The sequence below is a fragment of the Streptomyces spinosus genome (genome assembly GCF_020400655.1).
GTDB classification, from domain to species: domain Bacteria; phylum Actinomycetota; class Actinomycetes; order Streptomycetales; family Streptomycetaceae; genus Streptomyces; species Streptomyces argyrophylli.
In genome coordinates this window covers 1-57,671 of the sequence record NZ_JAINRC010000012.1, presented here as the reverse complement: position 1 = coordinate 57,671, position 57,671 = coordinate 1, and the positions used below count along the sequence as shown (strand labels likewise).

Below are 57,671 nucleotides of genomic sequence, written 5' to 3'. Positions count from 1 at the left end.
TACGGCGACGGCACCGACATCACCCTGCCGACCATCAACATCAACGGTGAGTGGCGGGACAACCAGCTCGGCGGCGGTGTGCTGAACTTCCGCCGCGTCACCCAGATCCACCAGGACCTCGGCTCGTTCGTCAACGTCACCTACCGCAACTACGACGCCCAGGACGCCTGCGACATCGACAACCCGCCCAGCGAGTCGAACAACACCCAGGCCTGCTTCAAGCAGCGCTGGGTGCCCGAGGGCGCCACGGACGAGAAGACGGGCTGGTTCAAGAAGTACGTCGTCGCCAAGGTCAGCGTCGACCCCGGACCCGGCTCGGGCTCGGGCAACGACGGCGACCCGGTGATGACCACCACCTACGACTACGTCGGCAAGCCCGCGTGGGCGTTCCCCAACGACCCGCTGACCAAGGACAAGGACGAGTCCTGGACCGACTGGCGCGGCTACCAGCAGGTCGAGGTCCACACCGGCACCAAGTCCAACGCGGCCTCCACCTACTACTGGCTGTACCGCGGCATGGACGGCGACCGCACCGACAAGGACGACCCGTCCAAGACGCGCAGCGTCACCGTCGACGACGGTGACAGCGGCCGGCCGGCGGTGACCGACTCCCCCTGGCTCAACGGCAAGGTGCTGGAATCGAGCAACCGCGACGGCTCCGGCCAGTCCCACAAGCGGGTCTGGCACGAGTACTGGGTCCACGACACCGCGCAGTACGACGGCCTGCCCGACGCCCGCTTCGTCCGCGACTCCAAGACGACCACGGACGAGCTGACCTCCAGCGGCTGGCGCGAGCACACCGTCAAGAACGAGTTCGACGACACCGAGCCGGCCAGCACCAAGTACGGCCTGCCCCTGCGCACCAACGACTGGGGCCTGTCGGACACCGACGACAACCGGTGCACCACCTTCGGCCGCGCCTACAACACCGACTACTTCCCCGGCTCGCAGGTCCAGCGCTGGATGGTGCTGCCCGACGAGACCCGGCACTACGCCGCCGACTGCGCGGCCAGGTCCTCGGCCAACCAGGACGCCTACGCCGTCACCCTGTACGACGACGCGACCTCGGTCGACACCGACAAGCCGACCGACGGGCACCCCACCACCGTGCGCGCCTACACGGACGCCACGCACTACCGCGAGACCAAGGCGAAGTTCGACCAGGCCGGCCGGCAGACCTCCACGACCGACGGCGAGCAGAACACCACCACGACGACCTACCAGCCCGCCACCTCGTGGCCGGTCGACGGCGTCAAGGTGACCACGCCCGACCCGGACGGCAGCGACGGCCCGGCCGCACCGCAGACCACCACCACCTGGTACTCCCGTCTGTGGGGGGTGCCGTACCGCATCCAGGACGCGAACAACCAGACCACGCGTATCGTCCTGGACTCCGTGGGCCGCGTCTCGAAGGTGTTCAAGCCCTCGCAGATCTCCGCCTACCCCGACGGCACGCCCAGCCTGAAGTACCAGTACGACATCACGACGTCGGACAACAGCGACGGCGTCCCGGACCTGGTCTCCACCGTCCCGCCCAAGGTCACCACGACCACACTCCAGTCGGCCGGAAAGGTCCTGACCAGCTACGACTACCTGGACGGCCTCGGCCGAGCCCGCGAGACCCAGGTCCCGGCGCCCACCGGCACCGGACGGACCGTGATCTCGACCCGCTACGACACCTCGGGCAACGTCACCGGCACCAGCGCCGCGTTCTACAACTCCGGCACCGCCGGCTCGGGCATGGTCCTGCCCACCGTGGACAGCCTGCCGTCCTACACCGACCTGGTCATCGACTACGCCGGCCGCACCACCGAGTCCCGGATCATGGTGGACGGCGATCCGCAGGCCCAGGGCCAGACGATCACCAACTACCACGGTGACTACACCACCACGATGCCTCCCGCCGGAGAGCGCACCAACAGCTACACCGACGTGTTCGGGCAGGTGAGCAAGGTCGTCGAGTTCGGCCCGTCCACGTACACGACGTACTACGAGTACAACCGCAGCGGCCAGCTCTCCAAGATCACCGACTCCAAGGGGAACATCACCACCTACGCCTACAACTGGCTCGGCGAGCGCACCGGCGGCAAGGACCCCGACGCGGACCTCAACGGCACGGGCGTCATCACCTACGACGGCAACGGCAACGTCGAGACGGTCAAGGACGCGGCCGGCACGGTCCTGACCTACACCTACGACCACCTCGGCCGGCCGCTGACCGTGCAGAACGGCACCAAGGTGCTGACCCGCACCACCTACGACACGGCAGCGGGCGGCATCGGCAGGCCGGCGACCTCGACGTCGTACGCGGGTGGTTACGCCTACACCGACAAGGTCAACACCTACGACGCCGACGGCAACGCCACCGAGACGCAGACGACCGTCCCGGCCGACGGCACGGGCTTCGAGAACACCTACGTCACGAAGTCCTCGTACAACGCGCTGGGCCAGCAGACCAGCCTCACCTACCCGGCCGTCGGTGACCTCCCCCAGGAGACCGTCACCACGCAGTACGACGGCTTCGGCAACCCGGAGAAGGTCACCAGCGACCTGAACAACACGGTCTACGTCGACTCCACCGGCTTCGACCGCGTGGGCCGGCTGGCCGACCGCACCTACGGCACCACGGCCACCACCACGACCACGGCCCGCCGCTCGTACAGCTACGACGACGCCGACGGCACCGGCTGGCTGACGAACATCACCACCACCAGCAGCACGAAGGGCACCGTCCAGAACGACGACTACCTCTACGACAACGCCGGCCAGACCACCGACCTGGCCGACAGGACCACCGGACAGCACCAGTGCTACACGTATGACGAGCTGAACCGCCTCAGCCGTGCCTGGACCACCGGGGCGAGCACCGGCTGCGCCGGTCCCTTCTCCCCCGACCTGGCCACCGGCAAGGACCCCTACCAGCTCGACTACACCTACGACGGCATCGGCAACCTCCAGAAGGTCACCAACACCACCGCCACCGGCGCCCAGGTCAACGACTACGTCTACCCCGGCTACTCCGCCGACCAGTCGACGTACACCGCCGGGGCCGCCCACCCGCACGCCGTGACCTCGGTGAAGACCCCGACGGGCACCGACCTCTACGACTACGACGACGACGGCCAGATGAAGAGCCGCACCGTCGGCGGGAAGCAGACGACCCTCGTCTGGAACGAACTGCACCAGGTGACGTCCGCCTCCGGCGCCGCCACCACCGGCTACGTCTACGCGGCCTCCGGTGACCTCCTGGAGCGGAAGTCCACGGACGAGACCGTCCTGTACCTCACGAGTCAGGAGATCCACAAGGCACCCGGCGCCACTGCGAAGGCCACCCGTTACTACGGCGACGGCACGACGACCGTGGCGATGCGCACCGCGGTGGACAAGACCAGCAGCAAGCTCAGCTGGATCATGTCCGACACCCAGGCGTCGACCCAGCTGACCGTCGACGCGGGGACGGGCACCGCGCAGCGGCGGCGCTACCTGCCCTTCGGCGCCCAGAACGGCGGCACCGCCCTGCCCTCCGGCTCGGACCGGGGCTTCCTCGGCAAGACCGAGGACGACGCGACGGGCCTGTCCATCCTGGGCGCCCGCATGTACGACCCGAAGCTGGGCCGGTTCCTCAGCCCGGACCCGCTGAACTCGCCGTACGACCCGCAGTACCTCAACGCCTACTCGTACTCCCTCAACAACCCCGTCACCTACAGCGACCCCGACGGGCTGAGGCCCATCACGGATTGTGAATACGGTTGCGGCAGCGGAGACGACAGCTACCGCGACTGGATGTCCCCGAACGGCGACGGCACCTGGTCGTACCACTACGAGTACTCCCACTACGTCTACAACGGACAGGGGGAGCTGCACAGCGTCGTCAAGACGGGCAGCGACCTGCCCCCGCTCGGCAAGAAGATCGTGTTCAAGCCCCTGGACATCAGTGCCCAGGTGACGGTCATCAAGGCGCTCGCCTCGACCTTCCTGCCCGACCCCAAGGCGTGGAAGGACTGCCTCTCGGGTTCGGGGGTCTCCAGTTGCCTCATCGCCGGCACGGACCTGCCCCTGGGCAAGGCGCTGAAGCTGGTGCCCGACTCCGTGCTGAAGAAGGGCGCGAAGGCCGCCGAGGAGTGGGTCACCAAGCTCACCAAGGGGTGCAACTGCTTCCTCGCCGGCACGGACGTCCTGATGGGCGACGGCAAGACGACCAAGGACATCGAGGACGTCAAGGTCGGCGACAAGGTCCTCACCACCGATCCGCAGACCGGTAGGACGACCGCGCAACGGGTGACCCGCCGCATCGTCACCGACACCGACAAGCACTTCAACGAGCTGTCCGTCGCGACCGAGGACGGCATCGAGAAACTGACGGCGACCCACGAACACCCCTTCTGGTCCCCGTCACGACACGACTGGGTCCAGGCCGGCGACCTCAAGCCGGGCATGACCCTGCGCACGGACGACGGCCGCACGGTCATCATCACCGCCAACCGCCCGTTCACGACCCACGCCCGCACGTACAACCTCACGGTCGAAAACGTCCACACGTACTATGTCCTGGCGGGCGAGACGCCGGTTCTCGTTCACAACAGCAGTTGCTCGGTCCCGATCTCGAAGGGAAGATGGGATCACATTTGGGACCGTCATGTGAATCGAAGCCAGTATCCGAACAAGAGTAAGTTCAACACCACGAGCAAGGCGAAGATCGAGAAGATGATCAATCGCGCTCTTGGTGGCGCGACCGATGACGGTGTCTACTTCTACCGATTCCCGTCGTCGATCGGCACGACCGCTGCCGGCGACCCGCAGTACTACATCAGAGTTGTGGTTCGGGATCGAAAGCTGATCACAGCATTCCCGTCCGATGCCCCGTGAGGTGTGGCGAGCGTGTTTGAGGAGTTGTCGCGATGGGCGTAGACGTAGTGTTGAAGCAGGTGGAAGGGCGGGGATCGAGCCCTAAGAGGCGCCGCCTGGCCCAAGTGGACGCCGTGCTGGACGGCTCGGATCTGTTTGCACATATCTGCGAAAGCAGCAACCTGCCCATGCTGAATCGAGTAGATCCCTACGGGACTCTGATTCTGACCCCGCAAGATATGCCGCAATTTATTTCCGAGGTTGACGCGGAGCGAAGTTCGGCCGAGGGTGATGCGGAGCGCGATATCTTGACCGCTGTCCGAGGACTTGCCGAGCGATGTGCGGATGAAGTGTCGATGGAACTTCACCTTGAGGGGGACTGATCAAGTGAATCAAGTGACAGTCTGCCGAATTTCAGGAGAAACCGTGCCGATTGATCGTGGAGGTTCGGAAACGATCGAGTCCGAGGGCGGCGGTGAATGCAGCTGGAATTCTTCTACTGGGCGGATCGGCGCCCAGTAGGGAGGTGAGGCCGGCTTTCTACCCGCTGGCCTGCTGAGCGACAGCGGACCACAGGCCCCACCGGGAAGTTCCGGCGGGGCCTGTGCGGTGACGCCCCCCTTCGACGTGTCGCGTCGGAGACGGGGGCATGCCTTCAGGATCGTCGTCCGTCCGCGTCAGTCGACTCAGCAACCGTCGCACGGGCAGCAGCAGTCGCAGCAGTCGCACCCGTCGCAGGGACAGTCGCAGTCCCGGCAGCAGCCCTCCCGCTTCTTCCGGGACCACGGACCCTCGTACTCCTCGGCGCAGCACATCCTGCAGGTGCAGCACAGCGCGAAGAACATCCCGCAGCCGGCCCAGAAACCGCGTCGGCCCTTGACCGGCTCGGGCGGCGGACCGAAGCCGCCCCCGAAACCGCCTCCTCCGCCGAAGCCGCCTCCGCCGGGAGAACCGCCGCCGGCGTACGGGTTGCCCGGAAGGGGAGCGCCGGCGCCCTGCGGATTGCCGCCGCCGTACGGCTGTTGCGGTCCTCCGGCTCCGTACGGCCCCGGCCGCGTCCCCGCGTCGTCGGACCCCCGCGGCCCCCCGTGCCGACCGGCCGCGCACGCCGGTGCCGTCCCGAAGGCGCGGTCCACCGAGCGGCGCAGTTCGTGGACGAGGAGGAGGTGGACGAGCCGGCCGTCGTGGAACCCGGCCTTCCGCAGGGCGAGCCGGATGCCGTGCAGGGCGTCGGCGGCGAGCCGGCGTGCCTCGGTGAGGGGCGTGCCGGTGGCGGTGAGCGGGTTCCAGGCACCCGACAGGGCGTCAGCCCGCCGGTCCTCCACGGCGTCCAGCAGGTGGGCGAGGCGGCCGAAGAGGCGTCCGGCCTCGGCCAGGGGCCCGGCGTTGTCCGGCCGCCCGGCCAGCAGCGCGGTGTGCGCGAAGGCCGCGGCGGTCGCGGTCTCGGTCGGTTCGGTGACCGTGAGGACCGGAGTACCTGGACCGGCAAGGGCCTCGACGCCGGGCTGCCGGTCGACGGCGTCGACGAGGACGCCGGTGTCGAAGCCGACCGCCGCCCCGCCGCGTTCACCGGCCCGGCCCCAGTTCGCCGCTAGCCGGCGCGCGGCGGCGGCGACCGGCGCGCGGGCCAGCAGCCCGTCGCGGTCGGCGACGTGGTCGCGCACCTTCGCGGAGGCGAGCACGAGGGAGACGGCGGCGGCGAGCCGGGCGCCCTCACCCTGTGCGACGGACGCGGTCCGCATGCCGCGCAGCGCGCACGGTCCGGCCGTGCGACGGGTGCCGCTCAGCGGGCCGGCCTGAGCTTCCGTCAGGACCGACAGCAGAAGTCCGTCGTAGTTCGTCACCATCCGCGCGAACTGACCGTGGTCGCGGCGCAGGGCCAGACACAGCCCGCACAGGTGCGCCGTCCAGTCGGCCGTGAACCGCTCACCGAGCCGGTGGGCGCAGGGCCTGACGATTCCGAACACAACATCCCCCGTACTGTGATACGACGTTGCCGTTCACCCATACGCACCGTGCATCACCCGTCCGCCGCAGACAATCATATTTCACTCTCAGTCAGCAGCCGTATGAGTCTCTCCCCTTGGGGCACAAGGACTCTCGACGGATCCGCTGTGCACCAGTACCGTCACAAACCCCCCGCGCGGCGTCTATCCACTTGGCGAGGCGTCCGCATCATGGATGACCATAGGGATGCGGAAAGCAGAAGAGACCGCTGTGAGAGGAGGCGTCCATGGGATCGGTACGCAAGGCGAGTGCGTGGCTCGGCCTCGTCGACGACAACGATGACGAGCGCTACTACGACGACGACTACTCCGAGGGCACCGAGTCCGGGGACGCCTGGGTCACCGACCCCCGGGTGAAGGTGGCCACGGACACGGCCGAGGACAAGGGCCGCCGGATCGGCACGGTGACCCCGGACAGCTTCCGGGACGCCCGCGCCATCGGCGAGCTGTTCCGGGACGGGGTCCCGGTCATCATGAACCTCACCAACATGGAGCCCGGCGACGCCAAGCGGGTCGTGGACTTCGCGGCGGGGCTCATCTTCGGTCTGCGCGGCTCGATCGACCGCGTCTCGAACCGGGTGTTCCTGCTCACCCCGGCCGACACCGAGATCATCAGCGGTGACGCGTCCGCCCACCGCTCGGACGGCTTCTTCAACCAGAGCTGAGGCGGGGCCGCCGCACCGGCCCCGCCCCGCCCCGGTGCTCACCGGAAGGCGTCGAGCCCGGTGAGCGCCTTGCCCAGCACGAGCTGGTGCATCTCGACGGTGCCCTCGTAGGTGAGCACCGACTCGAGGTTGGTCGCGTGCCGCATCACCGGGTACTCCAGGGAGATCCCGTTGGCACCGAGGATCGTCCGTGCCGTACGGCAGATCTCGATGGCCTCGCGGACGTTGTTGAGCTTGCCGAAGCTGACCTGCTCGGGACGCAGGCGGCCGGCGTCCATCCGCCGCCCCAGATGGTGGGCGAGCAGAATCCCCTTGTGCAGCTCCACGGCCATGTCGGCGAGCTTGGCCTGGGTGAGCTGGAAGCCGCCGATGGGCCGCCCGAACTGCTCTCGTGACCGCGCGTAGTCGAGGGCCGCCTCGAAGCTGCTGCGGGCGGCGCCCATCGCGCCCCAGACGATGCCGTAGCGGGCGTGGGACAGGCAGCTGAGCGGTCCGCGCAGCCCGGTGACCTCCGGCAACACGGCCGTGGCGGGCAGCCGTACGTCGTCCAGGACCAGTTCGCTGGTGACGGAGGCGCGCAGGGACCACTTGTGCTTGATCTCCGGCGCCGAGAAGCCGGGGCTGTCGGTGGGGACGACGAAACCGCGGACGCCCTCCTCGGTCTGCGCCCAGACGACGGCCACCCCGGCGACCGAGCCGTTGGTGATCCACATCTTGCGGCCGTTCAGCACCCAGTCCTCGCCGTCCCGCTTGGCGTGGGTGCGCATCGAGGCGGGGTCGGAGCCGTGGTCGGGCTCGGTCAGCCCGAAGCAGCCGATCACCTCGCCGGCCGCCATGCGCGGAAGCCACTGGAGCTTCTGCTCCTCGCTGCCGAACCGGTGGATGGCGTACATCGCGAGGGAGCCCTGCACGGAGACCAGCGACCGGATGCCCGAGTCGGCGGCCTCCAGTTCGAGGCAGGCCAGACCGTACTGGACAGCGCTCGCGCCCGCGCAGCCGTAGCCGGTGAGGGACATGCCGAGGGCGCCGATCGAGCCGAGTTCCCGGGCGAGGTCCCGGATGCCGGGCAGTTCGCCCTTCTCGTACCAGTCGGCGACGTACGGCAGCACACGGTCGGCCGCCCAGGTGCGGACGGTGTCCCGGACGGCCAGGTCCTCCGGCTCCAGCAGGTCGTCGAGCCCGAGCGGGTCGGCGGCATCGAACGGGGGCAGCTTCGCGGACGCGGACATGGAACACCCTCCGGAACACGGGACGCCACACGGGACGTCGGCAAAACTAGCAACGCTAGTTACGGCTCTCCGGCCGACGTTACGGTGCAGTGTCCCGCACGTCCAGAGGAGGTCAGGCGCTGACCCGCGGTTTCCCGGCCGCCGCCTCCGCCTCGCGCGGCGACGGCAGCGCGGGCTCGCCGCCCGCCGGCTCCTCGCCGCACTGCATGAGCCACGGCAGCCGCAGTGCCATCACCGCGCCCAGCAGCAACAGACCGGCGCTCACCAGCAGCGTCACGTGCAGCCCGTGCACGAAGGAGTCCCGCGCGGCGCGGCGCAGCGCGGCCCCGGCCGAGCCGCCGAGCCGTCCGGAGACCTCGTACGCCTCGCCGAGCGAGTGGCCCGCCGCGTCCGAGGCGGACCGGGGCACGCCCGGCACCGACCGCAGCCCCGGCGCGTAGGCGGCGTTCATCACGCTGCCCAGCAGCGCGATGCCGATTCCGGCCCCGAGCTGGTACGACGTCTCGCCGATCGCCGCCGCACCGCCGGCCTGGGCGGCCGGGGCCTCGCTGAGCATCGACTCGTAGGCCCCGAAGAGCGTGGTCTCCAGGCCGAAGCCCAGCAGCACGAAACCGGCCAGCAGCAGCGTCGGGTCGTCGGCGGCGCCCATGCCCGTCAGCGTCAGCACCGCCGCGGTCGTCAGGCAGAAGCCGAAGCACACCATGCGGCGCGGACCGAAGCGGCGCAGCATGCGCGCACCCGCGAGACCGGCCGCCATCGCGGCGAGCGTGAGGGGCAGCAGTCGCAGGCCGGTCTGCAGCGGGGACAGGCCGAGCACCAGTTGCAGGTACTGGGCGGCGATCAGCTCCAGGCCGACCAGCGCGAGCATGGCCAGCACGATGCAGCCCACCGAGGTGCTGAACGCGGGCCGGCGGAACATGCGCAGGTCCACCAGCGGATGCGCGAGCCGCCGCTGACGCCGTACGAAGAGGACGAGGAGGGCGGCGCCGGTCAGCAGCGGCAGCACGGTGAGGGGGCTCGCGGCCGCCTCGCCGCCGCCGAGCCGCTTCACGCCGAAGACCACCCCGAACAGCCCGGCCGCCGCCATCAGCGCGCCCGTCACGTCCCAGGGGCCCTCGCCGTCACCCCGGGACTCGGGCAGCAGCACCCGGCCCACCGGCAGGCTCACCAGCATCAGCGGGATGTTGACGAGGAAGACCGCGCCCCACCAGAAGTGCTCCAGCAGGAAGCCGCCGAGCAATGGTCCGACCGCCGCGCCGACCGCCGCGACCGCGCTCCAGACGCCGATGGCGAGGGCGCGCTCGCGCCGGTCGGGGAAGACCTGGCGCAGGATCGACAGCGTGGCCGGCATGATCATGGCGCCGCCGACGCCGAGCAGCGCGCGGGCGACGATGAGCATCTCGGCGGTCGGCGCGAACGCGGCCACGGCGGAGGCGACCCCGAAGAGGGCGTAGCCGAGCAGCAGGACGCGTCTGCGGCCGACCCGGTCGCCGAGGGTGCCGAAGAGGATCAGCAGCGAGGCGCAGACCAGCGGATAGACGTCGACGATCCAGAGCAGTTCGATGGCGCCGGGCTTGAGGTCCTCGGTGACGGCGGGGACCGCCACGTGCAGCACGGTCGCGTCGAGCGCGACGAGCAGCAGGCTGACGCAGAGCACGACGAGGACGACCCAGCGGTTGGCACCTGCCCCGGGCGCCCGACGGCGCGGCCGTACGGCAGCCGTGGTCGTCCCGGACATGTACGTACCTCCCAGATGCTCCCTCGTGCGGGGCGGACCGACGGGGTGGGGACCCCCAGTCGTACGGCCGGAGAGGAGCGGTGTCTCCGGCCCGCGCGAACCCACGCGGGTGAATCGTCACAGTACGCGAGTCCGCCGCGCGGTCACGTGGCGGACCTCTCACCCACCGGAGGGAACCCGTGTGGCGTACCCCACGTCCGCCCCTCTTGACCCCGACCCGGCGGGAGGTCCGGTGGAGCGCGCGGTCGATAATCGAGCCCGTGACCGATCCCGCGACGCGCGTGGCCCCGACCCGTGCCCCTCTCCTGCGCCGGGCCGCTCCTGCCCTCCTGGGCTACGCGGCGGTCCGCGCCCTGGGGCTTGGGGTGCTGGCGGTGTGGAGCGCCGCGCGCGGCAAGAACGCGTTCACCTTGCTGACCGCCCGCTGGGACTCGCTCTGGTACACGCGGGTCGCCGAGCTGGGGTACGGCTACGAGGTGCGGCTGCCGAACGGGGACGTCCACTCCAACCTCGCGTTCTTCCCGCTGCTGCCCTGGCTGGAGCGGCTGCTGCACGCGGTCGCGCCGCTGTCGTACGCGGGGGCCGGGTTCGTGGTGAGCCTGGTGGCCTCGCTCGCCGCCGCGGCCGGGATCTTCGCGGTCGCGGACCGGGTGTACGGCCCCCGGGCCGGGGTGTGCTCGGTGCTGCTGTGGGCGGTGCTGCCGGTCGGGATCGTGCAGTCGATGGCGTACAGCGAGTCGCTGTTCACGGCGCTGGCGGCCTGGTCGCTCTACGCGGTGCTGACCGGGCGCTGGGTGGGCGCGGGCACGCTGGCGGCCCTGGCCGGACTGACCCGGCCGGTGGGGGCGGCGGTCGTCGCCGCCGTGTGGGTGGCGGGCGCGCTCTCGTTCAGACGGCAGCGCGACACGTCGGTCCCGTCAAGGCAGGAGCGCGACACGTCGGTCCCGTCAAGGCAGGAGCGCGACACGTCGGTCCCGTCAAGGCGGGAGCGCGACGCGGTGGTCTCGTTCGGGCGAGAGCGCGGCACGCGGCACGCGCCAGGCGCGCACGATGGCGAACACGCGCCCGCGCTGGGACCCGGCGCGCCCGTCACCCCGTACGCCCCTGGCCGGCGGCGCGCGCTCGGCATGCTGCTCGCTCCGCTCGGGGCCGCCGGCTACGTCCTCTGGGTCGGCCACCGCACCGGCAAGGGCCCCCTCGGCTACCTGGACGTGCAAGCCGGATGGCGCAACGGGTTCGACGGCGGCTACGCCTTCGCCCGCTTCGTGGCCGACAAGTTCACGTCGGTTCCGTCCGCTCTCGCCGGACTCGGCCTGATCGCCGGGGTGGCCCTGCTGATCTGGCTGTACGTCACCGGGGTCCGCGCGCGCCAGCCGGTCGAACTGCTGGTCTACACGGGCGTCGTGCTCGCCCTCGCTCTGTGCGCTTCGAGCTACTTCGGCTCCAAGCCGCGGCTGCTGATGCCCGCCTTCCCGCTGCTGCTGCCGCTCGCCCGTGCCCTGGCCCGGCCGCGTACGTCCCGATCGGCCCTGCTCACGGCGGGGTTGGCGGTCGCGGCGGCGGTCTACGGGGCCTTCTGGCTGAACGGCACCGGGCCGCCGTGACCGGCCGGGCCGTCCGATGACGCCCCGGAGAATTGCGTGCCAGGTCCGGGTTAACACATTCATAAGCGCCATATAAACAACACCCGGCATGATCAAAGGAATTGGCCCGATCGGACTCACAGGATTGCGGAATCCCGAGAATTCGGGCCGCCCTTGAGAGGTTTCCCACATCACATCGTCATCACAAAGACGCTGTTTCGACCGGGAACACCGCTCACTCGCTGTAACGTCGATTGGGTGCGTACCGAACGAAACCTCACCCGGCGTCTGGACCGGGTGTTCGCCAGACTGGACCGTGAGCCGGAACGACCGGCCCACATCGATGTGCCGAGGATGAGCCGGCACCGGGTCGTTCTGTTCTCCGCGACCCTGGCTTTCTACCTGGCGATCGTGTGGGCCGTGGTGACGACCTCCTGGCTGGTCCGGCTGGACTGGCAGGTCATGTTCTTCCGGCCGTACCAGCAGTGGCCCGAGATCCACGCCTTCCTCGACTACTACGTGGTGCTGGGCCAGCGCGGCCCGACCGCCGTGATGGTCGCGGCCTGGCTCGGCTGGCGCTCCTGGCGGCAGCACACCCTGCGCCCGCTGCTCACCCTGGCCACCTCACTGCTCCTGCTGAACATCACGGTCGGCGCCGCCAAGCTCGGCATGGGGCGGCTCGGTCCGCACTACGCGACCGTGATCGGCTCGAACGAGATGGGCCTGGGCGGCGATATATTTCCCAGCGGCCACACCGCCAACGCCGTGGTGACCTGGGGAATCCTGGCGTATCTGGCCTCCACCCCGACGGCGCGCCGCTGGCTGTCGGCCCTCTCCGCGGTCACCTCGCTCGGCGTCGGGCTCACCACCGTCTACCTCGGTACGCACTGGCTGAGCGACGTGCTGCTGGGCTGGGCCGCCGGTCTGCTGATCCTGCTCGCCCTGCCCTGGTTCGAGCCGCTGATCGCCAAGGCCGAGCTGGGCCTCTTCGACCTGCGCGACCGCTGGCGTGCCCGCCGCGGCCTGCCCGCGCCCGAACCGGCCGTGCCGGTCGCCCCGGTGCCGCTCAAGCCGCGCGGCCTGCCGGCCGAACAGCCGGTGCCGGCCCGCGAGCCGGTGGCCTCCACCCGGTCCTCGCGGGGCCTGGCGCACCTCGCGCCGGGTCCGCACACGGCCCGTTCGGAACGCACCCCGGTCACCCCGGCGGGCAGCCGCCGCCCGCCGCACGCCGACCGTCTCCCGCGCGGCACGTCCCAGCCGGCCCGGCCGCTGACCGGCAACTGACGGCCGCCACCGGCCCGGGGTTCCGGTACGCACCACCGCCCCGCGCCACGACGAAGGCCCCGCTCCTGCCGTGGAGCGGGGCCTTTTGGCGTACGGGGGCCGAAAACGGGTCGTCAGCCCTTCCAGGCGCGGGCCACCCGGCCGTCCCGCACCTCGAAGTTCAGCCGTCCGGCCCGGTACTCCATGGTGATGATCGCGCCCGGCGGCAGCGACCGCACCGTCGACCAGCCGCGCTGCCGCGCGAGCCGTTCGGCGTGCGCCGCTTCGAGGCCGACGTACCCGTCCGGGTTGTCCTGGGGCTCCGCTGACGGAGTGGGAATCGGTGCCATGCGGCAACGCTAGGCCGCGACCGGCGGTGACGGAAGCCGGGCACGGACGGGTAAGAGCCGTATCCGGCTGCCGTCACACTTCTGTCACAGCCACTGCGAGCCCGTTTCGGCCGCGGTCACATCATCGGCCGCGACGGCGGGTGTCACACGAACGAGGGTTTCCGTTGGGCTCACCGGGGTATTCGAACAGAATTCACGCGTGTCGGAGGGCCGCTTCGAATTACCCGGCGGAAAGTGCCGCAGTGGGGATCGGGGCGGGCCCGGGGCCGCGATTCCCCGCGCAATCCGCAGTGGTGCCACGGCAGCTGACGCCACATGGGAAATTCACGGATTCAGCACACAACCGCCGGACGCGCCCTGTCGGAGCGCGCGCCCGGCGAGCCCCAGGGCGGCAGCTCACGGGTGCGCGCGCCGCGGGAGCCGCGGGCGCGGGCGCGACGATGCGAAGGGGCGAGCGAGCGATGGGAACCGAGACCGCCGGGGCGCCGGCGCTGCCGGTGCGGCGGGCCAGGGCCGGCCGGCTGGTGGTGGACTGGCTCACGACCACCGACCACAAGAAGATCGGCCACCTGTACCTGATCACGGGCTTCGGGTTCTTCCTGGCGGGCGGGGTCATGGCGCTGCTGATGCGCGCGGAACTCGCCCGGCCGGGGCTTCAGCTCATGGACAACAACCAGTACAACCAGTTGTTCACGCTGCACGGCACCATCATGCTGCTGCTGTTCGCGACCCCCAGCTTCGCGGGCTTCGCCAACGAGCTGATGCCGTTGCAGATCGGCTCCCCCGACGTGGCCTTCCCCCGGCTGAACATGCTGTCGTACTGGCTCTTCGCGTTCGGCGGGCTGATCGTGCTGAGCTCGTTGCTGGTGCCCACCGGTCCGGCCGCGTTCGGCTGGTTCGCCTACGCGCCGCTCAACGACGCCCGGCACTCCCCCGGCGTCGGACCGGACCTGTGGATCATGGGCCTGGCCCTGGCCGGCTTCGGGACGATCCTCGGCGCGGTCAACTTCCTCGCCACCATCATCGGGATGCGCGCCCCGGGCATGACGATGTTCCGGCTGCCGATCTTCACCTGGAACACGCTCTTCACGTCGATCATGATCCTGATGGCGTTCCCGGTGCTGGCGGCGGCGCTGCTGGTGCTGGAGTCGGACCGGCGGTTCGGCTCGCAGGTGTTCCAGGCGCCGAACGGCGGGGCGCTGCTGTGGCAGCACCTGTTCTGGTTCTTCGGGCACCCCGAGGTCTACATCATCGCGCTGCCGTTCTTCGGGATCATCACGGAGATCATCCCGGTGTTCAGCCGGAAGCCGATCTTCGGCTATCTGACGCTGGTCGGCGCGACGATGGCGATCACCGGGCTGTCCATGGTGGTGTGGGCGCACCACATGTTCGCCACGGGCGCGGTGCTGCTGCCGTTCTTCTCCTTCATGTCGTTCCTGATCGCGGTGCCGACGGGGGTGAAGTTCTTCAACTGGACCGGCACGATGATCAAGGGTTCGCTGTCCTTCGAGACGCCGATGCTGTGGGCGATGGGTTTCCTGGCGACGTTCCTGTTCGGCGGGCTGACCGGGGTGATCCTGGCGTCCCCGCCGATGGACTTCCACGTGACGGACTCGTACTTCGTCGTCGCCCACTTCCACTACGTGGTCTTCGGCACGGTCGTCTTCGCGGTCTTCGGCGGCTTCTACTTCTGGTGGCCGAAGTTCACGGGCAAGATGCTGGACGAGCGGCTGGGGAAGATCCAGTTCTGGACCTTGTTCGTGGGCTTCCACGCCACGTTCCTGGTGCAGCACTGGCTGGGCGCCGGAGGGATGCCCCGCCGGTACGCCGACTACCTGGCGGCCGACGGGTTCACCACGCTCAACACGGTGTCGACCATCGGCTCCTTCCTGCTGGGCCTGTCGACGCTGCCGTTCCTCTACAACGTCTGGAAGACCGCGGTGTACGGGGAGAGGGTGGACACCGACGACCCCTGGGGCTACGGCCGTTCCCTGGAGTGGGCCACGTCCTGCCCGCCGCCCCGGCACAACTTCGTCACCCTGCCCCGGGTCCGCTCGGAGTCCCCGGCGTTCGACCTGCATCACCCGGAGTACGCGGCCCAGGCCCCGCAGCCCGAGCCAAAGCGCCATCAAGCCGGTCCCGAAGCGTCCTGACGGCGTCGGTCAGCCCGGCCGGCTCGATCACCTCGAACGGCAGGCCCAGCATCAGCAGGTGAACGACCATCACGTCGAGGCTCGCCGCGCCGCAGCGCAGCAGGCACGCGTCCGGGCCGTCCGGCTCCAGCGTCCCGGAGGACGGCGAGACGCGCTCGGCGGCCTGCTGCACGGGCACCAGCAGCCGGACGGTGGCGTGCGCGGGGTACGCGCGCGTGGAGACGCCCCGGGACACGTAGGCGGCGAGGTCCTCGGCGGGCGGCTCGCGCGGGGTGAAGCGCGGCCCGTGCGGCGGTCTGGGCGTGATCCGGTCCACCCGGAAGGTCCGCCAGTCCGCCCGGTCGACGTCCCAGGCGACCAGGTACCAGCGCCACTCCGTGCACACCAGCCGGTGCGGTTCGACGGTACGGCGGCTGTCGGCGCCCTCGTGCGTGCGGTACGCGAACCGCAGCCGCTCGGCGTCCCGGCACAGGTGGGCGAGTTCGGTGAGCAGGGCCGGGTCGACGGGGGTCACCGGCGGGCCGCCACGCAGCATGGGCACGGTGAAGGCGTTGAGGGCGCTCACCCTGCGGCGCAGCCGGTGCGGCAGCACCTGCTCCAGCTTGGCGAGGGCCCGTACGGAGGTTTCGCCGATGCCTTCGATGCCTTGTCCGGCGGCGGTGCGCAGGCCCACGGCAACGGCGACGGCCTCGTCGTCGTCCAGCAGCAGCGGCGGGAGCTCGGCGCCGACGCCCAGTTGGTAGCCGCCGCCGGTGCCGGGGCTGGCGTGGACCGGGTAGCCCAGTTCGCGCAGCCGGTCCACGTCCCGGCGGACGGTGCGCGGGGTGACGCCGAGCCGTTCGGCCAGCTCCGGTCCCGACCACTCGCGGTGGGCCTGGAGCAGCGAGAGCAGGCGCAGCAGCCGTGCCGAGGTCTCCAACATGGGCCCGAGTGTGCCAGGACACGCGGACAGCCGCTGTCCTCGAGGGGAGCAGCGGCCGTCCGTCTTGCGGGCCGGGCTCAGAGCGCGAGGCGCTGCCCGGGCACGATCAGGTTCGGGTCGTCGCCGATGACGGCCCTGTTGGCGGCGTAGATCCGCTGCCACGTGGTGCCGTGCCGGGTCGCGATGGTGCTCAGGGTGTCGCCCTGGCGGACGGTGTAGCCGCCGTGCGGGGCACCACGGTGGGTGGTGGCCGCGGGGCGTTCCGGCGCCTGCGCCGGGGTGGACCGGGTGGGCGCGGACTTCGTCGCCGGGCCGCTGGTGCGGGCCGCCGTGCCGGAGGAGCCGGTGCGGGCCGCCGCCGGGGCGGCGCCGAAGGCTCCGGCCCGGCCCGAGCAGACCGGCCAGGCGCCCCAGCCCTGGGCCTGCTGGACCCTGGTGGCGACGGCGATCTGCGCGCTCCTGGAGGCCTGGTCGGCCGTCGGGGCGTAGGCGGTGCCGCCGTACGCGCGCCAGGTGCCGGCGGAGAACTGGAGCCCGCCGTAGTAGCCGTTGCCGGTGTTGATGTGCCAGTTGCCGCCGCTCTCGCACTGGGCGATGCGGTCCCACACCCCGTTGTCCGCCGCGGCGGCGTTGCCGGTCGCCGCCAGCAGTCCCAGCGGGGCCAGCAGGGCGGCTCCGGCGAGCGCGGCCGCGGTACGGCCCTTGCGGGCGCCGTCGGGACGGGCGTCATCGGGCCGGGCGCCGTCGGGACGGGCGGTGCTGCGGGTGGTATCGGCACACTCGGACATGTAGTTCCCTCTCCACGAACCCGGGCTCCCCCGAGGCGGGGCGCGCTCACCGCGCAGGACCGCGGTTCCTCGCGCCCGCCCCGTCCGCCGTGACCGGTGTCGGCGATCCTGCGCTGCCTGGTGCCGGCCGGCGGACGTACCCGAGCGGTGCTCGTTGCACACGGCGGAGGAATGTAAGGAGGTCGAGCGGGGGGAATCAACCAACTCGCCGTCGTTCCAGGCCACTTGCCTGTTACCCCGGGTATCGGCGATTTTCGGCCACCCACTACATCCGTTGATTTCATGATGTGTCGACCATCGGCCGACGCGACCTGTGACCCACATCACCCGTTCAAGTTCCTTGACGCCGGACGGAGTTGACGGTGAGTGTTCGATTCCGCACCCCAGGTGACCGTACGCGGTGGAAGGTGCGAACCGGTCGCCCCCAAGGCGTGACCACCACCACAGGACGCCCGTTGTCTTCTTCATGAGCCCGGAACCCCGGGGCTCATCGGCCGGGAGCCACCCGGCCGACCCAGCACCGCATCCCGAGGGAGCCACCCGTGCCGCGCATGCTCGACGTCAGCGACGCCGTACGCGCCGAGATCGGCGACGAAGAAGCCGACCGGCTGCTCGCCGGAGAGAACGCCCCGGGCAGTTACGACTGCACGTCCTGTCGCACCCCGGGCGACTCCGAGCAGGAGCGCACCAGCACCGTTCTGTTCGTCGGCGACGAGACCGCCGTCCTCGCCTTCGCCCACGCCAGCTGTCTGCCCTCGCAGGTCGTCCAGGTGACGGAGGAGCAGCTCCAGGGCGCCGTCCGCTCCATCGGCGCCGTCGGCGGCGACCCGGCCGGCGGTGAGCCGCGCACCTCCGTGCCCGAGCAGGCGGTGCTCGGCGTGACCAGCGGACTCGTCCTGGTCGACGGGGAACTGCACCCCGCGCTCGTCGTCGAGCCGACCTCGCCGATCGTGCGTCCGGGCACCACCGGCACGGGCGACGACTTCCTGCCGCTGCTCATCGAGCAGGGCTTCATGCCGGTGACCGAGCTGGCGTCCGTCCCGCCGGTGCTGCACGGCTGGTCCGTCCTGCTGGCCGTGGGCCAGCTGCACGCGGTGCTCCAGCCGTCGGCGGCCGGCGGGCAGCCGGTGGCCTGGTGGCAGGCGCACCAGCCGCTCCAGGTGACCGACAGCTGGCGGGCCGCCGCGAACAAGCACCAGCAGGTGCTGATGTTCGCCGCGCCGGTCGGGTCCATCGGGCGCCAGCCCCGGGAGGACCTGCTGCGGGACGCGCTGGACAAGGCCGCCGCGGGCGGCCGGCTGGTCGCCGCCGCGCTCCCCCTCGCGGGCACCTGAGCCCCGGTGAGCCGTCCGGCCGCATCTCTTTCCGGTTACGGTCGTTTGGACATACGTGCACGCATACGACACTCCTCCCCGCCGGTCCTTCTCCTCCGTGCCGTCCGCCCGGGCGGCGCACGAGCCGTCCGGCGGGTCCTCGGCCACGCCGATCTACGACTCGCTCTACGCGGAGTGGGTCAGGACCTTCCGCACACTGCCGGGGGACCGCAGCGGTGAGGAGGAGCTGGGGTTCAGCGCCTTCGGGGACTTCCCGGACGGTTCGGGCACGTACGGCGGGCACGGTGGGCACGGTGGGCACCGGGCGGGCTCGTTCAGCAGCTCCTACAGCGCCTACAGCGCGGGGGCCTACAGCGCCCGGCAGCAGTCGCAGTGGCAGCGGGTCGGCACGCTGGGCCGGCAGCACGACACGGGGATGCAGCACGTGCCGGCCGCGGCCGCCCTGCCGCCGGGGCCGCGCCGGAGCGCGTGACGGGCACACGGACGAGGAGGGCGGCCCTGGTGTTCCAGGGCCGCCCTCCTCGTCGTACCGCCGTTACTTCTTCTTCGCGCCGCGCTTCTCGCGCACCCGCACCGAGATGTGGATCGGGGTGCCCTCGAAGCCGAACTCCTCGCGCAGGCGGCGCTCGATGAAACGCCGGTAGCCCGCCTCGATGAAGCCGGAGGCGAAGAGCACGAACCGCGGCGGCTTGGTGCCGGCCTGGGTGCCGAACAGGATGCGCGGCTGCTTGCCGCCCCGGACGGGGTGCGGGTGGGCCGCGACCAGCTCGCCGAGGAAGGCGTTCAGCCGGCCCGTGGGCACGCGCGTCTCCCAGCCGGCCAGCGCCGTCTCGATCGCCGGGACCAGCTTCTCCATGTGCCGGCCGGTGCGCGCCGAGACGTTGACCCGGGGCGCCCAGGCGACCTGGCCCAGCTCGGTCTCGATCTCCCGCTCCAGGTAGTAGCGGCGCTCCTCGTCCAGCGTGTCCCACTTGTTGAAGGCGATGACCATCGCGCGGCCCGCCTCGACCGCCATGCTGATGATCCGCTGGTCCTGCACGGAGATGGACTCGGAGGCGTCGATCAGCACGACGGCGACCTCGGCCTTCTCCACGGCGGCGGCCGTGCGCAGCGAGGCGTAGTAGTCGGCGCCCTGCTGGAGGTGGACCCGCTTGCGGATACCGGCGGTGTCCACGAACTTCCAGGTCTTGCCGCCGAGTTCGATGATCTCGTCCACCGGGTCGCGGGTGGTGCCCGCCAGTTCGTTGACGACGACGCGCTCCTCGCCGGCCACCTTGTTCAGCAGCGAGGACTTGCCGACGTTGGGGCGGCCGATCAGGGCCACGCGGCGGGGGCCGCCGATCGCGGTGCCGAAGGACTGCTCGGGCGCGTCCGGCAGGACCTCGAGGACGGCGTCGAGCATGTCGCCCGTGCCGCGGCCGTGCAGGGCCGAGACCGGGTGCGGCTCGCCGAGGCCCAGGTTCCACAGGTAGGCCGCGTCGGCCTCGCCGCTCGGGCCGTCGACCTTGTTGGCGCACAGCACGACCGGCTTGCCGGCCTTGCGCAGCAGCCGGACGACCGCCTCGTCGGTGTCGGTCGCGCCGACCTTGGCGTCGACCACGAAGACGACCGCGTCGGCCGCCTCGATCGCGTACTCGGCCTGGGCGGCGACGGAGGCGTCGATGCCGAGGACGTCCTGCTCCCAGCCGCCGGTGTCGACGACCTTGAAGCGGCGGCCGGCCCACTCGGCCTCGTAGGTGACGCGGTCGCGGGTGACGCCCGGCCGGTCCTCCACGACCGCCTCACGGCGGCCGATCATCCGGTTCACCAGTGTCGACTTGCCGACATTGGGGCGGCCGACGACGGCGAGCACGGGCAGCGGACCGTGGCCCGCCGCCTCGATGGCGCCCTCGACGTCCTCGATGTCGAAGCCCTCTTCCGCGGCGAGCTCCATGAACTGCGCGTACTCGGCGTCGCCGAGAGCCCCGTGCTCGTACTCGTGCGCGTTGTCGTACACGTCCGAGCCGTCGGGCTGGATGTCGTCGTTCATGAAGTCCGTACCTCGTTCGTTCGTGGTGATCGGTGGACCGCTGTACCGCGGCTGATCCACTACTCAAGTGTCGCCCGGCGCCCGGTCAGGCGCCTGGCGTTTTCCAGGTGGCTGGTGAGCTGCTTGCGGATGCGCTCGGTCGCCTCGTCCAGCGCCTTGCGCGTACGCCGCCCGCTGCCGTCGCCCGCCGGGAACGGGTCGCCGAAGACGACGTCGACGCGGGAGCGCAGCGGCGGCAGCGCCTTTGTCAACCGGCTGGGACGCTCCGCGCTTCCCAGGACGGCCACGGGGACGATCGGCGCCCCGCTGCGGACCGCGAAGTAGGCCAGCCCGGCCCGCAGCGCGGCGAAGTCGCCCTCGCCCCGGGTGCCCTCCGGGAAGATACCCAGTACTCCCCCGGCCGCCAGCACGTCGAGGGCCTGGCCGATCGCGGTGCGGTCGGCGGCGGCGCGGTCCACCTTCAGCTGGCCGATGCCGGTCAGGAAGGGGTCCAGCGGGCCGACGAAGGCTTCCTTCTTGATCAGGAAGTGCGTCGGCCGGGGTGCCACGCCCATGACCATCGGGCCGTCGATGTTGTGGGAGTGGTTCACCGCGAGGATCACCGGGCCGGTGGCCGGCACCTTCCAGGCGCCGAGCACACGCGGCCGCCACAGCCCGTACATCAGGCCGACGCCGATGCGCCGCCCGATCTCGGCGCCCCGCTCCGACGCGACCGGCCGACGGCTCACTTCCCGGCCCGCTTCTCCTCGACCAGGGTGACGACGCACTCGATGACCTGGGCGAGGGTGAGCTCGGTGGTGTCCACCTCGACGGCGTCGCCGGCCTTGGCGAGCGGCGAGGTCTTGCGGCTGGAGTCGGCCGCGTCCCGCTTGATCAGAGCCTCGCGGGTGGCGGCGACGTCGGCGCCCTTCAGCTCGCCGCTGCGGCGGGCCGCGCGGGCCTCCGGGGAGGCGGTGAGGAAGATCTTCAAGTCGGCGTCCGGCAGGACGGTCGTACCGATGTCCCGGCCCTCGACCACGATGCCGTTCGCCGCGCCGGCGGCCAGGGAGCGCTGGAGCTCGGTGATGCGGGCGCGCACCTCGGGGACCGCGCTGACCGCGCTGACCTTGGAGGTGACCTCCTGGGTGCGGATCGGGCCGGCCACGTCGACGCCGTCGACCGTGATGGCCGGGGCGGCCGGGTCGGTGCCGGAGACGATCTCCGGCTTGCCGGCGACGGCCGCGATGGCGGTCGGGTCCTCCAGGTCGATGCCGTTGGTCACCATCCACCAGGTGATCGCCCGGTACTGGGCACCGGTGTCCAGGTAGCTGAGGCCGAGCTGGGCGGCCACGGCCTTCGACGTGCTCGACTTGCCCGTGCCGGAGGGACCGTCGATCGCGACGATCACGGGCTTGGCGGTCGGGGCGGCGCCGTTTTCCACGGGAGGGCACCTTCCTGGTGAAGGGTGGGGAGCGGGGTCCGGGGCGCGAGGGCGCCCCGCACAAGGTTACTGGCTCGCGGGAGGCGCCCTCACCGGGTGTTACCGGCGCAGCGCCCAGCCCCGCTCGCGCAGTGCCTCCTCCAGCACGGGCACCGCCTTCGGTTCGACGCTCAGCTGGACCAGACCGGCCTGCTGCCCGGTCGCGTGCTCGATGCGGACGTCCTCGATGTTGACGCCCGCCCGGCCCGCGTCGGCGAAGATGCGGGCCAGCTGGCCGGGCTGGTCGTCGATGAGGACGACGACGGTCTCGTACGCGCGCGGGGCGCTGCCGTGCTTGCCGGGTACCCGCACCTGGCCCGCGTTCCCGCGGCGCAGCACGTCCTCGATCCCGGCGGTGCCCTCGCCGCGCTTGGCCTCGTCGGAGGACTGAAGGGCGCGCAGGGCCCGCACCGTCTCGTCCAGGTCGGCGGCGACGTCGGAGAGCAGGTCGGCGACCGGTCCCGGGTTCGCGGACAGGATGTCGATCCACATGCCCGGGTCGGAGGCGGCGATCCGGGTCACGTCCCGGATGCCCTGCCCGCACAGCCGTACGGCGGCCTCCTCGGCGTGCTCCAGGCGTGCGGCGACCATGTTGGACACCAGGTGGGGCATGTGGGAGACGAGGGCGACGGCGCGGTCGTGGGCGTCGGCGTCCATGACGACCGGGACGGCCCGGCAGTGCGAGACCAGCTCCAGGGCGAGGTTGAGCACCTCGGTGTCGGTGTCCCGGGTCGGGGTGAGCACCCAGGGGCGGCCCTCGAAGAGGTCGCCGGTGGCGGCCAGCGGGCCGGACTTCTCACGGCCGGACATGGGGTGCGTGCCGATGTACGCGGCGAGGTCCAGGCCGAGCGCCTCCAGTTCGCGGCGGGGGCCGCCCTTGACGCTCGCGACGTCCACGTAGCCGCGGGCCACGCCCCGGCGCATGGCGTCGGCGAGGACCCGGGCCACGTGGGCGGGCGGGGCCGCCACGATCGCCAGGTCGACCGGGTCCTGGGGGGCCTGGTCGGTGCCGGCGCCCAGCGCGGCGGCCGTGCGGGCCTGCTCGGGGTCGTGGTCCGCGAGGTGGACGGTGACGCCGCGCTGGGTGAGCGCCAGGGCGGCGGAGGTGCCGATGAGGCCGGTTCCGATGACGAGTGCGGTTCTCACTGGGCGATGTCCTTGCGCAGGGCCGCGGCGGCGCCGAGGTAGACGTGGGCGATGTCGGCGCGCGGCTTGTCCGACTCGATGTGCGCGAGGATCCGCACGACGCGGGGCATGGCGCCCTCGACGTGCAGTTCCTGGGCGCAGATCAGGGGGACGTCCACGATGCCGAGCGTGCGGGCGGCGGCGGCCGGGAAGTCGCTGTGCAGGTCGGGGGTGGCCGTGAACCAGATACTGATCAGGTCGTCGGCGGTCAGCCCGTTCCGCTCCAGGACGGCGGTGAGCAGGGCACCGACCCGCTCCTCCATGTGACCGGCCTCGTCCCGCTCCAGTTGGACGGCCCCGCGGACCGCTCGTACCGCCACGGCGCTGCTCCTCGCTGACGTGCGTGTTCCGTTCTTGGTCCGTCCAGCGTAGTCAGCCCGCGCGGGGCGGGCGTGCGCCGCTCGCTCGCTGAGACGATGCGAGAGTTCCGGTATCCACCGATACGCACGTCTGTACGGAGGTCTGACATGCCCCAGCCAGCGACACGGCGGACGGTTCTCGCCACGGGCGCCGGTGCGCTCACCCTGGGATGTGTGGGATGCGGCGGCAAGGAGGGCGGCGGGACCACGTCGGCCTCGGGGTCGGCGTCGGCCCAGGCTTCGGCGCCGGCGTCGTCCCCGCAGGAGTCCGGTGCCGGCGGGAAGGCGCTGGCGGCGACGAGCGACATCCCGGAGGGCGGCGGCAGGGTGTTCAAGGAGGAGAAGGTGGTGGTCACCCAGCCGAAGAAGGGTGACTTCAAGGCTTTCTCCGCGATCTGCACGCACCAGGGCTGCACGGTGAACAAGGTGGCGGACGGCACCATCGACTGCCCCTGTCACGGCAGCAGGTTCCGCATCGCCGACGGCTCGGTGGCCCACGGCCCCGCGACCAGGCCGCTGCCCAAGCGGCCGATCAAGGTGGAGGGGAAAACCATCCGCCTGACCTGAGGGGCGCCGCGTACGCTCCGGGGATGCGGCCCGAGGATCTCGTACGCGACCACACGGTCTACGCCTGTGTCATGGGCTCCCGCGCCTTCGGCCTGGCGACGGACGCCAGCGACACCGACCGGCGCGGGGTGTTCCTGGCCCCGACCCCGCTGTTCTGGCGGTTCGACAAGCCGCCGACGCATGTGGAGGGGCCGGGTGAGGAGCGGTTCTCCTGGGAGCTGGAACGGTTCTGCGAGCTGGCGCTGCGCGGCAACCCGAACATCTTGGAGTGCCTGCACTCCCCGCTGGTGGAGCACGTGGACGACACAGGCCGCGAGCTGCTGTCCCTGCGCGGCGCCTTCCTGTCCCGGCAGGCGTACGGCACCTTCACGCGGTACGCCCTCGGCCAGCGCAGGAAGCTCGACGCCGACGTCCGCACGACGGGCGCCCCGCGCTGGAAGCACGCGATGCACCTGCTGCGCCTGCTGATGAGCGCACGGGACCTGCTGCGCACCGGCGAGCTGCGGATCGACGTCGGTGAGCGGCGCGGGCGCCTGCTGGCGGTCAAGCACGGCGAGGTGCCGTGGGCGCGGGTGGAGGCGTGGATGGTCCGGCTGGCGCACGAGGCCGAGGAGGCGCTGCCGGGCAGCCCGCTGCCGCCGGAGCCGGACCACGCGCGCGTGTCCGCGTTCCTCCACCGGGTGCGCCGGGCCTCAGCCCTCGAGGCGGAGCCGGACCACCAGGTCGTGCAGGGCGTCCTGGGCAGCGCCCGTGTCGGGCAGGACTGAACCGGCCTGCGCCTCGTCCAGCGCGGTGTGCAGCCGCTCCACGTCGGCCTCCACGCGCGCATGGTCGACGTCGGCCTTGCCGTGCTCCCGCTCCCGCTTGGCGGCGATCAGCTCGGGCAGGTAGCCGGGGCCGCCCACCTCGTCCAGCAGCGTCGGCAGATGGGCCTGGACCTCGCCGCTGCGCATGAGGTGGATGCCGGTGAGCAGCACGCGGAAGGTGTAGAGCAGCGGCTTGAGTTCGCCGGTCTTCTCGAACAGCCGCCACTGGGTCACCGCGAACCCCCGGTAGTGGTGCGCGTGGTGGCCGGTGAGGACGCCGGGGGCCAGGGCGGCCAGTTCCCGGTGCGCCTCGCAGGTGTGCACGACCAGGGGCGAGAGCAGCTGCTCCAGCACGTAGCCGTTGCGGCGGAGCATCAGCCGTACGAACTTGCGCAGGTCGTGGGTGACCAGGTCCAGTTCGACGCCGTAGTGGACCCAGGTCCGCGAGCGGGTCTCCTCCGGCTCGCGCAGCCCGACGAGGTCGGCGGCGGGCAGCAGGTGGACGCCGCGCAGGTCCACGTCGGAGTCCTGCGAGGGGAAGCCGTACAGGTGGGCTCCGCAGACGGTGGCGAACAGCAGGGGGTCGGGCTGTTCCGCGACCACCGAGGTCAGGTCCATGTCGAGATCGTCGATCATGGGCTCAAGCGTCCCAGAGCGCTCCCAGGGCCAACAGGTCGCCCCGGTACTCGATGCGCTCCGCCCAGTCGGCGGGCCAGGCCCCGGCGCCCAGCCAGGCGCCGGCGAAGGCGCCGGTGAGGCAGGCGACGGAGTCGGAGTCACCGGCCGTGCAGGCGGCCCGGCGCAGGGCGGTGACGGGCTCGTCGGGGAAGAGCAGGAAGCACAGCAGTCCGGTCGCGAGGGCCTCCTCCGCGATCCAGCCCTCACCGGTGGCCAGGCAGGGATCGGTCTCCGGGGAGACGGTCCGTACGGCCTCCTGGAGTCTGCCGAGGATCTCCAGGCACTCGTCCCAGCCGCGTGCGATGAACTGCTCGGGGCCGGGGTCCTGCGCGCGGGTCCACAGGTCGCCGAGCCAGGTGTGGTGGTAACGGGTGCGGTTCTCGAGGGCGTAGGAGCGCAGCCGCCCGACCAGTCCGGCGGGGTCGGTGCCCCGGGCGAGCAGGTGGACGGCGTGGGCGGTGAGGTCGGAAGCGGCCAGCGCGGTGGGGTGGCCGTGGGTGAGCGCGGCCTGGAACTGGGCGGCGCCGGCGCGCTGTTCGCCGGTCAGGCCGGGCGCGAGCCCGATCGGGGCGACCCGCATGTTGGCGCCGCAGCCCTTGGAGCCGGTCTGGCTGGCGTCCTGCCAGGCGCGGCCCTCCGCCGTGAGCAGATGGCAGGCGGTCAGGCAGGTGTTGCCCGGCGCCCGGTTGTTCTCGGGCGACTGGTACCAGTCCACGAACTCCTCGCGCAGGGGCCGTTCCAGACGCTTCGGCGCGAGGGGGCCGCGTCCCAGGGCGGTGGCGAGCGCGCGGCCGACGGCGAGGGTCATCTGGGTGTCGTCGGAGACCCGGGCGCGCTCCGGCAGCAGCATCTGCCGCCACGGCCCGAACATCGAGAGGATCAGCGGCACGGTCTTGAACTCGGTCGGGTAGCCGAGGGCGTCCCCGAGGGCGAGGCCGAGGAGTGCTCCGGTCGCCGGCTGTCTGGGCATATGCGTCGTCCCCCTTTATCGTCACCATGACAGTAAAGGGGGACGGTGATCACGGCAAGGCGCTTTTAGAGGTCGACTTCCTTCATCAGCATGCCGACCTCGGTGTTGGACAGACGGCGCAGCCAGCCCGACTTCTGGTCGCCCAGGGTGATCGGACCGAAGGCGGTGCGCACCAGCTTGTCGACCGGGAAGCCCGCCTCGGCCAGCATCCGGCGCACGATGTGCTTGCGGCCCTCGTGCAGGGTCACCTCGACCAGGTAGTTCTTGCCGGTCTGCTCGACCACGCGGAAGTGGTCCGCGCGCGCGTAGCCGTCCTCCAGCTGGATGCCGTCCTTCAGCCGCTTGCCCAGGTCGCGCGGGATCGGGCCGACGATGTGCGCGAGGTAGGTCTTCTTCACGCCGTACTTGGGGTGCGTGAGGCGGTGGGCCAGCTCACCGTGGTTGGTGAGCAGGATGACACCCTCGGTCTCGGTGTCCAGCCGGCCGACGTGGAAGAGCCGGGTCTCGCGGTTGGTGACGTAGTCACCGAGGCACTGCCGGCCCTCCGGGTCCTCCATCGTGGAGACCACGCCCGCGGGCTTGTTCAGCGAGAAGAACTGGTACGACTGGGTCGCGACCGTCAGGCCGTCGACCTTGACCTCGTCCTTCTCCGGGTCGACCCGCTTGCCCTGCTCGGTGACGATCTCGCCGTTCACCTCGACCCGGGCCTGTTCGATCAGCTCCTCGCAGGCCCGCCGGGAACCGTAGCCCGCGCGCGCGAGGACCTTCTGCAGCCGCTCGCCCTCCTGCTCGGCGCCCGGGAAGGTCTTGGGCAGCTTGACGTCCTTCTTGCCGGCGTACCGCTCCCGGTTGCGCTCCTCGACCCGCGTCTCGTACTCGCGGGAGCGCGAGGGGGCCGTACGGCCGCCCTGCGGGGACCGCTTCGGGCCGCCCTTGGCCCCTCCCCGCGCGGCACCGCCGCGCCCGGCCTTGGGGCCGTCCTTGGTGGCCCCCGGGCCCACGTCGTAGCGGCGCTCCTCGGGGCGGGGCTTGCGGGGCCGGCCCTGCCCCTGCTTCTGGTCCCTGTCGTTGCCTGCGCCGCGGTAGTTACCGCGCCCGCCGCTCTTGCCGCTGCCGCTGCTTCGCATCAAGGTTTCCGTCTTAGTCGTCTGCGTCCTGACCGCCGGGCGCGTCGGGCGCGTCCGGGTCGAACGACGGCACCCCCTCCTGGGTCTCGGCCTCGATCGCCTCCGCCTCCGGGAGGAAGGGCGCGAGCTCCGGGAGTTCGTCCAGGCCGCGCAGGCCCATCCGCTCCAGGAAGTAGTTCGTCGTCCTGTACAGGATCGCACCTGTTTCGGGTTCCGTGCCCGCCTCCTCGACCAGACCGCGCTGGAGGAGGGTGCGCATGACGCCGTCGCAGTTCACCCCGCGCACGGCGGAGACCCGGCTGCGGCTGACCGGCTGGCGGTAGGCGACGACCGCCAGGGTCTCCAGCGCGGCCTGGGTGAGCCGGGCGGTCTGGCCGTCCAGGACCAGCCGCTCGACGGCGGGCGCGTAGGCGGCACGGGTGTAGAAGCGCCAGCCGCCGGCGACGAACCGCAGCTCGAAGCCGCGGCCCTGCACGGTGTACTCGTCGGCCAGCTCGCGCAGGGCGTCGGCGACCTGCCGCTTGGGACGCTCCAGGATCTTCGCCAGGTGCTCCTCGGTCGCGGGCTCGTCCACGACCATGAGCATCGCCTCCAGGGCGGGCTTGAGGTCGAGGCCGGCGACGGTCCGCAGCCCGGCCGGGACCTCGGCGGTCTGCTCACTCACGGCTTCTCCTCCTCCTTGGGCGGCTCGGGCTCCTTGGGCGGCTCGGGCGGCCGGTCGAACTCGTCGGTGACCCTGGGTGCCGCGTCCGTGTCCCCGCCGGTCCAGCGCACGGTCAGCTCCCCCAGCGCGGTCTCCTGCTCCAGGGCCACGGCCTTCTCCCGGTACAGCTCCAGCAGGGCGAGGAACCGCGCCACGACGGTGAGCGTGTCGTCGGTGTCCTCGATCAGCGCCCGGAAGCTGGCCTCGCCCAGCTCGCGCAGCCGCGCCACCACGATCCCGGCCTGCTCCTGCACGCTGACCAGCGGGGCGTGGATGTGGTCGACGTAGACCCGCGGCCTGGGCCTCGGCTGCATGGCCTTGACGGCGAGCCTCGCGAAACCCTCGGGGCCGATGCTGATGACGACCTCGGGCAGCAGCTCGGCGTGCTGCGGTTCGAGGCCTACGGTACGGGGCCGGCGCCGGGCCTCGTCGTCGAGGCGCCGGTCGAAGATGTCGGCGATCTGCTTGTAGGCGCGGTACTGCAGCAGCCGGGCGAACAGCAGGTCCCGGGCCTCCAGCAGCGCCAGGTCGGCCTCGTCCTCCACCTCGGCGGCGGGCAGCAGCCGGGCTGCCTTCAGGTCGAGCAGCGTGGCCGCGACGACCAGGAACTCCGTGGTCTGGTCCAGGTCCCAGTCGGCCCCCATGGCCCGGATGTGCGCCATGAACTCGTCGGTGACCTTCGACAGGGCGACCTCGGTGACGTCCAGCTTGTGCTTGGAGATCAGCTGGAGGAGCAGGTCGAAGGGGCCCTCGAAGTTCGCGAGGCGGACCGTGAAGACGCCGTCGGAAGCGGGCTCGGACCCGGCGGGCCCGGACTCGGCGCGTTCCGGTGCGGGTGCTGCTCGTTCCGGCGCGGGCTCGGGCAGCTCGGGCTCCGGCAGCTCCGGCTCGGGCGCGGGCAGCTCCGACTCCGGCTCCGGCGCGGATCCGGCGGGTTCCGGCTCCGGCAGCTCCCGTTCGGGAGCCTCGGCGGGTACGGCGGCCGGCTCGTCCGGCGCGGTTCCCGGCCCTCGCCCCAGCGCACGCCGACGGCCGGCGGATGCGCCGGGGACAGGGGCTCCATACGAGGTCATAGCCCCCGCAGGCTACCGCTACCGTCCGCGCAGCCGGCGCACGAGGATGCTCGCGTCACCGCGGGACTCCAGGTCGGCCAGGACCACGGCCACCGCCTCGCGGACGATCCGGCCGCGGTCCACCGCGAGCCCGTGCTCGCCGCGGAGCACCAGCCGCGCGTGCTCCAGGTCCATCAGCTCCTCGGCGGAGACGTAGACGGTGATCTTCTCGTCGTGCCGCTCGCGCCCGCTGGGCCGCCGGGCCGCCGCCCGTCCGCGCTTGCGCGGCTGCGCGGCAGAACCTTCCTGCGCCGCCTGCCGGCGTGCCGGACGGGTGCGGGACTCGCCGGCCTCGGCCGACTCGGCCTCCGCCGCCACGTGCTCCGCGCCCTCTCCGTCACCGCTCTGGACGGGAACCGCCTGCGGTACGTCCTCGGCGGCGGCCGCCTCGTCGCTCTCCCCCGCGGGAGCCGGCACCCGGGCCTCGCCGTTGGCCGCGCGGCGGGGCGTGGAAGGCTGGAGCGCCATCCCCCCGGTCGTGCGGAACAGTTCGTCGGCCCCGGGCAGACTCACTCGGCGTGACACCGGGCGAGCACCTCCCTGGCGAGCTGGCGGTAGGCGGCGGCACCGACGGAGTTGGAGGCGTACGTGGTGATCGGCTCACCGGCGACCGTGGTCTCCGGGAAGCGGACCGTGCGGCCGATGACCGTGTGGTACACGTGGTCGTCGAACGCCTCGACGACACGCGCCAGCACCTCACGGCTGTGCACGGTGCGCGAGTCGTACATCGTGGCGAGGATGCCGTCGAGCTCCAGCTCGGGGTTGAGCCGCTCCTGGACCTTCTCGATGGTCTCGGTCAGCAGGGCCACACCGCGCAGGGCGAAGAACTCGCACTCCAGCGGCACGATCACCTTGTGCGCGGCCGTCAGCGCGTTGACGGTGAGCAGACCGAGCGAGGGCTGGCAGTCGATGACGATGTAGTCGTAGTCGGGCAGCAGCGGCTTCAGGGCGCGCTGGAGCGTCGACTCGCGCGCGACCTCGGAGACCAGCTGGACCTCGGCGGCGGACAGGTCGATGTTGGACGGCAGCAGGTCCATGTTGGGGACCGCCGTCTTCAGCAGGACCTCGTCCGCCGACATGCCCCGCTCCATGAGCAGGTTGTAGACGGTGAGGTCCAGCTCCATCGGGTTGACGCCGAGACCGACCGACAGCGCGCCCTGCGGGTCGAAGTCCACGAGCAGCACGCGCCGGCCGTACTCCGCGAGCGCGGCACCCAGGTTGATGGTCGACGTCGTCTTGCCGACGCCGCCCTTCTGGTTGCACATCGCGATGATCGTCGCGGGGCCGTGGTCGGTCAGCGGGCCCGGGATCGGGAAGTACGGCAGCGGGCGTCCGGTCGGGCCGATGCGCTCACGGCGCTGGCGGGCCGCGTCGGGCGCGAGCGTGGCCGCGTACTCGGGATCGGGCTCGTACTCGGCGTCGGGGTCGTAGAAGTGCCCCTCGGGCAGTTCGTCGTAGTCGGCGAAGTGGTTGTGGGGCGCGCCACTTCCGTCGCCGGCCATGGCGTTCACGTGATGGCCATCCATGCTCGGGTGTGCTGTCCCGGCCGCCTGCGGACCGGAACTCTGGTGGGCTGCGAAGGTGCGCACAGCTACGGAGCCGACAGCCTCGGATCCCGCGGGGCCATGGCCCCCTGCGGGCATTCCTGGTCGACCACCCCCGGGAGAAAATGTCGACTCATTCACAAGTCGTCTTACCTCCTTGGTGACCAGGAAACTTCTAGACAAGGTCAGCGTGGCACCATGCCGACGGTTGGCGACTCTATGGCGTGTCGGGCGTCCGCAGCAACACAATCCGCCGGACCCGGCAGGATGTGTCGGCAATGAAACATCCCGCTGTCAAGGGCGTACGGCCGTCGCACAGCAGGTTTCACCGGTGTGCGAATCGGTCGAAGGGTTACGTTCGAGGCGAGTTGGCCGAGAGCCGCAAAGTGACCATACACACACCCGGCCGGACCTTGTCGGGCAAGGTCCGGCCGGGTGCGCGCTGTTGACGAACCGTGTTGACGAATCGCCTTTTGGGTCAGCCGAGAAGGCTCTCCAGCTCGACGTGGTCCAGCCCGTGGGCCTCGGCGACCTCCTTGTAAACCACCTTGCCGTCATGGGTGTTGAGACCCTTGGCGAGCGCGGGGTCGCGGCGCAGCGCCTCCACCCAGCCGTTGTTGGCCACGGAGACGATGTACGGCAGCGTCGCGTTGGTGAGGGCGTTGGTGGAGGTGTTGGGCACCGCGCCCGGCATGTTGGCGACGCAGTAGAAGACCGAGTTGTGGACGCGGAAGGTCGGCTCGGCGTGCGTGGTGGGGCGGGAGTCCTCGAAGCAGCCGCCCTGGTCGATCGCGATGTCGACAAGGACACTTCCCGGCTTCATCCGGGACACCATCTCGTTGGTCACCAGCTTCGGGGCCTTGGCGCCCGGGATGAGGACCGCGCCGATGACGAGGTCGGCGTCGAGGACGGCCTTCTCGAGTTCGAAGGCGTTGGACATGATCGCCTTGACCTTCGTGCCGAAGATCCGGTCGGCCTCGCGCAGCTTGTTGATGTCGCGGTCGAGCAGGGTCACCTCGAAGCCCATGCCGATGGCGACCTGGGTGGCGTTCCAGCCGGAGACACCGCCGCCGATGACCACGGCCTTGGCCGGGGTCACACCCGGGACGCCGCCCGGCAGCACGCCGCGGCCGCCGGCCGCGCGCATCAGGTGGTAGGCGCCGACCTGCGGGGCCAGCCGGCCCGCGACCTCGGACATCGGGGCGAGCAGCGGCAGGGCGCGGTTCGGCAGCTCGACGGTCTCGTAGGCGATGGCCGTGGTGCCGGACTCGATCAGCGCGTCCGTGCACTCCTTGGAGGCGGCCAGGTGCAGGTAGGTGAAGAGGATCTGGTCCTTGCGCAGCCGGTGGTACTCCTCGGCGATGGGCTCCTTGACCTTCAGCAGCAGGTCGGCGGCGGCCCACACCTCGTCGGCCGTGTCGAGGATGGCGGCACCGGCGGAGGAGTACTCCTCGTCCGTGATGGAGGAGCCGAGGCCGGCGCCCCGCTCGACGACGACCTGGTGGCCGTTGCGCACCAGCTCGTGCACACCGGCGGGGGTGATGGCCACCCGGAACTCGTTGTTCTTGACCTCGCGGGGGATGCCGACCTTCACGTCGATCACGGTCCTTGGCTCAGAGGGTAGGGGGGTGCAATACAGACGTACCCAGACATGCGGGGGCATACCGGGAGACACCGCAGGAGAACGAGCGGCAGAGCCAGTTTAATGAAGGTGTTCCGGCTGTCTAGCCTTCCATTGCATCAATCTTCGCTGGAAGCACTACGGATTTCGCAGGCGTTAGCACCGTGTTCCGGCCCTGCGTCCTCTTCCGATGGCTCCTCACCCAGCATGCGCTCCGCCGCTGCGCGGTGCAGGCGGGCCGACGCGGGGTCGCCCAGCCGGTCCAGGGTGTCGGCGAGCCGCAGCTGGAGCGCGGCCTGCAACCGGCGGTCCTCGGCGCGCCGCGCCCACTCCACGGCCTCCTGGCAGGTGCGCAGCGACTCCTCGGGCCTCCCCGCGTACTCCTGCACCCGGGCGATCTCGCTCAACGCCCGCGCGCTGGCGGCGACATCGCCGCTCCTGCGGTAGCCGGCGAGGGCGGCCCGCCAGTTCCGCAGCGCCTCCCCGTACCGGCCGGCGTAGGTGTGGGCGGTGCCGATGCGGCCGTACAGCCGGGCCGCCTCCGGGTGCTCACCCCGGGCCAGCCGCTCGGCCAGCGCCCGGCCGAACCAGTCGGCGGCCCGGTCGTGGTCGCCCAGCTCCTGGTACGCGCCGCCTACGGATTCCATCGCGCGGCCGGTCGCGTACGGGTCGTTCGCCTCCCGTCCGGCGTCCAGGGCGGCCCGGTAGCGGACCAGCGCCTCCCGGGTCCGGCCGGTCTGCGCGTCCAGGTCGCCCAGGTTCAGCAGGGCCGCGGCCCTCTCCCGCGGCAGCCCGCGCCGCTCGGCGACGTCCAGGACGAGGCCGTGCAGTCCGTACAGGTCGGGGGCGGCGGCCTGCGTGCCGACGTGCGCGGCCAGGGCCCTGACCAGCTGGGACATCAGCCGCCTGGCGAGGGTGTCCAGCTCGCCGTCGGCCACCGCCAGGCGGGCGGACGCCAGCAGGGCGGGCCGCCGGATGTGCAGCCAGTCGGCGGCGGCCCGCGGGGTCGGGAAGCGCAGCGCGGGCGGCAGGCCGCTCAGCTTCTCCCGCGCCTGCGGGCTGTCGGTCTCGGTGATCGCCCGGCAGGACTGCAGCAGCCGTACCGTCCGCTCCAGCATCCGGGCCCGGGCCAGCTGCAACTCGGCGGGCCGCTCCTGGGTCTCGGCCAGGGCGCGCAGCAGCGGGTGCAGACAGCCGGGGACCTCGTACTGGGGCAGCGGGGTGTCCAGCGCGCGCAGCAGGCCGAGGGCGACGAGGTCGTCCAGGGTGGTGCGGGCGGCGTCGACCGAGCAGCCGGCGAGCGCGGAGGCCGTGTGCGGGTCGGCCAGGCCGGCCGGGGCGAGGCAGAGCAGCCGCAGTATGCGGGCGGCCGGGGCGGGCAGCTGGTCGTACACGAGCCGGAAGACGCGGGAGAGCGGGGTGCCGTCCGCGCCGGCGTCGGTGTGCAGCCGCTTGGCGAGGTCGGAGACGGCGGCCTGGGGGCGGGCGGCGAGCCAGCCGCCGGCCAGCACCAGCGCGGCCGGGTGGCCCTGGCAGGCCTCTGCCAGGGCCTCCGCCGAGCGCGGGTCGACGGTGACGCGGACGGCGCCGGCGTAGCCGGTGAGCAGTTCCACCGCGGACTTGGTGTCCAGGCCGCCGATCGTGCAGGGGCGGACGTCCGCGATGCCGGTGAGCGGGCCCCCGGAGACGGCCACCACCAGGCAGTCCGGGGTGTCCGGGAGCAGCGCGTCGACCTGCTCGGCGCCGGCCGCGTCGTCCAGCAGGAGCAGCATCCGCCGGCCGGCGAGGGCGGCGCGCAGGGCCGCGGCCAGGTCGTCCTCGGCGGCTCCGGCGGGGGCGGGCAGCTCCAGTGCGGCGAGCAGGTCGCGGGCGGCCTGCTCGACGGGCACCGGGGTGCCGCCGGGCTCGCTGAGCCGGGCCCGCAGCACTCCGTCGGGGTAGCGGCCGGCGATCTGCCGGACGAGTTGCTCGGCGAGGGTTGTCCGGCCGGAGCCGGGGCGGCCGGCGATCAGGAGCACGCGCGCGCGGGGGGCCTTTCGGCCGGAGAGGGTGTCCAGTCCGGCGCGCTCGATGTCGGCGCGCAGCTCCTTCAACTCCCGCGTCCGGCCCAGGAATCGGTCCTCCCTGGCCGAGTGCGCGGTCCGCTCCGCACCGTCTGGGTCCACCGCCTGATCCGTCACGGGCCACACTCCCGTCCCACCGCACGCGCAAGCCCGCCGGTGTCTTCCGATACGGGCGTTGAAGAGCCTAGTTCACGCTCTGCGACGTTCCCGGAATAGCGCGGCGGAGGGATCGCCCGATCGGATCAGGCGATCGTCACACCGGCAGCCCGAACGGCCCGGGGCGGGTCCGGGAGGAGGCAGATCGGGTCCTGGATGGCCCCGGACGGGTGCCGGGGGAAGGGCGAGGTGCCGAAGGGGGCGGGACGGGTTCCGGGGGGCGGGTCAGGCCCTGAAGGGGACGGGTCCCGAAGGGGAACGGGTCAGGTCCCGGACGCTCCGGGCCGCATCCCGGCCAGGCCGGACCGGGGCCCGGACAGGCAAGGTCGGCTCCGGACAGGGCGGGCCAGGTCCCGGACGGGCCGGGTCGCCCACAGACAGGCAGGGCCGGGCCCGGGAGGGAGCGGGTCGGTCCCAGACGCTCCCGTCACGTCCCCGGACGAGCCGCGTCGCATCCCGGGCGGGCCGGGCCAGGCCGGACAGGCCGCTCAGGTTCCGGACGTGGGCGAGTGCCGGACGGGCGGGGCGGTCAGATTCCGGACGGCCGGGCCGGACCCCCGGACTAGGTAGGGCCGGGCCCAGACGCGCCGGACAGGCCCCCGACGAGCCGGGGCGCATCCCGGACGGGCCGGGCCAGGCTCCGGACAGGCCAGGCCGCACCCACGTCCCGGACAGCCGGATGCGGGCCGCGGACGAGCCGAGCCGCGCCCCAGGCAGGCCGGCCGGGCCCTGCGCCGGGGCCGGTCAGTTCTCGAAGGGGCGTGCCGGCCAGGGCGCGTCGGCGGGGCGCAGCGCGTCGAGGCCGTCCCCGCCGCGGGCTGCGACCAGGGAGAGCACGCCCACCACGAGGCAGTTGTTGTGCAGGTCCCCGGCCAGGACGCGGCGCACCAGTTCCTCGACCGGCACGCGCGCGTGCTGCATGTCGGTCTCCTCGTGCTCCGCCGCGAAGCGCTCGCCCTCGGCGTCGGACAGGCCGCGGGCCAGGAAGATCCGTACGGCCTCGTCGCAGCCGCCCGGGGTGGTGTAGACGTCGGTCAGCACCCGCCAGTCCTCGGCCTTGACGTGCGCCTCCTCGTACAGCTCCCGCTGCGCGGCGTGCAGCGGGTTCTCGCCGGGCACGTCCAGCAGCCCCGCCGGGATCTCCCACAGCTTGTGCCGCACCGGGTGCCGGTACTGGTTGATCAGCAGCACCCGGTCCTCCTCGTCCAGGGCGAGGACGGCCACGGAGCCGGGGTGGACCTGGTAGTCACGGCGGGCCACCGACCCGTCGGGCATGACCACGTCGTCCGTGCGGACGGAGGTCTTGTTGCCCACGAAGGGGGTGTCCGTGGCCCGGACCTCCCATTCCTCGGGGGTGTCCTTGATCGTCATGCCCTGTCCTTCCACGTGCTGTGCGAGACGACCGGCCGACAAAGAAAGCCGGGGCGCTCACCTTTGAAGGTTCGCACCCCGGCCACCGTACAACCGGTGTGTCAGTTCGAGTTCTTCCGCTCGACCGCGGCCTTCACCAGCCCGGCGAAGAGCGGGTTCGCGCGGGTCGGCCGCGAGCGCAGCTCGGGGTGCGCCTGCGTGGCGACCAGGTACGGGTGGACGTCGCGCGGGTACTCCACGTACTCCACGAGCTTGCCGTCGGGGGAGGTGCCGGAGAAGACGAGGCCGGCCTTCTTCTCCAGTTCCGCGCGGTAGGCGTTGTTCACCTCGTAGCGGTGCCGGTGGCGCTCCTCGACGTACTCCTTGCCGTCGTAGACCTCACGCACGATCGAGCCCTCGGCCAGCTTGGCCGGGTACATGCCCAGCCGCATCGTGCCGCCCATGTCACCCTCGCCGGCGACGATGTCGAGCTGCTCGGCCATGGTGGAGATGACCGGGTGGGCGGTGGCGGGGTCGAACTCGGTGGAATTGGCGTCCGGGATGTCGGCCAGGTTGCGGGCGGCCTCGATGACGATGCACTGCAGGCCCAGGCAGAGGCCGAGCAGCGGGATCCTGTTCTCCCGGGCGTAGCGGATCGCGCCGACCTTGCCGAGCACACCGCGGTCGCCGAAGCCGCCGGGGATGCAGACGCCGTCCACGTCCTCGAGCTGGGCCTTGGCCCCGGCCGGGGTCTTGCAGTCGTCCGAGGTGACCCACTTGATCTTCACGCGGGCCTTGTTGGCGAAGCCGCCCGCGCGCAGCGCCTCGGTGACCGACAGGTAGGCGTCGGGCAGGTCGATGTACTTGCCGACCAGCGCCAGGGTGACCTCGTGGTCGGGGTTGTGGACGCGGTCGAGCAGGTCGTCCCAGGTCGTCCAGTCCACGTCCCGGAAGGGCAGGTCGAGCTTGCGGACGACATAGGCGTCCAGGCCCTCGGAGTGCACGACCTTCGGGATGTCGTAGATCGAGCGGGCGTCGGGGCAGGCGACGACGGCGGCCTCGTCGACGTCGCACATCAGGGAGATCTTCCGCTTGATCGCGGTCGGCACCTCCCGGTCGCAGCGCAGCACGATCGCGTCCGGCTGGATGCCGATGTTCCGCAGCGCGGCCACCGAGTGCTGGGTGGGCTTGGTCTTCAGCTCACCGGACGGGCCGATGTAGGGCAGCAGCGAGATGTGCACCACGAAGACGTTGTCCCGGCCGACCTCGTGGCGGACCTGGCGGACGGTCTCCAGGAACGGCAGCGACTCGATGTCGCCGACCGTGCCGCCGACCTCGGTGATGACGACGTCGACCTCGTCGGTGGCCATGCGCCGGATGCGGTGCTTGATCTCGTTGGTGATGTGCGGGATGACCTGCACCGTGTCGCCCAGGTACTCGCCGCGGCGCTCCTTGGCGATCACCGTGGAGTAGACCTGGCCGGTGGTGACGTTGGCGCTGCCGTCCAGGTCACGGTCGAGGAACCGCTCGTAGTGGCCGATGTCCAGGTCGGTCTCGGCGCCGTCGTTGGTGACGAACACCTCACCGTGCTGGAAGGGGTTCATCGTGCCCGGGTCGACGTTCAGGTACGGGTCGAGTTTCTGCATCACGACACGCAGACCCCGCGCCTTGAGCAGCATGCCCAGGCTGGAGGCGGTCAGACCCTTGCCGAGCGAGGAGGCGACACCCCCGGTCACGAAGATGTGCTTGGTCGTCGTGGTGTTGGGCGGCATGGCCAAGAGGGGGCTCCCGTGGTCGCGGTCTGGGGGGTGCGATACGGCGACCCTCCCGGGTGACTCCGGGGGTGCCGTCGCTGCGGTTCGGGGGTTTTCTCCCACCGGTCCACGGGCTACCAGCGTATCAGCGCCTGGGCGGGATGGCTCCCGGCCACCCTTCGCACCCGCCCGTGCACAACGGGCAGCCGCACAGGTCACCGTTGTCACTCCGGACAGACTGCGGACACACTGTCCTCACCCGGTGCTCACCCGTTCGGCTCACACGGGTTGCCCGGAGCGGCACGCAGATCATCTACGTGCGTCGTATCCTGCTCGGACATTGGCTGCCGAGCCCGGCCGGAACGACGGCACACCCCCGCCAACATCACCCGGAACAACGAGAGCGCGGCAGTTCGTTGAGCAAGGACTGTCGTGTTGCCTCAGGGCTCGGCGGGCTGCTTTGCTTCACCGCTCAACGACGCTTAACAACGATCCCTTGACCGCACTAGCGACAGCCCCCTGCGCGGGGGTGTGACGTGGCCGTTCGACTGGAGTTGCACGTGGCCGGGCGCATCGAAGACTACGCACTCATCGGAGACATGCAGACAGCGGCGCTGGTCTGCCGGGATGGCACGGTGGACTGGCTGTGCCTGCCCCGCTTCGACTCGCATGCCATCTTCGCCGGCCTGCTGGGCACCGAGGAGCACGGCTTCTGGCGGCTCGGACCGGCGCACGCCGCCGACGCCGAGCCGCCCACGGCCGCCCGGCGCAGCTACCGCGGCGACTCGCTGATCCTGGAATCCGAGTGGGACACCCCGCGCGGCACGGTCCGTGTGACCGATTTCATGCCTCCGCGTGACGGCGCCCCGCAGCTGATCCGGATCGTGGAGGGCGTCACCGGCCGGGTCCCGATGCGCTCGGCGCTGCGGATGCGGTTCTCCTACGGCCGGGTGGTGCCGTGGGTGCACAAGCACGAGGGGCGCACGGTGGCCGTCGCCGGACCGGACTCGGTGTGGTTCGACACCGAGGCCGAGACCTACGGCAAGGCGCTGACGACGTACGCCGACTTCACGGTCGCCCCCGGTGACCGGATCGCGTTCACCATCTCCTGGCAGCCCTCGCACAAGCAGCCGCCGTCGCTGCCGGAGCCGGAGGCCTCGCTGGAGGCGACGGAGGACTTCTGGCGCGAGTGGGTCGAGCACTGTACGTACCACGGGCCGTACCGCGAGGCGGTGATCCGCTCGCTGATCACCCTCAAGGCGCTGACCTACGCCCCCACGGGCGGCATCGTCGCCGCCCCGACGACCTCCCTGCCCGAGGACATCGGGGGCGTGCGCAACTGGGACTACCGCTACACCTGGCTGCGGGACGCGGCGATCACCCTGTCCTCGCTGCTGCGCACGGGCTACCGCGAGGAGGCCCGCGCCTGGCGCGAGTGGCTGCTGCGCGCGGTCGCCGGCGACCCGGAGAACCTGCAGATCATGTACGGCATCGCCGGTGAGCGCGAGCTGGGCGAGGCGGAGCTGGACTGGCTGCCGGGCTACGAGAAGTCCGCCCCGGTCCGGGTCGGCAACGGCGCCGCGCACCAGCTCCAGCTGGACGTGTACGGCGAGGTCACCGAGGCCCTGCACCTGGGCCACATGACCGGGCTCGCCCGTAACGACTACGCCTCCCTGCTCCAGCTGAAGCTCATCCGCTACCTGGAGGACCACTGGCAGGAGCCGGACGAGGGCATCTGGGAGGTGCGCGGCCCGCGCCGGCACTTCGTGCACTCCAAGGTGATGGCCTGGGTCGCCGTCGACCGCACGATCAAGCTGATCGAGTCCGGCGACGCGGACGGCCCGCTGGAGCGCTGGAAGGAACTGCGCGACGACATCCACCGGGACGTGTGCGAGAAGGGCTACGACAAGGAGCGCAACACCTTCACCCAGTCCTACGGCTCCCAGGAGCTGGACGCCTCGCTGCTGCTCATCCCGCAGATGGGCTTCCTGCCGCCGGACGACAAGCGGGTGATCGGCACCATCGAGGCGATCCAGCGCGAGCTGTCCACCCCCGACGGGTTCATCCTGCGCTACCCGACGGAGGGCGACCGCGAGGGCGTCGACGGCCTGCCGGGTGACGAGGGCGCGTTCCTGGCCTGCTCGTTCTGGATGGCGGACGACCTGGCGATGATCGGCCGGGTGGACGAGGCCCGCAAGCTGTTCGAGAAGCTCCTCGCGCTGCGCAACGACCTCGGTCTGCTCGCCGAGGAGTGGGACCCGCGCCTGAAGCGCCAGGTGGGCAACTTCCCGCAGGCGTTCAGCCACGTCCCGCTGATCGACACGGCCCTGCGGCTGACGGCGTCGGGCGCCTACGGGGGCTAGACGTTCCCGCCGCGGCGCGGGCTGCCGCCCGCGTCCGCGGTCCCGTCGTGGCCGGTCGCGCGGCTTTCCGCGCCCGTTCGGGGGCGCGCTCCGCCTACCCTGGAACCGGACAGATGCCCCTTCCGGAAGGGGGCGGCCATGGCTTCCCTCTCGAAGGCGGGCGCGGCCCTCGCCGCGCTCCGCGAGGATCTGGTCGGCGATGTGCTCGTCCCCGGGGACCCGGGCTACGAGGAGGCCAGGGCGGTCTTCAACGCGACGGTCGACCGGCGGCCCGCGGTGATCGCGCAGTGCGCGGACGCGTCCGACGTGGTGCGGGCCGTGCGCTTCGGCAGGGACCTCGACCTGCACATCGCGGTGCGCGGCGGCGGCCACGGCGTGGCCGGTACGGCGCTCGGCGACGGCGCGCTCGTGGTGGACCTGCGCCGGATGCACCACGTGACCGTCGATCCGGCGGCCGAGGCGGTCCGGGTCGAGGGCGGCGCCACGATGGGCCGGCTGGACCGCGCCACCCAGCCGTACGGCCTCGCGACCACCGGCGGGCGGGACTCCGCCACCGGCGTCGGCGGTTACGTCCTCGGCGGGGGCACCGGCTGGCTCGACCGCGCCTTCGGCCTCGCCGTGGACAACCTCATCGCCGTGGAGCTGGTGAGCGCCGACGCCGAGCGGGTGCACGCGAGCGCCGACGAGAACCCCGAGCTGTTCTGGGCGCTGCACGGCGGAGGCGGCAACTTCGGCGTCGCCACCGCGCTCACCCTGCGGCTGCACGAACTGCCGGAGTTCTCGGTCGTCCTGCTGCTGTTCCTGCCGGACGCCGGGCCGGACGTGCTCCGCACCTTCCGCGAGATCTTCCGCACCGGGCCGGACGAGGTGGGCGGCGCGGTGCTGTACCTCACCGGCCCGCCCGCCCGGTTCACCCCGCCGGAGCTGGTGGGCGCGCCGCTGTGCGCGGCCCTGCTGACCTACGCCGGCGGCGAGGACGAACTGCGCAAGCTCGCCGAGCCGCTGCTCGCCCTGCCGCACGAGGTGGAGCTGGCCGGTGACATGCCGTACGCCGACGCGCAGTCGATGCTCGACCGGCCGGCGGGGCTGCGCAACCACTGGTCGGCGGAGTGTCTGGCCGGGCTGCCGGACGAGGCCGTGGACGCCTTCTGCGCCCGCGCGGACGGCATGCCGGTGCCGACGCCCACCCAGCACCTGCTCTTCCCGCAGGGCGGGGCCGTCGCGGCCGGTCCGCACGAGTACCCGGTGCCCTGCCGGGACGCGCCCTGGGCGGCGCACCCGCTCGCGATCTGGCCGGACCCGGCCGACGACGAGCGGGCGATCGGCTGGGTGCGGGACGTGCGGGCCGGCCTGCGGCGGTGGAGCACGGGGGCGGTGTACCTCAACTTCATCGGCGACGAGGGCCCCGAGCGGGTCCGCGCGGGCCTGGGCGCCGGGAACACCCTGCGCCTGGCGAAGGTGAAGCGGCGCTACGACCCCGACAACGTCTTCCGCTTCAACCACAACATCCGTCCGGTCTAGGCGGGAGCCGTCCTGGGGCGTCCGGTCCGGGCGGGAGCCGTCCTGGAGCGTCCGGTCCGGGCGGGAGCCTCCTGGGGCGTCCGGTCCGGGCGGGAGCTGTCCTGAGGGCGTCGTCGCAGGTAGCGTCGCCGCATGCACAGCCGTACGGACCACCGATCCGACAACCAGGGCGCCGGGATCACCGTGCAGCGGGCGCTGGAGCTGCCCGGGCTGCGCAGCGGGCTGCCGGAGGTGCTGGCGGGCGCCGACCGGCTCGGCCGCACCGTGCGCTGGGTGCACGCGGGCGAGGTCCCGAACATCGCCTCGCTGCTCAAGGGCGGTGAGCTGCTGCTGACCACCGGCTACGGCCTCGGCACCCGGCCGGCCGAGCAGCGGGCGTTCGTGCGCACCCTCGCCGAGCGCGGGATCGCCGCCCTCGTGGTGGAGCTGGGCCCGCGCTTCACCCGGCTGCCCGCCGCCCTGGTGGACACGGCGCGGGCGGCGGGGCTGCCGCTGGTCCAGCTGCACCGCGAGGTGCCGTTCGTGGCGGTGACCGAGGAGATCCACACGGAGATCGTCAACGGCCACTACGCGCTGCTCCAGCGCGCGGAGGAGGTGCACCGGCGCTGTACCGAGGCCCTGCTGGGCGGGGGCGGGGTGCCGCAGGTGCTGGACATCCTGGCCGGCTTCGGCGGCAACCCGGTGTTCCTGGAGACCGCCGACGGCCGGCTGCTGTACGCCGCCGGTGCCGGACCGGAGGGCGCGGACCCGCTCCAGGTGTGGGAGGGGCTGCGCGGCCCGCACAAGCAGGCCCCGCCGCCCGCCGGGTCGGTGCTGGTGGACGTGCCCGGCGGCGGGCCCGGGACGGCCGGTGCCGTGCGCGCCCGGCTGGTGCTGCTGCCGGTCCGTTCACCGCTGGCCCCGGTGCACCGGATCGCCGCCGAGCGGGCCGCGGGGATCCTTGCCGTGGTGCTGATGCAGGCGCGGCAGGAGGAGGAGCTGGCGGCGCGCGGGCGCGGTGACTTCCTCACCGATCTCGCCGAGGGGCGGATCGCGGCGGAGGACGCCCCCGCGCAGGCCCGGGTGCTCGGCTTCAAGCCCGGCGACAGCCCGCTGCTGCCCGTGGTGATGCGGATCGGCGACAGCCTCTCCCCGGGCGGCGGCTGGGCGGTGCTGGCCCGCGCGGTCTCCGAGGAGCTGGCCGCGGTGGGGGTGCCGGTGCTGCTGGGGGTGCGGCCGGTGGAGGGCCGGGTGCCGGTGCTGCTGGGCCTGCGCTCGGAGTCGGAGCGGGCCGCGGTCGCGGACCGGGTGGCGGCGGCGCTGCGGGCGGGGGTGGAACGGGCCGGGATGCGCCGGCCGGGCTCGCCGCCGCCGGTGGTGGTCGTCGGGGTGGCGGGCGGCTGGGCGGCGGCCTCGGCGGGGCTGCGGCACGCGGCGGAGACCGCGACCGCGGCCCAGGGCCTGACCGACCGGCCCTGGTACGACGCCCGGCGCCTCGACATCGACCTGCTGCTGTGGCGGCTGCGCGACCACCCGGACCTGGCGTCCTTCGTGGACCGGGCGATCGGCCCGCTGCGCGAGCACGACCAGCGCTCCAGGCCTCCGCTGCTGCCGACCCTGGAGACCTATCTGGCGCACGCCGGCCGCAAGGCGGAGACGGCCCGCGAACTGCACCTCAACCGGCAGACGCTGTACAACCGGCTCGCCCGGATCGGGGAGTTGCTGGGCACCGACCTGGACGACCCGCAGACGGTACTGGCGTTGAGCCTGGCCCTGCGGGCGCGCCGGCACGTGTCCTGAGGACGGCTCAGGCCAGCGGTCGCAGCTGGGTCAACTCGTCGTACACGCTGAGCACTTGGGCGACGGTCTCGTCCTCGGTCGGCCAGGTGGCGGCCTGCCGCGTCCCGTGCTCGCGCAGCGCCGCGCGGCGTTCCGGGTCCGCGAGGAGCCGTACGACGGTGCCGGCGAGGGCTTCCGGGTCGCCGTACGGGACGAGTTCGGCCGCGTCGCCGACGAGGTCCGGGATGCCGCCGACGCGGGTGGCGACGAGCGGCACGCGCGCGTGCAGCGCCTCCTGGGCGAGCACGGACCGCGACTCCCAACTGCTGGTCAGCAGGGCCAGGTCGGCGGCGGCGAGCAGCTCGGGCACGTCGTCGCGGTGCCCGATGAGGCGCACCGGCAGTTCCTCGTCCTCGATCCGCCGTTGCAGCACCGGCCGCAGCGGCCCCTCCCCGGCGACGACCACCAGCGGCACCGGATCGAGGTCGCGCCAGGCGCGGGCGGCGTCGAGCAGGACGTCGTAGCCGCGGTGCCGGTCCAGGGAGCCGACCGCGATGAGCAACGGGCGTCCGGTGGCGCCGAGTTCGGCCCGGGTCTTGGGCCGCAGCCGGTCGGGGTCGTCGCGGTCGGGGCCGTCGAGGCCGTCCGGGCCTTCGGGGTCGGGGGCGTCGGTGTCGAGGAGGCCGCCGGTGCGGTGCCGGCCCGGCAGGCCGACGGCCGCGAGCCGGGCGTCGCGCGCGCCGGTGCGCCGGGCCCGGTCGACCAGGTCGGGGCTGGTGCCGAGGACTACGGCGGCGGTCCTCATCACGCGCCGCTCCAGCAGCCGCAGCAGATGGCTCCGCGGGCCCTCGGCGTGGGCCCGGTTGTGCCAGGTGACGACGAGCGGCGTGGTGCGCCCGCTGAGCGCGAGCACGGTACGGAAGGAGGCGTGCAGGCCGTGCGCGTGCACCAGGTCGGCGTTGGCGCAGGCGGTGCGGAGCGCGGCCACGGAGACGGGGTCGCTGCTGCGGGGCACGTGCACGTGGTCGGCGCCGACCCCGGCGAAGTCGTAGGCGTGCTCGGCCTCGGCGGGGGCGCACACGGTGACCCGCACGCCCCTCGCCACCAGTCCCTCGGCCAGGGAGCGCACGTGCGCGCTGCTGCCGGCGTTCCCTCCGCCGAGCACCTGCACGGTGCGCAGCGGCGACTGGCCGTGCGGTGCGTTGCTGCTCAGGGGGCTCACGGGGCCGGGGCTCCTGGTTCACGGGGACGGGCACGGGGTCGGCGTGGGGTGGTCACGAGGAAACGTACAGAAGGTAGCGGGCTCAGGGGGGCGGAAGGACGCACCGCGCGCGCCTCCCGGGCGGACCGTCCGTACCCGCTGCCCGCCCCGCGTTCCCCGTCAAGCATGCCAGGACGTACGGCCGTTCAGGGACTCCCGGGAGGGCGCACCCTGCGGCGGGCCGGGGCAATGCGCCGGAGCACATCACCCACACGGGTGATGGAACGCCCGCCGCGGCCGCACGGTGGACGAGGACATACGACGAGGTCAGCCCCTCACGGACCCGCTCCCGGACCGACCCGGCCCCCGTACCGGGCGGCGGCCACCGGAGCGACGGCGCGCGCGAGCACCCCCACGCGCCGGTTTCCCACCACCACGGCCGCCCCTGGTGCGGCATCGGGGGCCGCGCGCCCCGTGTCCGGCGGGCATCACGCACCCACCGAGGCCGTCGGGCAGCAAGCCCCTCCTCCGCGGGCACCGGGGCGAGCGCCGCGCCGGCGGCCCGCCCCGACCGCACGTCGAGGAGCTCGGCCAGGGCGACACCCGGCCGACACCCGCCCGGTCGGCACCCGTCCGGGCGGCGCCGGCCTTACAGGTCCGCCCTGGCCGTCGCCAGGAGTTCCTCCGCGTGGGCGCGGGCCGTTTCGGAGTCCTCCTGGCCGGCCAGCATGCGGGACAGCTCGCGGACGCGCTCCTCGCCCTCCAGGACCTTCACACCGGAGCGGGTGACGGAGCCGTCGTTGGTCTTCTCCACCAGCAGCTGCCGGTCGGCGAACGCGGCGACCTGGGGCAGGTGGGTGACCACGACGACCTGCGCGGTCTTGGCGAGCTTGGCAAGGCGCCGCCCGATCTCGACCGCCGCCTTGCCGCCGACACCGGCGTCGACCTCGTCGAAGAGGTACGTCGGCACCGGGTCGGTGCCCGCGAACACCACTTCCACCGCGAGCATCACGCGGGACAGCTCACCGCCGGACGCGCCCTTGGCGATGGGCCGCGGCGGGGCGCCCGGGTGCGGGGCGAGCAGCAGCTCGACCTCGTCCACGCCCGAGGGGCCGTAGGCGACCGTCCGCCCGCCGACCTCGACGCCGTCCGCGTCCTCGCTCTGGCGGATGTCGAAGGAGACGCGCGCGTGGGGCATCGCCAGCGAGGCCAGCTCGGCGGTCACGGCGGCGGCGAACCGCTCGGCGGCCTCCGTCCGCGCGTCCGTCAGCGCCTGCGCGAGCCCGCCCAGCTCGGTGCGCAGCGCGTCCCGCTCGGCCGTCAGCTCCTCGATCCGCTCGTCGTCGCCGTCCAGCTCGGTGAGCCGCGCGGCGCTCCGCTCGGCCCAGGCCAGCACGCCGGCGACGTCGTCCCCGTACTTGCGGGTCAGGGCGTTCAGGGCGGCCCGGCGCTCCTCCACCGCCGCGAGCCGCAGCGGGTCGGCGTCGAGATCGTCGGCGTACCCCGCCAGCTCACCCGCCACGTCGCCCAGCAGGATGCCGATCTCCCCGATCCGGTCGGCGAGCGCGGAGAGTGCCGGATCGTGCGACCGCACGGCCTCCAGCGCCCGGTGGGCGCCCGCGACGAGGGTCGAGGCGTCGATCCCCTCGGGGTCCTCCGGATTGCCCGCGAGAGCGGCGTGGGCGGCCGTCGCGGCGGACGACAGCGCCTCGGCGTGCCCCAGCCGCTCGGCCTCCTCGGCCAGCTCCACGTCCTCGCCGGCCCGGGGCTCCACGGCGGCGATCTCGTCGAGCCCGTAGCGCAGCATGTCGGCTTCCTGCGCCCGCTCACGCGCGCGCGTGGTGATCTCCTCCAGCTCGGCGGAGACGGCCCGCAGCCGCTTGTACGCCTCGCCGTACTTGGCGAGCGGAACGGCCACGGCGTCTCCCGCGTACCGGTCGAGCGCCTGCCGCTGCCGGGACAGCTTCAGCAGCCCCTGCTGGTCGGTCTGCCCGTGCACGGCCACCAGGTCGTCGGCCAGCTCGGCGAGCAGCCCGACGGGAACGCTGCGCCCGCCCAGGTGCGCCCGGGAGCGGCCCTCGGCGGAAACGGTACGGCTGATCAGCAGGGCACCGTCGTCCAGCTCGGCCCCGGCCTCCTCGGCCCGCACGACGGCGGCGGCGCCGGGGGGCACGGCGACCCGCCCCTCCACCACCGCCTTGTCGGCCCCGATCCGCACGAGCGCCGGGTCGGCCCGTCCGCCGAGCAGCAGCCCCAGGCTGGTGACCACCATGGTCTTGCCCGCACCCGTCTCACCGGTGACGGCGGTGAACCCCGGCGACAGCTCGACGACGGCATCGTCGATGACCCCGAGCGACCGTATCCGCATCTCCTCCAACACGGAACAGACCATACGAGGTCCGGGGCGGGGAACGCACATGGCCCGCCCGTGTCACTCCGAGGGGTGGTGGGGCGCGCCCCGCCATCCCGTGGTGGGCAGCGCGAACTTCGCCACGAGCCGGTCGGTGAAGGACGAGTGGTGCAGCCGGGCCAGCCGTACCGGCACGGCTCCCCGCCGCACCTCGACCCGCGCCCCCGGCGGCAGCTCCACCGTCCGCCGCCCGTCGCACCACAGGACCCCCGGCGGGATGTGCGGCAGCACCTCCACCGCCAGCACGGAGTCCGGCGAGGTGACCAGCGGCTTGGCGAACAGCGCGTGCGCGCTGATCGGCACCATCAGCAGGGCCTCCACCTCCGGCCACACCACCGGCCCCCCGGCGGAGAAGGCGTACGCCGTGGACCCGGTCGGCGTGGACAGCACGACGCCGTCGCACCCGAAGCCCGTCACCGGCCGCCCGTCGATCTCCAGGACGACTTCCAGCAGCTTCTCGGCGCCGGCCTTCTGCACGGCGGCCTCGTTCAGCGCCCAGTCGGTGTGCACGATGTCACCGTTGCGGTGCACCACGACGTCGACGGTCATCCGCTCCTCGACCTCGTACGACCGCGCCACCACCCGGTCCACGACCCGGTCCAGGTCGTCCCGCTCGGCCTCCGCGAGGAACCCGACGCGTCCGAGGTTGACGCCGAGCATCGGCACTCCGGAGGCACGCGCGAACTCGGCGCCGCGCAGCAGCGTGCCGTCGCCGCCCAGCACGATCAGCAGCTCGCAGCCGTCCAGGCACTGCGGGGTGGCCTCCTTGACGAGGGCGACCTCGTCCGGGAGCGGCAGGTCGCGCGCCTCCTCCTCCAGCACCCGCACCCCGATGCCATGCCGCAGCAGGCCCTTGACGACGAGTTCCGCGCTGCGGATCGCCGCGGGCCGCCCGGTGTGGGCGAGCAGGAAAACAGTACGCGCCAGGTTCTGTGTCAACGCGGCCCCTCCGCCACTGCACGGTCGACGTCGGCCGGGTCCACCTGGGGTGCCCCCGCCCGCAGCCAGAGAAAGTACTCCACGTTCCCCGAGGGCCCGGGCAGCGGGCTCGCGGTGACCCCCCGCACCCCGAGCCCCAGCTCCCACGCCTTCTCGGCCACTGCGCGCACGGCCTCCGCCCGCAGCTGCGGACTCCGTACGACACCCCCGCTGCCGAGCCGTTCCTTCCCCACCTCGAACTGCGGCTTGACCATCATCACCAGGTCGGCGTCCGGCGTCACGCACCGCTTCAGGGCGGGCAGCACCAGCCCGAGCGGGATGAAGGACAGATCGCCCACGACAAGATCCACAGGTTTCCCATCGATCGTCTCAAGCGTCAACTCGCGTACGTTCGTACGGTCCTTGACGGTGACGCGTTCATCCTTCTGGAGCGACCAGGCGAGTTGACCGTAGCCGACGTCCACCGCGACGACGTGGGCGGCGCCCGCGCGCAGCAGGACGTCGGTGAAGCCGCCGGTGGACGCGCCGGCGTCCAGCGCCCGCCGGCCCTCGACGACGAGCCCCTGCGGCACGAAGGCCGCCAGCGCGCCGGCGAGCTTGTGCCCGCCCCGGGAGACGTAGTCGGGATCGCTGTCGTCGGCCTGGACCACGATCGCCGCCGCGGTCTCCACCTGCGTGGCCGGCTTGGTCGCCACGGTCCTGCCGACGGTGACCCGCCCGGCGGCGATCAGCTGGCTGGCGTGCTCGCGTGAACGGGCGAGCTTCCGGCGGACCAGCTCCGCGTCGAGACGGCGGCGTGCGACTCCTGCCACGTTCGGTTCAGCTCCTGCTCTGGTGGTACGACGGTGAGGGGGCCGCGGGTCCCGGACGGGCGTCGAGCGCGGTGAGCGCGTCGCGCAGCCCCCTGTGTACATCCTCGTACACCTCGACATGACCGTCGGTGGCGAGGTGGTCGGCGTCGGCCAGCCGGTCGAGCCGGGCGTCGACCTCGGCGTTGCCGGTGGGGGTGCGCGGGACGTTCAGGGGGGCGGGCGCCGCGGGGTCGTACGCGGGCGCCGCCTCGGTGTCGATGTCGGCCTCGGACACGGACTCGCTCATGCCCAGACGCTACCCCGAACCGCTGGGGTACCGTCGTGGGCGATGGCCACGATCGAGGAGTGCCGCGCCGCACTGGGGAAGCTTTCGGACAACATGCGGAGGACCGACGGCGATGTCCGCGCGGCCGCCGCGCTCGACCGCTCGGTGAGCTGCCACATCACCGATCTCGACGTCACCTTCGCGGGCCGGATGACCGGCGGCCGGATCGAGGTCGACGACACGCATCCGGGCCCACCGCGCGAGAAGGCGCAGATCAGGCTCGCCATGGCCGGGGACGACCTGGTGGCCCTGGTGGGCGGCGAGCTGAACTTCGCGACCGCCTGGGGCTCGGGCCGGGTGAGGCTGGAGGCGAGCCTGCTGGACCTGTTCCGGCTCCGGAAGCTGCTGTGAGGCGTTCACGCCGTCGCCCGCGTCGTCAGCGGGGCCGCGCCGTGGCCCTGTCCGACGCGTGCCGTCAGGAGGCAGCCGTGGCCTTCTCCGAGCGCGCCTTCCGGGCCGCCGGCACCACCAGCGGGGTGCCCGTCTCCGGGTCGTCGATGACCTGGCAGCGCAGCCCGAAGACCTCCTCGACCAGCTCGGCCGTGACGATGTCGTTCGGGGCGCCCTCGGCGATCACCGTGCCGCCGCGCAGGGCGATCAGGTGCGTGGCGTAACGGGCGGCGTGGTTGAGGTCGTGCAGCACCGCCACCAGCGTCCGCCCCTGCTCCTCGTGCAGCTCGGCGCACAGGTCGAGGACGTCGATCTGGTGCTGGATGTCCAGGTAGGTGGTCGGCTCGTCCAGGAGCAGCAGCGGGGTCTGCTGCGCGAGCGCCATGGCGATCCACACCCGCTGCCGCTGCCCGCCGGACAGCTCGTCCACGTACCGCTCGGCCAGCTCCGCCACCCCGGTCTGCCGCATCGACTCCCGCACGACCCGCTCGTCCCGCGCCGACCACTGGCGCAGCAGGCCCTGGTGCGGGTAGCGGCCGCGGCCGACGAGGTCGGCGACGGTGATGCCGTCGGGCGCGACGGACGACTGCGGCAGCAGGCCGAGGGTCCGCGCGACCTTCTTGGCGGGCATCGACTGGATGGCCTGCCCGTCCAGCAGCACCCGGCCCTCGCTGGGCCTGAGCATCCGCGACAGCGCCCGCAGCAGCGTCGACTTGCCGCAGGCGTTCGGCCCGACGATCACCGTGAAGGAGTTGTCGGGGATCTCCACCGACAACTGCTCGGCGATGACCCGCTGGTCGTAGGCGAGGGTGACGTTGTCGGCGGACAGGCGGTTCACGGTGCTCCTAGGGGTGTTCGGGTGGGCGGCGCTCGCGTCGGGGCCCTGCGCGCGCTTCATATCCGGCCCGCCCGGCGCTCGGTGACCAGCAGCCACAGCAGGTAGGCGCCGCCGAGGACGCCGGTGACCACGCCGACGGGCAGCTGGTCGGCGCCGAAGGCGCGCTGCGAGGCCCAGTCGGCGGCGACCAGCAGGGTCGCCCCCATGCACAGGGAGGGCACCAGGTTCGGTCCCGGCGAGCGGGTGAGGCGGCGGGCGAGCTGGGGCGCGGTCAGCGCGACGAAGCTCACGGGGCCGGCGGCGGCCGTGGCGGCGGCGACGAGCAGGACGGCGCACACCATGAGCACGAGCCGGACGCGCTGCACGCGCACGCCGAGCGCGTTCGAGATGTCGTCGCCCATCTCCGTCATCCGCAGGCCGCGCGCGTTCGCCAGGACCAGCGGGACGAGGACGGCGCACAGCCCGAGCAGCGGCCACACCTGGTCCCAGTCCCGGCCGTTCAGCGAGCCGGTCATCCACACCACCGCGCGGGTCGCGTCGACCAGGTCGGCCTTGGTCAGCAGATAGCCGTTCACCGCCGTCATGATCGCGTTGACGCCGATGCCCACGAGCACCAGCCGGTATCCGTGCACGCCCCGCTTCCAGGCGAGCGCGTAGATGGCGACACCGGTCGCCAGGCCGCCGGCCAGCGCGCCCAGGGTCACCTGGGAGGCGCTGCCGGACATCAGCACGATCACGACGAGCGCGCCGGCCGTCGAACCCTGTGACAGGCCGAGCACGTCCGGGCTGCCCAGCGGGTTGCGGGAGACCGACTGGAACAGTGCCCCGCCCAGGCCGAGCGAGGCACCGACCAGCAGGCCGACCAGGACCCGCGGCAGCCGCAGCTCGTTGACGATGAAGTCCTGGTAGGCGGTGCCGTCGCCGGCGAGCGTCCGCAGCACGTCGGCCGCCGGGATCCTCGCCTCGCCGGTGCCGATCAACGCCACACCGGCGGCGCAGGCAGCGCCGAGCAGCAGCACGACGACGATCAGCGCACGCGGGTCCAGGCGCAGCGAGAGCCCGCCGGGGGTGCGCACGGCACGGCTCCTGGAGCGTGTCTTCACAGCTGGGCCGTCCTTCGCCGTCGTACGAGGAAGATGAAGAGCGGACCGCCGATGATCGCGGTGACGATGCCGACCTGGAGCTCGGCGGGGCGGGCCACGACCCGGCCGACGACATCGGCGCCGAGCAGCAGCACGGGCGCCAGGACCGTGGCGTACGGCAGGATCCAGCGCAGGTCGGGACCGGTGAAGGAGCGCACGGCGTGCGGGACCATCAGGCCCACGAAGACGATCGGGCCGCACGCGGCGGTCGCGGCACCGCACAGCACCACGGCGGCCAGCATGGCCAGCGCCCGGGTGCGGTCGAGGTTCGCGCCGAGGGCGCGCGCGGTGTCGTCGCCCATCTCCACGGCGTTCAGCGGCCGGGCCAGGGCGAGCGCGAGGACCGTGCCGGCCACGAGGAACGGCAGGACCTGCAAGATGGTCGCGTTCGTGGCCGAGACCAGCGAACCCACCGTCCAGAACCGCATCTTGCCCAGGGCCGCGCCGTCCGTGATCATCACGGCCTGGAGGTAGCCGTACAGGGCCGCGCTGATCGCCGTGCCGGCGAGCGCGAGCCGTACCGGGGTGGCGCCCCGGCTGCCGCCGAGGAACCACACCAGCGCGCCGACGGCGGCCGCGCCGAGGAACGCGAACCACACATAGCCGCTGAGGCTGGTGACGCCGAAGTAGGTCATGGCCGTGACGACGGCGGCGGACGCGCCCGCGTTCATGCCGAGCAGCCCGGGCTCGGCCAGCGGATTGCGCGTCAGCGCCTGGAGCACCGCGCCGGACAGGCCGAGCGCGGCACCGGCCAGCAGACCGAGGGCGGTGCGCGCGAGCCGCTCGTCGACGACCACGTCGCCGTACGTGCCCGTGTCGTGGAACAGGCCGTGCCAGACCTGGTCGAGCGACAGCGCCTTCGCGCCGATCGCGATGCTCGCCAGGGCGACACACACCAGGAGCACGACCGAGAGCAGGAGCCCAAGGGCCCGCGCCGCCCGGCGGGTTGGGGGCGCGGGGGCGGTCTCCGCGCGCTGTTCCGGAGGACTGTCGACCAACACGAGGTTAGGTTAGCCTACCCTCGCATACGATCTCGATCCCTGGTCGCTGTGAGCTCCGCCGAGGCCCTACGAGGGGTCCGGCGTCCCCCGCTGCCCCAAGGCCCGCCGGGCAGCTCCTGAGGGACCGTCACAGGCCCAGCCTGGCCAGCGCCTTCTCACCGTCCAGCGCGCAGGTGCCCTCCCCCGCCGCCGTCCAGGCCGCCGCGCACAGCGCCCGCAGCCCGTCCAGCGGCTCGCCGTCGCCCGTCAGCTCCAACCGGTCCGTCCCGGCCGCCGCCGTCCACCCGCCGCACCGGAAACCGTCACCTTCCCGGGTGATGTCCGGCTGCCCGGTGAGCAGCCCGCGCAGATCGGCGTCCACGTACGTCGGACGGTGCTGCGGCGGCGCGGCGAGCAACTGCGCCCCGTCGGTGACCCCCGTCAGCACCAGCAGCGAGTCCACCCCGCCGTTGAACGCGCCCTCGATGTCCGTGTCCAGCCGGTCCCCGACCACCAGCGGCCGCTCGGCACCGGTCCGGATGATCGTCTCCCGGTGCATCGGGGGCAGCGGCTTGCCCGCGACCTGCGGCTCGGCACCCGTCGCGATCCGCACGACCTCCACCGCGGCCCCGTTGCCCGGCGCGATGCCCCGCCCGCTCGGAATCGTCAGATCCGTGTTGGACGCGAACCACGGCACACCCCTGCGGACGGCGTACGAGGCCTCCGCGAACCGCCCCCAGGTCATCTCCGGCCCGCCGTAGCCCTGCACGACCGCCGCCGGGTCGTCGTCCGCCGACTCCACCGGCGTCAGACCCCGCTCACGCAGCGCCACCCGCAGCCCCTCACCACCGATCACCAGCACCCGCGCCCCGGCCGGAACCTGCTCGCTGATCAGCCGCGCGACGGCCTGCGCCGAGGTGATGACATCGTCCGCGCCCGTCGGTATGCCCAGCTCCGTCAGGTGCCCGGCCACCGCGTCCGGCGTCCGCAGCGCGTTGTTGGTGACGTACGCGAGACGCATCCCGCCCGACCGGGCCACCGCCAGCGAGTCGACCGCGTGCGCGATGGCGCTCCCGCCCGCGTACACCACCCCGTCCAGATCGAGCAGCGCCGTGTCGTACGCCTCGCTCAGGGGCCGCCCACTGCCCTCGGGCCTCGTCCTGACGCCCTGGCTCATGTCCACATCGCTCCTCGTTCACTCGCCTTTCCCCCGATCATCCCGCATGCCGCCGACACACGTACGATGCCGGGATGAACACAGCAGGTCACTGGGAGGCGACACCGCGTCGAGGCCTGGAACTCACCCCGTTCCGGGGCCTTCGCTACGACCCCGACCGGGTCGGCAGCCTCGCCTCCGTCACCTCCCCGCCCTACGACGTCGTCGTGCGCCCCGACGGCCTGCACCACCTCCAGTCGGCCGACCCTCACAACATCGTCCGGCTGATCCTCCCCCAGGCCGGCACGCCCAGCGCCCGCACCGAGCAGGCCGCCGACACACTGCGCCGCTGGCTGGACGAGGGCGTCCTCACCGCCGACCCCGAGCCGGGCCTGTACGTGTACGAGCAGCGGCACGACGACGGCATGCTCCAGCGCGGCATCATCGGCACCCTGCGGGTCACCGAACCCGCGGAGGGCGTGGTGCTGCCGCACGAGGACGTGATGCCGCCGGTGGTCGCCGACCGCGCGGCCCTGATGCGGGCGACACGCGCGAATTTGGAACCGCTGCTGCTGACCTACCAGGGCGACGGCACGGCGGCCGAGGTCGTCGACCGCACGGCGCAGCGCCCGCCGCTGCTGGCCACGACCACCGAGGACGGGTTCCGGCACCGCCTGTGGTCCGTCACCGACCCCGGCGAACTGGCCCGCGTCCAGAGCGACCTCGCCGGCCGCCAGGCCCTCATCGCCGACGGCCACCACCGCTGGGCCACCTACCGCCGGCTGCGCCTGGAACACCCCTCCCCCAGCCCCTGGGACTACGGCCTGGTCCTCCTGGTGGACACCGTCCGCTACCCGCTGCGCGTCCGCGCCATCCACCGGCTGCTGCACGGCCTGCCCGTCGCGGACGCGCTGGCCGCGGTCGACGGCCTGTTCCGGGTACGGCACCTGGACAAGCCCCTCGCCCAGGCCCTGGAGACGCTGGCGGACGCGGCCTGCGCCGGCAACGCCTTCCTCCTCGCCGGCGACGGCGCCTTCCACCTGCTCGACCGCCCCGACCCCGACCTCTTGGCCCGGACCGTCCCCGCGGACCGCCCGCCCGCCTGGCGCGCCCTGGACGCCACGGTCCTGCACGCCACGCTGCTGCACCACGTCTGGCAGATCCCCGAGGACTCCCCGGCCCACATCGCCTACATCCATGACACGGCCGCCACGGTGGAGAAGGCCGAACGCGACGGCAGCACCGCGGTCCTGATGCACCCGGTGCGCGAGGAGGTCGTACGCGACCTGGCCCGGCAGGGCGTGACCATGCCCCGCAAATCGACGTCGTTCGGCCCGAAGCCGGCCTCGGGACTGGTACTGCGGGCACTGGAGATCTGAGCCGACGGCGGCCGCCGGCGCACGGCCCGCCGGAACACGGAAGAGGGCGGGCCCCCCAGGAGCCCGCCCTCTTCCCGTTGACCGACGTCAGTCCTTGTCGCCGTCCTCCGGGGAGGCGTCGGCGGACTCGCCGGTGGCGTCCTGGCCGTCCTCGACGTCCTCGTCCTCCTCGGACAGGGCGTCGACGAACTCCACGCCGTCCAGCTCGGCGAGCCGGTCGGAGGCGTCCGTGCTGCCGTCCCGGTCGGCCTCGACAGCCTTCGCGAACCACTCCCGCGCCTCGCGCTCCCGGCCGGCGGCCAGCAAGGCGTCCGCGTAGGCGTAGCGCAGGCGAGCGGTCCACGGCTGCACCGAGTTGGAGGCCAGCTCCGGGCTCTGCAGAGTCACGATGGCCGCGTCGAGCTGGCCCATGTCACGCCGGGCACCGGCCGCGACGAGCCGCATCTCGACCTGACCGGCCTTGTCCAGCTTGTGCACCTCCGGGGCGCCGGCCATGTCCAGCGCCTTCTCCGGCCGGCCGAGCCCGCGCTCGCAGTCCGCCATGACCGGCCACAGGTCCACGGTGCCGGTCATCCGCCGGGCGGCCCGGAACTCGGCGAGCGCCTCGCCGTACTTCTGGTTCGCGTACGCGGCGAAGCCCGCGGCCTCGCGCACGGCGGCCACACGGGACGCCAGGCGCAGGGCCACCTTGGAGTAGCCGTAGGCGCCCTCGGGGTCCTCGTCGATGAGCCGGGCGACCATCACCAGGTTCTTGGCGACGTCCTCGGCGAGCGTCTTGGGCAGGCTCTGCAGCTCCTGCCGGACATCCCTGTCGATCTCGTCGCCGGTGACGTCCTCCGGGATCGGCAGCCGCTTGATCGGCTCCCGGTCCCGGTCGTCACGGAACCGGCCGCCGCCACGACGGTCGTCCCGGCCGTCGCGGCCGTCACGGCCCCGGAACCCACCGGGGCGGCCACCGCGCTCCCCACGGTCGTCCCTGCGGGGCCCACGGCCCCCACGGTCGTCGCGCCGGTCGTCGCGGCGGAAGCCGCCACGGTCCCCACGGCTGTCGTCCCGCCGGAAGCCACCGCGCTCGCCACGGTCACGGTCGTCACGCCGGTCGTCCCGACGGTCGTCGCGGCGGAAGCCGCCTCGGTGGTCGTCACGCCGGTCGTCGCGACGGAAACCACCGCGGTCGTCGTCACGCCGGTCGTCGCGACGGAAACCACCGCGGTCGTCGTCACGGCGGAAGGAGGGGCGGTCTCCACGGTCAGCACGGTCGTCACGGCGGAAACCACGGTCCCCGCGGTCCCCACGGTCGTCCCGGCGGTCATCGCGACGGTCGTCCCTGCGGTCGTCCCGGCGGAAGGCCGGGCGCGAACCCCGGTCGCCCTCACGGCGGTAGCCGCCGCCACGGCTGTCGTCCCTGCGGTCGTCACGCCGGTCATCGCGGCGGTCGTCGCGCCGGAAGCCGCCACGCTCACCGCGGCTGTCATCCCGACGGTCGTCACGCCGGTCGTCACGCCGGTCGTCACGGCGGCCGTAGCCACCGCGGTTGTCGTCGCGCCGGCCGTAGCCACCGCGGTCGTCATCGCGCCGGAAGGAGGGGCGGTCTCCACGGTCACCGCGGTCGTCACGGCGGAAACCACGGTCCCCACGGTCGTCCCGGCGGTCATCGCGACGGTCGTCCCTGCGGTCGTCGCGACGGAACCCGCCACGGTCACCCCGGTCGCGGTCATCGCGCTGGAATCCCGGACGCGTACCCCGCTCGCCCTCGCGGCGGAAACCGCCACCGCGACGGTCGTCACGGCGGTCGTCACGCCGGTCGTCTCGGCGGCCGTAGCCACCGCGGTCACCACCACGCCGGTCGCTGTCGCGCCGGTCGTTGTCGCGGCGGTCGTTGTCCCGGCGGAAGCCGCCACGGTCACCCCGGTCACCACTGTCCCGTCGCCGCTGGTCGCGCTCCGGTCGGTCGTCGGGAGAGTTGGTGGACATGGTGACTCCTGTCTTCGGTACCACAAGCATTGTAAAAACAAAAGGACCCCTGGTCCCAGCTGAACGCTGGTGACCAGGGGTCCTCCAAAGATTGTTCGGCGGCGTCCTACTCTCCCACAGGGTC

Annotated in this window: 48 protein-coding genes (1 of these 48 running past the window's edge); 16 read left to right on the top strand and 32 right to left on the bottom strand. The window is 72.5% G+C overall.

Going from position 1 to position 57,671, the window contains the following annotated elements; translation table 11 throughout:
- On the top strand, positions 1-4,866 hold the 3' portion of the coding sequence (locus LG395_RS22790; protein WP_225811038.1) for a polymorphic toxin-type HINT domain-containing protein. Its footprint begins 1,959 nt before the window's first position; only the last 4,866 of its 6,825 coding nucleotides appear in the window; its start codon lies beyond the left edge, outside the window; it ends in the stop codon at positions 4,864-4,866.
- Between the two features lie 32 nt (positions 4,867-4,898).
- Complete coding sequence (locus LG395_RS22785; RefSeq protein WP_225811037.1) at positions 4,899-5,228, top strand: hypothetical protein; 330 nt, start codon at positions 4,899-4,901, stop codon at positions 5,226-5,228.
- A 303-nt stretch (positions 5,229-5,531) separates the two neighbouring features.
- Here LG395_RS22785 and LG395_RS22780 read toward each other — a convergent pair whose 3' ends face one another.
- Positions 5,532-6,812, bottom strand: coding sequence for a DUF5685 family protein (locus LG395_RS22780; RefSeq protein WP_225811036.1), 1,281 nt, complete (start codon positions 6,810-6,812; stop codon positions 5,532-5,534).
- A 266-nt stretch (positions 6,813-7,078) separates the two neighbouring features.
- On the opposite strand from LG395_RS22780, the gene LG395_RS22775 reads away from it, so the two are divergent.
- Positions 7,079-7,516 carry a cell division protein SepF gene (locus LG395_RS22775; RefSeq protein ID WP_171157747.1) on the top strand — a complete coding sequence of 146 codons (438 nt, stop codon included), beginning with the start codon at positions 7,079-7,081 and terminating at the stop codon, positions 7,514-7,516.
- Positions 7,517-7,554: 38 nt separating this feature from the next.
- Here LG395_RS22775 and LG395_RS22770 read toward each other — a convergent pair whose 3' ends face one another.
- Together LG395_RS22770 and LG395_RS22765 are read right to left on the bottom strand one after the other, a co-directional pair.
- Positions 7,555-8,745: an acyl-CoA dehydrogenase family protein gene (locus tag LG395_RS22770; RefSeq protein WP_171157746.1), complete on the bottom strand. Its 1,191-nt coding sequence runs from the start codon at positions 8,743-8,745 to the stop codon at positions 7,555-7,557.
- Positions 8,746-8,857: 112 nt separating this feature from the next.
- Positions 8,858-10,483: an MFS transporter gene (locus LG395_RS22765; protein WP_225811035.1), complete on the bottom strand. Its 1,626-nt coding sequence runs from the start codon at positions 10,481-10,483 to the stop codon at positions 8,858-8,860.
- A gap of 260 nt (positions 10,484-10,743) precedes the next feature.
- Here LG395_RS22765 and LG395_RS22760 point away from each other — a divergent pair, with 260 nt between their 5' ends.
- Both LG395_RS22760 and LG395_RS22755 read left to right on the top strand, forming a co-directional pair.
- Complete coding sequence (locus LG395_RS22760; protein ID WP_225811034.1) at positions 10,744-12,087, top strand: glycosyltransferase family 39 protein; 1,344 nt, start codon at positions 10,744-10,746, stop codon at positions 12,085-12,087.
- Between the two features lie 237 nt (positions 12,088-12,324).
- Positions 12,325-13,350: a phosphatase PAP2 family protein gene (locus tag LG395_RS22755; protein ID WP_171157740.1), complete on the top strand. Its 1,026-nt coding sequence runs from the start codon at positions 12,325-12,327 to the stop codon at positions 13,348-13,350.
- 113 nt (positions 13,351-13,463) lie between these two features.
- Here the strand turns inward: LG395_RS22755 and LG395_RS22750 are convergent, their stop codons facing one another.
- The gene (locus tag LG395_RS22750; protein WP_171157738.1) at positions 13,464-13,679 is read right to left on the bottom strand and encodes an I78 family peptidase inhibitor; all 216 of its coding nucleotides are present in this window, start codon (positions 13,677-13,679) and stop codon (positions 13,464-13,466) included.
- Between the two features lie 461 nt (positions 13,680-14,140).
- Between LG395_RS22750 and ctaD the strand changes: the two genes are divergently transcribed.
- On the top strand, positions 14,141-15,832 hold the full coding sequence (gene ctaD, locus LG395_RS22745) for an aa3-type cytochrome oxidase subunit I (RefSeq protein ID WP_171157736.1): 1,692 nt from the start codon (positions 14,141-14,143) through the stop codon (positions 15,830-15,832).
- Here the strand turns inward: ctaD and LG395_RS22740 are convergent.
- Both LG395_RS22740 and LG395_RS22735 read right to left on the bottom strand, forming a co-directional pair.
- Positions 15,714-16,754, bottom strand: a complete 1,041-nt coding sequence (locus LG395_RS22740) for a helix-turn-helix transcriptional regulator (protein WP_225811033.1) — start codon at positions 16,752-16,754, stop codon at positions 15,714-15,716. The two genes, ctaD and LG395_RS22740, sit on opposite strands and share 119 nt — an antisense overlap.
- Before the next feature lie 77 nt (positions 16,755-16,831).
- Positions 16,832-17,542 carry a LysM peptidoglycan-binding domain-containing protein gene (locus tag LG395_RS22735; RefSeq protein ID WP_225811032.1) on the bottom strand — a complete coding sequence of 237 codons (711 nt, stop codon included), beginning with the start codon at positions 17,540-17,542 and terminating at the stop codon, positions 16,832-16,834.
- Positions 17,543-18,084: 542 nt separating this feature from the next.
- Between LG395_RS22735 and LG395_RS22730 the strand changes: the two genes are divergently transcribed.
- Positions 18,085-18,876 carry a DUF8842 C-terminal domain-containing protein gene (locus tag LG395_RS22730; RefSeq protein WP_171157730.1) on the top strand — a complete coding sequence of 264 codons (792 nt, stop codon included), beginning with the start codon at positions 18,085-18,087 and terminating at the stop codon, positions 18,874-18,876.
- A gap of 55 nt (positions 18,877-18,931) precedes the next feature.
- Positions 18,932-19,348, top strand: a complete 417-nt coding sequence (locus LG395_RS22725) for a hypothetical protein (RefSeq protein WP_225811031.1) — start codon at positions 18,932-18,934, stop codon at positions 19,346-19,348.
- A gap of 63 nt (positions 19,349-19,411) precedes the next feature.
- Here LG395_RS22725 and der read toward each other — a convergent pair whose 3' ends face one another.
- The 5 genes from der to aroH form a co-directional block, all read right to left on the bottom strand.
- A complete protein-coding gene (gene der / locus LG395_RS22720) occupies positions 19,412-20,905 on the bottom strand; it encodes a ribosome biogenesis GTPase Der (protein WP_171157726.1) in 1,494 nt (497 codons plus the stop codon).
- A 59-nt stretch (positions 20,906-20,964) separates the two neighbouring features.
- The gene (locus tag LG395_RS22715) at positions 20,965-21,633 is read right to left on the bottom strand and encodes a lysophospholipid acyltransferase family protein (protein ID WP_372463459.1); all 669 of its coding nucleotides are present in this window, start codon (positions 21,631-21,633) and stop codon (positions 20,965-20,967) included.
- The gene (gene cmk, locus LG395_RS22710) at positions 21,630-22,325 is read right to left on the bottom strand and encodes a (d)CMP kinase (RefSeq protein ID WP_225811030.1); all 696 of its coding nucleotides are present in this window, start codon (positions 22,323-22,325) and stop codon (positions 21,630-21,632) included. The genes LG395_RS22715 and cmk overlap by 4 nt, the downstream gene beginning before the upstream one ends.
- 99 nt (positions 22,326-22,424) lie before the next feature.
- A complete protein-coding gene (locus LG395_RS22705) occupies positions 22,425-23,510 on the bottom strand; it encodes a prephenate dehydrogenase (protein ID WP_225811029.1) in 1,086 nt (361 codons plus the stop codon).
- Entirely contained in the window at positions 23,507-23,869 is a 363-nt protein-coding gene (gene aroH / locus LG395_RS22700) for a chorismate mutase (RefSeq protein ID WP_225811028.1), read from the bottom strand. The genes LG395_RS22705 and aroH overlap by 4 nt, the downstream gene beginning before the upstream one ends.
- Before the next feature lie 147 nt (positions 23,870-24,016).
- Here aroH and LG395_RS22695 point away from each other — a divergent pair, with 147 nt between their 5' ends.
- Positions 24,017-24,475 carry a Rieske (2Fe-2S) protein gene (locus LG395_RS22695; protein WP_225811027.1) on the top strand — a complete coding sequence of 153 codons (459 nt, stop codon included), beginning with the start codon at positions 24,017-24,019 and terminating at the stop codon, positions 24,473-24,475.
- A gap of 23 nt (positions 24,476-24,498) precedes the next feature.
- Entirely contained in the window at positions 24,499-25,242 is a 744-nt protein-coding gene (locus LG395_RS22690; RefSeq protein WP_225811026.1) for a nucleotidyltransferase domain-containing protein, read from the top strand.
- Here the strand turns inward: LG395_RS22690 and LG395_RS22685 are convergent.
- The 11 genes from LG395_RS22685 to pyrG all read right to left on the bottom strand — a co-directional run bounded on the left by LG395_RS22685 (position 25,168) and on the right by pyrG (position 38,377).
- On the bottom strand, positions 25,168-25,917 hold the full coding sequence (locus LG395_RS22685; RefSeq protein ID WP_225811025.1) for a nucleotidyltransferase domain-containing protein: 750 nt from the start codon (positions 25,915-25,917) through the stop codon (positions 25,168-25,170). The genes LG395_RS22690 and LG395_RS22685 overlap by 75 nt on opposite strands.
- Positions 25,918-25,921: 4 nt before the next feature.
- Positions 25,922-26,929, bottom strand: coding sequence for an ADP-ribosylglycohydrolase family protein (locus tag LG395_RS22680; RefSeq protein ID WP_225811024.1), 1,008 nt, complete (start codon positions 26,927-26,929; stop codon positions 25,922-25,924).
- A 65-nt stretch (positions 26,930-26,994) separates the two neighbouring features.
- Entirely contained in the window at positions 26,995-28,056 is a 1,062-nt protein-coding gene (locus LG395_RS22675; RefSeq protein WP_171157710.1) for a pseudouridine synthase, read from the bottom strand.
- A 13-nt stretch (positions 28,057-28,069) separates the two neighbouring features.
- On the bottom strand, positions 28,070-28,720 hold the full coding sequence (gene scpB, locus LG395_RS22670; protein ID WP_171157708.1) for an SMC-Scp complex subunit ScpB: 651 nt from the start codon (positions 28,718-28,720) through the stop codon (positions 28,070-28,072).
- Complete coding sequence (locus LG395_RS22665) at positions 28,717-29,832, bottom strand: segregation and condensation protein A (RefSeq protein ID WP_225811023.1); 1,116 nt, start codon at positions 29,830-29,832, stop codon at positions 28,717-28,719. The genes scpB and LG395_RS22665 overlap by 4 nt, the downstream gene beginning before the upstream one ends.
- A gap of 18 nt (positions 29,833-29,850) precedes the next feature.
- A complete protein-coding gene (locus LG395_RS22660; protein ID WP_171157704.1) occupies positions 29,851-30,396 on the bottom strand; it encodes a hypothetical protein in 546 nt (181 codons plus the stop codon).
- Positions 30,381-31,514, bottom strand: a complete 1,134-nt coding sequence (locus tag LG395_RS22655; RefSeq protein WP_171157702.1) for a ParA family protein — start codon at positions 31,512-31,514, stop codon at positions 30,381-30,383. The genes LG395_RS22660 and LG395_RS22655 overlap by 16 nt, the downstream gene beginning before the upstream one ends.
- Positions 31,515-31,893: 379 nt before the next feature.
- Positions 31,894-33,009, bottom strand: a complete 1,116-nt coding sequence (gene ald, locus LG395_RS22650; RefSeq protein ID WP_225811161.1) for an alanine dehydrogenase — start codon at positions 33,007-33,009, stop codon at positions 31,894-31,896.
- A 146-nt stretch (positions 33,010-33,155) separates the two neighbouring features.
- Positions 33,156-35,216, bottom strand: coding sequence for a tetratricopeptide repeat protein (locus LG395_RS22645; protein ID WP_171157699.1), 2,061 nt, complete (start codon positions 35,214-35,216; stop codon positions 33,156-33,158).
- 783 nt (positions 35,217-35,999) lie between these two features.
- The gene (locus LG395_RS22640) at positions 36,000-36,626 is read right to left on the bottom strand and encodes an NUDIX domain-containing protein (RefSeq protein WP_171157697.1); all 627 of its coding nucleotides are present in this window, start codon (positions 36,624-36,626) and stop codon (positions 36,000-36,002) included.
- A gap of 101 nt (positions 36,627-36,727) precedes the next feature.
- Positions 36,728-38,377 (bottom strand): CTP synthase, encoded by a 1,650-nt coding sequence (pyrG, locus tag LG395_RS22635; RefSeq protein ID WP_171157695.1) that lies wholly within the window; start codon positions 38,375-38,377, stop codon positions 36,728-36,730.
- A 542-nt stretch (positions 38,378-38,919) separates the two neighbouring features.
- On the opposite strand from pyrG, the gene LG395_RS22630 reads away from it, so the two are divergent.
- The 3 genes from LG395_RS22630 (at position 38,920) to LG395_RS22620 (ending at position 44,022) form a co-directional block, all read left to right on the top strand.
- Positions 38,920-40,722: a glycoside hydrolase family 15 protein gene (locus LG395_RS22630; RefSeq protein WP_171160114.1), complete on the top strand. Its 1,803-nt coding sequence runs from the start codon at positions 38,920-38,922 to the stop codon at positions 40,720-40,722.
- A gap of 138 nt (positions 40,723-40,860) precedes the next feature.
- On the top strand, positions 40,861-42,243 hold the full coding sequence (locus LG395_RS22625; RefSeq protein ID WP_225811022.1) for an FAD-binding oxidoreductase: 1,383 nt from the start codon (positions 40,861-40,863) through the stop codon (positions 42,241-42,243).
- 132 nt (positions 42,244-42,375) lie between these two features.
- The gene (locus LG395_RS22620; protein ID WP_225811021.1) at positions 42,376-44,022 is read left to right on the top strand and encodes a PucR family transcriptional regulator; all 1,647 of its coding nucleotides are present in this window, start codon (positions 42,376-42,378) and stop codon (positions 44,020-44,022) included.
- 7 nt (positions 44,023-44,029) lie between these two features.
- On the opposite strand, the gene LG395_RS22615 is transcribed toward LG395_RS22620, so the two are convergent.
- From LG395_RS22615 to LG395_RS22595, 5 genes are all read right to left on the bottom strand, one after another.
- Positions 44,030-45,223 (bottom strand): glycosyltransferase family 4 protein, encoded by a 1,194-nt coding sequence (locus tag LG395_RS22615; protein ID WP_225811020.1) that lies wholly within the window; start codon positions 45,221-45,223, stop codon positions 44,030-44,032.
- A gap of 628 nt (positions 45,224-45,851) precedes the next feature.
- Positions 45,852-47,594 (bottom strand): DNA repair protein RecN, encoded by a 1,743-nt coding sequence (gene recN, locus LG395_RS22610; protein ID WP_171157687.1) that lies wholly within the window; start codon positions 47,592-47,594, stop codon positions 45,852-45,854.
- A gap of 39 nt (positions 47,595-47,633) precedes the next feature.
- Positions 47,634-48,551 (bottom strand): NAD kinase, encoded by a 918-nt coding sequence (locus LG395_RS22605; RefSeq protein ID WP_014671839.1) that lies wholly within the window; start codon positions 48,549-48,551, stop codon positions 47,634-47,636.
- Positions 48,548-49,363: a TlyA family RNA methyltransferase gene (locus tag LG395_RS22600; protein WP_225811019.1), complete on the bottom strand. Its 816-nt coding sequence runs from the start codon at positions 49,361-49,363 to the stop codon at positions 48,548-48,550. The genes LG395_RS22605 and LG395_RS22600 overlap by 4 nt, the downstream gene beginning before the upstream one ends.
- 7 nt (positions 49,364-49,370) lie before the next feature.
- Positions 49,371-49,649 carry a hypothetical protein gene (locus LG395_RS22595; protein WP_171157683.1) on the bottom strand — a complete coding sequence of 93 codons (279 nt, stop codon included), beginning with the start codon at positions 49,647-49,649 and terminating at the stop codon, positions 49,371-49,373.
- A 42-nt stretch (positions 49,650-49,691) separates the two neighbouring features.
- Here LG395_RS22595 and LG395_RS22590 point away from each other — a divergent pair, with 42 nt between their 5' ends.
- On the top strand, positions 49,692-50,039 hold the full coding sequence (locus tag LG395_RS22590; protein ID WP_225811018.1) for a sterol-binding protein: 348 nt from the start codon (positions 49,692-49,694) through the stop codon (positions 50,037-50,039).
- A 64-nt stretch (positions 50,040-50,103) separates the two neighbouring features.
- Here the strand turns inward: LG395_RS22590 and LG395_RS22585 are convergent, their stop codons facing one another.
- The 4 genes from LG395_RS22585 to LG395_RS22570 form a co-directional block, all read right to left on the bottom strand.
- The gene (locus LG395_RS22585; RefSeq protein WP_225811017.1) at positions 50,104-50,976 is read right to left on the bottom strand and encodes an ABC transporter ATP-binding protein; all 873 of its coding nucleotides are present in this window, start codon (positions 50,974-50,976) and stop codon (positions 50,104-50,106) included.
- The gene (locus LG395_RS22580; RefSeq protein WP_171157677.1) at positions 50,973-52,019 is read right to left on the bottom strand and encodes a FecCD family ABC transporter permease; all 1,047 of its coding nucleotides are present in this window, start codon (positions 52,017-52,019) and stop codon (positions 50,973-50,975) included. Before LG395_RS22580 ends, LG395_RS22585 begins: the two co-directional genes overlap by 4 nt.
- The gene (locus tag LG395_RS22575) at positions 52,016-53,059 is read right to left on the bottom strand and encodes a FecCD family ABC transporter permease (protein WP_225811016.1); all 1,044 of its coding nucleotides are present in this window, start codon (positions 53,057-53,059) and stop codon (positions 52,016-52,018) included. Before LG395_RS22575 ends, LG395_RS22580 begins: the two co-directional genes overlap by 4 nt.
- Positions 53,060-53,186: 127 nt before the next feature.
- On the bottom strand, positions 53,187-54,215 hold the full coding sequence (locus LG395_RS22570) for an HAD hydrolase-like protein (protein WP_225811015.1): 1,029 nt from the start codon (positions 54,213-54,215) through the stop codon (positions 53,187-53,189).
- Between the two features lie 74 nt (positions 54,216-54,289).
- Between LG395_RS22570 and LG395_RS22565 the strand changes: the two genes are divergently transcribed.
- Positions 54,290-55,573, top strand: coding sequence for a DUF1015 domain-containing protein (locus LG395_RS22565; protein WP_225811014.1), 1,284 nt, complete (start codon positions 54,290-54,292; stop codon positions 55,571-55,573).
- 87 nt (positions 55,574-55,660) lie between these two features.
- Here the strand turns inward: LG395_RS22565 and LG395_RS22560 are convergent, their stop codons facing one another.
- Positions 55,661-56,422 (bottom strand): tetratricopeptide repeat protein, encoded by a 762-nt coding sequence (locus LG395_RS22560; protein ID WP_212768403.1) that lies wholly within the window; start codon positions 56,420-56,422, stop codon positions 55,661-55,663.
- 285 nt (positions 56,423-56,707) lie between these two features.
- Between LG395_RS22560 and LG395_RS22555 the strand changes: the two genes are divergently transcribed.
- Positions 56,708-57,610, top strand: coding sequence for a hypothetical protein (locus LG395_RS22555; RefSeq protein WP_225811166.1), 903 nt, complete (start codon positions 56,708-56,710; stop codon positions 57,608-57,610).
- Positions 57,611-57,671 lie beyond the last annotated feature (61 nt).

What these genes read in the sequence shown, in the direction of transcription:
- LG395_RS22675 (WP_171157710.1), bottom strand. Translation starts at nt 28,056, where the DNA reads ATGCGAAGCAGCGGCAGCGGCAAGAGCGGCGGGCGCGGTAACTACCGC.
- LG395_RS22655 (WP_171157702.1), bottom strand. Translation starts at nt 31,514, where the DNA reads ATGCCCGCAGGGGGCCATGGCCCCGCGGGATCCGAGGCTGTCGGCTCC.
- LG395_RS22770 (WP_171157746.1), bottom strand. Translation starts at nt 8,745, where the DNA reads ATGTCCGCGTCCGCGAAGCTGCCCCCGTTCGATGCCGCCGACCCGCTC.
- LG395_RS22685 (WP_225811025.1), bottom strand. Translation starts at nt 25,917, where the DNA reads ATGATCGACGATCTCGACATGGACCTGACCTCGGTGGTCGCGGAACAG.
- LG395_RS22595 (WP_171157683.1), bottom strand. Translation starts at nt 49,649, where the DNA reads ATGAGCGAGTCCGTGTCCGAGGCCGACATCGACACCGAGGCGGCGCCC.
- LG395_RS22590 (WP_225811018.1), top strand. Translation starts at nt 49,692, where the DNA reads ATGGCCACGATCGAGGAGTGCCGCGCCGCACTGGGGAAGCTTTCGGAC.
- LG395_RS22585 (WP_225811017.1), bottom strand. Translation starts at nt 50,976, where the DNA reads ATGAAGCGCGCGCAGGGCCCCGACGCGAGCGCCGCCCACCCGAACACC.
- der (WP_171157726.1), bottom strand. Translation starts at nt 20,905, where the DNA reads ATGAACGACGACATCCAGCCCGACGGCTCGGACGTGTACGACAACGCG.
- LG395_RS22695 (WP_225811027.1), top strand. Translation starts at nt 24,017, where the DNA reads ATGCCCCAGCCAGCGACACGGCGGACGGTTCTCGCCACGGGCGCCGGT.
- LG395_RS22735 (WP_225811032.1), bottom strand. Translation starts at nt 17,542, where the DNA reads ATGTCCGAGTGTGCCGATACCACCCGCAGCACCGCCCGTCCCGACGGC.
- LG395_RS22785 (WP_225811037.1), top strand. Translation starts at nt 4,899, where the DNA reads ATGGGCGTAGACGTAGTGTTGAAGCAGGTGGAAGGGCGGGGATCGAGC.
- LG395_RS22680 (WP_225811024.1), bottom strand. Translation starts at nt 26,929, where the DNA reads ATGCCCAGACAGCCGGCGACCGGAGCACTCCTCGGCCTCGCCCTCGGG.
- pyrG (WP_171157695.1), bottom strand. Translation starts at nt 38,377, where the DNA reads ATGCCGCCCAACACCACGACGACCAAGCACATCTTCGTGACCGGGGGT.
- ctaD (WP_171157736.1), top strand. Translation starts at nt 14,141, where the DNA reads ATGGGAACCGAGACCGCCGGGGCGCCGGCGCTGCCGGTGCGGCGGGCC.
- LG395_RS22625 (WP_225811022.1), top strand. Translation starts at nt 40,861, where the DNA reads ATGGCTTCCCTCTCGAAGGCGGGCGCGGCCCTCGCCGCGCTCCGCGAG.
- LG395_RS22740 (WP_225811033.1), bottom strand. Translation starts at nt 16,754, where the DNA reads ATGTTGGAGACCTCGGCACGGCTGCTGCGCCTGCTCTCGCTGCTCCAG.
- LG395_RS22620 (WP_225811021.1), top strand. Translation starts at nt 42,376, where the DNA reads ATGCACAGCCGTACGGACCACCGATCCGACAACCAGGGCGCCGGGATC.
- LG395_RS22640 (WP_171157697.1), bottom strand. Translation starts at nt 36,626, where the DNA reads ATGACGATCAAGGACACCCCCGAGGAATGGGAGGTCCGGGCCACGGAC.
- LG395_RS22750 (WP_171157738.1), bottom strand. Translation starts at nt 13,679, where the DNA reads ATGGCACCGATTCCCACTCCGTCAGCGGAGCCCCAGGACAACCCGGAC.
- LG395_RS22690 (WP_225811026.1), top strand. Translation starts at nt 24,499, where the DNA reads ATGCGGCCCGAGGATCTCGTACGCGACCACACGGTCTACGCCTGTGTC.
- LG395_RS22775 (WP_171157747.1), top strand. Translation starts at nt 7,079, where the DNA reads ATGGGATCGGTACGCAAGGCGAGTGCGTGGCTCGGCCTCGTCGACGAC.
- LG395_RS22665 (WP_225811023.1), bottom strand. Translation starts at nt 29,832, where the DNA reads ATGACCTCGTATGGAGCCCCTGTCCCCGGCGCATCCGCCGGCCGTCGG.
- LG395_RS22565 (WP_225811014.1), top strand. Translation starts at nt 54,290, where the DNA reads ATGAACACAGCAGGTCACTGGGAGGCGACACCGCGTCGAGGCCTGGAA.
- recN (WP_171157687.1), bottom strand. Translation starts at nt 47,594, where the DNA reads ATGGTCTGTTCCGTGTTGGAGGAGATGCGGATACGGTCGCTCGGGGTC.
- LG395_RS22570 (WP_225811015.1), bottom strand. Translation starts at nt 54,215, where the DNA reads ATGAGCCAGGGCGTCAGGACGAGGCCCGAGGGCAGTGGGCGGCCCCTG.
- LG395_RS22765 (WP_225811035.1), bottom strand. Translation starts at nt 10,483, where the DNA reads ATGTCCGGGACGACCACGGCTGCCGTACGGCCGCGCCGTCGGGCGCCC.